Here is a 42711-nt window from a genome sequence, read left to right as displayed (position 1 = left end):
GGCGCCGGCGCGGGTGCGGCCTCGGCGGGGCGGGGCGGGGGAGGTGACGCGGCAGAGGGGACGGCGCGCGGCGGCAGGGTGGCCGGGCCGTCGCCGCCGGCCAGCCAGAACCCCATGGCCGAGGCGACCATCGCCACCAGCAGGAGCAGGGCGCCCGCAGCCCTCGACACGTTCCGTCCTCTCCGTGATCCTGCCCGGCACTGTAGCCGGGAAAGCCGGCCTGAAAGAGGGGTGTGATGACGGCGCGGCTGATCGTGTTCGGTCTCGGCTACAGCGGGACGGTGGCGGCCCGCGCCGCCGCCGCCCGGGGTGCCCATGTCACGGTGGTGACACGCGACCCAGGCTCAGCGGCCGCCGAGGCGCTTCGGGCCGAGGGGCTCGCCGTCGCCTCCTTCGATGCACCGCCTGTCGGGGAAGCGACCCACCTGCTCGCGACCGCCGCACCCGCGGAGGGCGGCGAACCCGTGCTCGCCGCACATCGGGAGGCCATCGCCGCCGCCCGGGGCCTTCGCTGGATCGGCTATCTCTCGACGACCGGCGTCTATGGCGACCGTGGCGGCGCCTGGGTCGAGGAAACCTCCACCCCTGCCCCGGGGCAGCCGCGCAGCCAGCGACGCCTCGCCGCGGAGCGTGCCTGGGAAGAGGTCGCGGCGCGGGCCGACGCGCCGGTCGACCTGATCCGGCTCTCCGGCATCTACGGTCCGGGGCGCAGCGCGATCGATGAGGTGAGGGAGGGCACGGCGCGGCGGGTGATAAAGCCCGGCCACGCCTTCTCGCGAATCCATGTCGAGGACATCGCTGGCCTCGTTGCCGCCGCCATGGCCCGGCCGCCCGGCGTGCCGGTGCGCGTGCTGCATGGCGCAGATGACGAGCCCGCCGCCTCGGCCGATGTTGTGGCCGAAGCTGCCCGGCTGCTCGGCGCGAAGCCGCCACCCGCGATCGCCTTCGAGGCGGCCAGGGCGAACATGTCGCTGATGGCGCTCTCCTTCTGGTCGGAGAACCGGAAGGTGGCAAACGGGCTGACCAAGGCCGCGACGGGCTGGTCGCTCCGCTACCCGACCTATCGGGAGGGCCTAAAGGCCATTCTCTCCGGGAAGGCTTGAGAGCGTCGCGCCGAGCAACGCGAGGTCGGCCTCACGGGAGAGGCGGTGGTCGCCGTCCTTCACGAGCGTGACGCGCACGTCGAGGCTCTCGAGGTAGGCCGCGAGGCGGATCGAGGTTTCCCAGGGCACCTCCGCATCGTCCTGTCCATGCAGGAGGCGGACGGGTACGGCAATCGGGATCGGTCCCCGCAGCCTCAGCCGCGTGCGGCCTTCCTCGATCAGGGCACGCCCGATCGGGTAGCCCTCGGGGTCGTAGGGGTTGGGCATGGTGACGACGCCCTCGCGCGCAAGCCGCTCGCGCTGCCGTTCGTCGAGCACGTTCCAGATCAGGTCCTCGGTGAAGTCGGGCGCGGCAGCGATGCCGACGAGGGCGGCAACGCGGTCGGCGATGGCGAGGGCGACCTCGAGCATCACCCAGCCCCCCATCGAGGAGCCGACGAGAACGAGCGGCCCGCGCGTGACGGCGGCGATAAGGGAAAGGGCATCCTCCGTCCAGGCGCCGATCGTGCCGTCCTCGAACCGCCCGGAGGAGGCGCCGTGGCCGGTATAGTCAAAGCGCAGGAAGCCCCGGCCGCGGGCGCAGCACCACGCGCGCAGGAAGGCGGCCTTGGTGCCGGTCATGTCGCTGCGCAGCCCGCCGAGGAACACCACGGCCGGCCCGCGGCCCGGTACGGCCTCGAAGGCGATCGGCCCGTTCGGGCCCTGGTGTGTCTCCGGGATCATCGCTCCACCGCTCCCGCTTCCGTGTCGCGGATGCTATAGCGCGCGCCGGATGCATGCCCTACCCCAAGACGCTCCTGCCGTGCTGCAGGTCCTGCCTGCGCTCGACACGGGCGGGGTCGAGCGCGGCACGATCGAGGTGGCTGCCGCGCTCGCCGGGGCCGGGTTGCGCGCCTTCGTCGCCTCCGCAGGCGGAAGGATGGCGGCGGAAGTGGCCAAGGCGGGCGGCGAGCACATCCAGCTTCCGCTCGCCTCGAAGGACCCGCTCGTGATCTGGCGCAATGCCGGGAAGCTTGAGGCGATCGTCCGCGAGAGGCGCATCGACATCGTCCACGCGCGGAGCCGCGCGCCGGCCTGGAGCGCGCGGATTGCCGCGCGGCGGACGGGGGCGGGGTTCGTCACCACCTATCACGGCACCTATAACGAGGGCCTGCCCTTCAAGCGCGCCTACAACGCGGTGATGGCCTCCGGCGCACGCGTGATCGCGATCAGCCACTTCATCGCGCGCCACCTGATCGCCCGCCACGGCACCGACCCCTCGCGCGTCCGCGTCATCCCCCGCGGCGTCGATCCGCTCCGCTTCGACCCCGCCTCGGTCCAGGGCGACAGGATGCGGAGGCTCGCCGAGGCCTGGCGCCTGCCCGACGGCGCGGCGGTGATCCTGCTTCCCGGGCGGCTCACGCGCTGGAAGGGCCAGGCGGTGCTGATCGAGGCGCTGGCGCGGATGGAGAGGCAGGATGCCGTCGCGGTGCTGGCAGGCGACGCACAGGGGCGGGAAGGGTATCGCGCGGAGCTCGAGGCGCTTGCACGGAGCCGGGGCGTGGCCGAGCGGCTTCGCATGCCGGGTGACTGCGCCGACATCCCCGCCGGGCTGATGCTGGCCGATGCGGTCGTCAGCGCCTCGACCGACCCGGAAGCCTTCGGCCGCGTCGTCGTCGAGGGGCAGGCCATGGCGCGGCCGGTGGTCGCGACCAACCATGGCGGCGCGGCCGAGACGGTCGAGGAGGGGGTGACCGGCTGGTTGGTGCCCCCCGGGGATGCCGAGGCGCTCGCCGCGCGGCTCGACCGGATGCTGGGGCTCGACGAGGCGGAACGCCAGGCGCTCGGCGCCCGCGCCCGTGCCGCCGTGCTCGCCCGCTACACCACGCCGCTGATGTGCGCCGCCACGCTCGATGTGTATCGCGAGGTGCTGGCGGAGCGCGGGCGGTGAAACCCGTCCTTGTCATCAAGCATGGCGCGCTCGGCGATCTCGTGCAGGCCTTCGGGCCCTTCGCGGCGATCCGCGCCCACCACAAGGGCGCAGCGATCACGCTTCTGACCACTCGCCCCTTCGTGGGGCTGATGGCCAAGGCGCCCTGGTTCGACCGGGTGGAGGCCGATGACCGCCCGGCCTGGTGGAACCTGCCCGCCTGGCTCGCGCTCGGGCGCCGCCTTGCGGGGGCGGGCTACGGGCGCGTCTATGACCTGCAGACGTCGGACCGCTCCTCCCGGATGCTGCCACTGATGCGGCTCCTCGGGGCGCGGCCGGAGTGGAGCGGCATCGCCCGCGGCGCCTCGCACCCACACGCCAACCCGGGGCGCGACGCGATGCACACGGCAGACCGGCAGCGCGAGCAACTGGAGATGGCCGGCATCACCGCGTTTCCGCCGCCCGACCTCGGCTGGCTCGCGGGCGACGTCTCGCGGTTCGGCCTTCCTGCCCGATACGCGCTGCTCGTCCCCGGCGCCGCACCACACCGCCCGGCCAAGCGCTGGCCGGCGGATGCGTATGGGGCTTTGGCCGCTCATCTCGCGGGGCGAGGCATCGCGCCGGTGGTGATCGGAACAGGGGCGGAGGCGCCACTCGCGGCAACCATCCGCGATGCGAGCCCCGAGGCGATCGACCTCACGGGGCGCACCGCCATCGCCGATATCGGCGCGCTGGCGGCGGGCGCAGCCCTCGCCATCGGCAACGACACCGGGCCGATGCACCTCGTCGCCGGCATGGGCACACCCGCCCTCGTGCTGTTCAGCCACGACAGCGACCCAGCGCTCTGCGCCCCGCGCGGACCTGCCGGGAAGGACACCGTGCGCGTCCTGCGCGTGGCCGACCTGCGCAGCCTCGCCCCCGAAACCGTCATCGCTTCCCTGCCCGCGCCTTGACGCAGGCAGGGAAGGGGCCGCATAGCACGAGGCTCCGCACGCACCCGAGGACCATACAGAGGTTGCCAGATGCCCGCGCTTACCCTGCCTGACGGTTCTGTCCGCAGCTTCGACGGACCCGTCACGGGCGCGACGCTCGCCGCCGCCATCGGGCCGGGCCTCGCCAAGGCGGCGCTCGCGATCGAGGTCGACGGCGCGCTGTGGGACCTCGCCCGCCCGATCGAGGCGGATGCGAAGGTAAGGCTGATCACCCGCAAGGACGCCGAGGCACTCGAGCTCATCCGCCACGACGCGGCGCATGTTCTGGCCGAGGCGGTGCAGGAGCTGTTTCCCGGCACGCAGGTGACTATCGGGCCGCCGATCGAGAACGGGTTCTACTACGACTTCGCCCGCGATACGCCCTTCACCCCGGAGGACTTCCCCCGGATCGAGGCCAAGATGGCCGAGATCATCGCGCGCGGCGCGGCGTTCGAGCGCATCGTCACCACCCGCCACGAGGCGATCGACCTCTTCACCGCCAAGGGCGAGAAGTACAAGGTCGAGCTCATCCAGGACCTGCCGCGCGGCGAGACCATCACGCTCTACCGCCAGGGCCAGTGGGTCGATCTCTGCCGCGGCCCGCACATGCCGACCACCGGCCATGTCGGCGATGCGTTCAAGCTGATGAAGGTGGCCGGCGCCTATTGGCGGGGCGACCACCGCAACGCGATGCTCTCGCGCATCTACGGCACCGCCTGGCGCGACCGGCGCGAGCTCGATGCGCATCTGCACCAGCTCGCCGAAGCCGAGAAGCGCGACCACCGGCGCATCGGTCGCGAGATGGGGCTGTTCCATCTCCAGGAGGAGGCGGTCGGCTCGGTGTTCTGGCACCCGAAGGGCTGGCGGCTCTACCGCGCGGCCGAGGCCTACATGCGCCGCCGGCTCGACGCCGCCGGCTACCAGGAGGTGAAGACGCCGCAGCTCGTCGACCGTGCGCTCTGGGAGGCCTCCGGCCACTGGGAGAAGTTCCGCGAGCACATGTTCGTCGCGGAAGTGCAGGACGAGAAGGAGAAGGGCCGTTCCCTGGCGCTGAAGCCGATGAACTGCCCCTGCCACGTGCAGATCTTCAACACGACCATCCGCTCCTACCGCGACCTGCCGCTCAGGCTCGCCGAGTTCGGCGCCTGCCACCGCTACGAGCCCTCGGGCGCGCTGCACGGCATCATGCGGGTGCGCGCCTTCACCCAGGACGATGCGCACATCTTCTGCGAGGAGAGCCAGATCGCCGACGAGACGGTGCGGTTCGTCGACCTTCTCTCCTCCGTCTATCGAGATTTCGGCTTCGAGAGCTTCCGCGTGAAGTTCTCGGACCGCCCGCCCGTTCGCGCCGGCTCCGACGAGACGTGGGACCGGGCCGAGGCCGCGCTGAAGGATGCCTGCGGCATCGCGGGCGTCGAGTACGAGCTGAACCCCGGCGAGGGCGCGTTCTACGGCCCGAAGCTCGAGTTCGTGCTGCGCGACGCGATCGGGCGTGACTGGCAGTGCGGCACGCTGCAGGTCGATTTCGTCCTGCCGGAGCGGCTCGACGCGCTCTACGTCGCCTCCGACGGCTCACGCAAGCGGCCGGTGATGCTGCACCGGGCGATCCTCGGCAGCTTCGAGCGGTTCCTCGGCATCCTGATCGAGCAGTATGCCGGCCGCTTCCCGCTCTGGCTTGCGCCGCTCCAGGTGGTGGTCGCGCCCATCACCTCCGACGCCGACGGCTATGCCCGGGAAGTGGCCGCGGCTCTCGCGGCCGTGGGGCTCGCGGTGGAGACCGACCTCTCCACCACCAAGATCAACGCCAAGATCCGCGAGCATTCGGTCGCGCATGTGCCTGTGATCGCCGTCGTCGGCCGCAAGGAGGCGGAGGCGCGGACGGTGGCGCTGCGGCGGCTTGGCGGCGAGGCGCAGACCGTTCTGCCGCTCGACCAGGCGGTGGCGATGCTGGCGGCCGAAGCGGCCGCCCCGGACCTTCGGCCGAACGTTCCAGTTGAAGCGGCGGCCTGATGTCCCCATTCTGTTCCTGTTGCAACGGCAAGGAGGCCTGAGCCATAGCCCGTCCGACCACCCTGGCGCCGCCGACCCGAGAGGGCCCGCGCGTCAATGAAGAGATCCGCATTCCCCAGGTTCGCCTGATCGGCAGCGACGGGGAGATGATCGGGGTTCTGCCCACCCGTGAGGCGCTGTACCGCGCTGCCCAGGAAGGGCTCGACCTCGTCGAGATTTCCCCCGGCGCAGACCCGCCGGTGTGCAAGATCCTCGATTTCGGCAAGTTCAAGTACGAGCAGCAGAAGAAGAAGAACGAGGCTCGGAAGAAGCAGAAGGTCGTCGAGATCAAGGAGATCAAGGTTCGTCCGAACATCGACGACCATGACTACGATGTGAAGATGCGGCAGATGAAGAGCTTCATCGGCGAGGGCGACAAGGTGAAGGTGACCTTGCGCTTCCGCGGTCGCGAGATGGCACATGTCGATCTGGGCATGAAGGTTCTCGAGCGCGTGAAGAACGAGCTCGATCCCGTGGCGAAGGTCGAGCAGATGCCGCGCATGGAAAATCGCCAGATGATCATGGTGCTGACGCCGCGCTGAGCGCGGCGTCTCCTTTGGCTCTCTAGCCCCGCCCCGTCGCCACCAGTGCCCGCCGCACCTCCGGGTCCTCGCGCATGAGCGCAGCGAGGCGCTCGCGCCGGTCGCCGTAGGAAGGATGCGTCGCGAGGAAGGTCGGTCCCGCCGGGCCCTGCGACCCACGCGCCTCCATCCTGTCCCAGAAGCGCATCGCCGCCTGCGGCTCGTAGTCGGCCCGCGCGGCGTAGATCAGGCCGAGCCTGTCCGCCTCGAACTCGTGGCTGCGTGAGAAGGCGGCACCGCCAAGTGCGGCGCCGAGGCCGAGGGCGGCGCCGATCGCGGGCGAGTAGCGGCGGTCGACAGCGGCCCCGGCCGCGGCGCCAATCACAGCGGCCCCGAGCGACAGGGCGAGCTGCTGGCTCACGCGTTCCTGCGCATGCCGGCCGGTGAGGTGGCCCATCTCATGGCCCATGATGATGGCGATCTCGTCCTGGTTGCCGCTGACGAAGCTCCACATCCCGTCGTTGTAGCCGGAGTACCCGTTCGGCAGGACGAAGGCGTTGACGCTCCGGTCGGCAAGCAGCTCCGGGCGGAAGCCGCGCCGCGGCTGCGGCGCGCCCTCGACGTCGGACAGCCGCCCGGCCATGCGCTCGAGGGCCCGCTGCCTGGCGGGGTCGCGCACCGGCCCGCCCGAGCGTCGGCGGATGTCTGCCTCGGCCATGTCCGATATCTGCTCGACCTCCTCGTCGGAGACGAGGATGAGCTGCGAGCGGCCGAGCTGCTCGTTCCGCGCGCAGCCACCGACCGGCAGGCCGAGTGCGAGCGCGGTCAGCACGCCCGCGCCGGCCGAAAGCAGCGCGCGACGGCGGTGGCAATAGGCAGGGCTCGCCAGAGGCGAGGTGCGGTCGGTCGCGGTCATGGTCATGGCCCCGGTCGGTCAAACTCCCGGGCGATGATGAGGTTTCCGGGCAGGCGCCGCCAGACGCCGCCCTACGTCATGAACCGCCGCACGACATTCTCGAGCAGCCGCGACACGCCGCCGTCGAACCCCTTGCCATCCCACAGGCTGCCGCAGAAGGTGATCGAGCCGACCGAGAACACCGCCCCGCCCTTCGGCGTCTCGAAGTAGACGATCTCGGCGCGCTTCAGCGCCTCGGGGCTCTCGCCGGTCACCGTCGCGATGTGCGACAGAAGCTCTTCCGGAACCGTCACGAAATGCGGCGGCGGCACGGCGGAGCGGGCGATGATCACGGCGTTGCGCGGCGTGCCGAGACGCCAGTCCGCCCGGTCGAGCTCGAAGCCGGCAGCACCTCCGCCCGACAGCCCCGTGTCGCCGAAAACCTCCGGCACGCCCTCCATGATCCAGGCCACGGCGGGGTCGTGCGAGGCCGGCAGGCGCGTGAAATGCGTTCCCTCGAACAACCCCTGCGAGGAGAAGCCGACGCCCACGAGCGCCTGCGGCGGGCGGCGGTTGCGGCGCCAGAGACCGCCGAGCTGGCCGTCGAGCTGGTGGTAGTACTCGCCGGGTTCTGCGTCCCACGCGCGGATGCCGCCCTCTGCGCGGCGGATCTCGATGCGGTGCGGCCGCGCCGGGTCGCGCGCGATGCGCCAGTAGAACCCGTTGCCACCGAGATAGACGAGCCTGCCGCCACCATCCCGGTAGTTGGTCAGCGCATCGAGCATGCGGTCGGTGTGGTATTCGGGGTGCGTGCCGGTCAGCACCGCTCGGTAGGGGCGGAGAAGGCCAACCCCCTCGTCGTCGAGATCCTCGTCGGTGATCACGTCGAAGGCGATGCCCTTGGCCTCGAGCCAGGCGGTGATGTGGCTGTCGGCCGGGTAGTGGCGGAGGCCCGATCCGCGCGCGTCGTTGAACGTCAGGAACCCGGGCCGCATCGTCAGCGTCGGGCGCAGGCGGGAGGAGAGCGCGATGCCCGATCCGTCCGGGTGCCGGTTGTAGGTCGAGAAACCGTAGCCGCGCACATGGTCTGGGTTGTGCGGATAGGCGCCCCACTCCACCACGCGCGCCATGTATGCGGCATCGGCATTGCCGCGCTGGTGATTGAAATAGGCCTGGTAGGTGAAGGTGGAGGCGAGGAAGGCGACGGGCGCGGTCGCCTTGCCCTTCGGCGGCAGCACGTAGAACGGCAGCCAGTCCTCCCCGCCCTCGACGGTCAGGTGGAACGCGTAGGCGCCGCTCGTCATGCCATCGGGCACGTCGAAGGTGAAGGACGCGGGCCAGTGGCAATCGTCGAGATCGTCAGCGTGGAATTGGATGGCGGCGTATTCCTCCGGCGCGTGCCGCCAGCAATTCTCCCTCCCCGACCAGCGCGCGCCAATCACCGCCCGCGTCGGCGCGTTGACGAGGGTTCCGGAAAGCCCATCCGGCCCCGTATCGACCACCTCGTCTGACATCATCGCTTGCGCGAAATCCCACCGCGCGCGCACCGCGCCGAGCGCGGCGGGAAGCGTGAGCGCGTCGTCCCAGGCTTCCGCGAAGCCGGATGCGGCGACCACGTCCTCGATCTTGCCGGTGAAATGATCCGTCGGCGAGGCGATCCCGCGTGCGGCGATCAGCACGCCGTCGGCGCGCGGCATCCCGCCCGCGACCGATCCGGAAACGGTCACCGCTTCGCCGGTCACCCGCACCTGGCCGAGCGTCAACCGCCCGGTTGCGGGGTCATGCGCGAGCCAGAGCCGGTACCACGCAAGAGGTTCGAGCGGTGCGCCTGTCGCGAGCCGAAGCGACGCGGCGCCGATCGCGATCTCCACCTCGGCACCGTCCCTGCCCGCGCGGAGGGCGAACGACGCGCCGCCGCCCTCCGCCGCCAGAACCGTCGCCGCCGGCATGTCGGACCGAAGCCAGACGAGCGCACCCCAGGTCCGCGCCTCGTCTGCCGCGAAGCCTGGCCCGGCCTCGATGCGGACATAGGAGCCGAGCGGCGCGGGGTGATGCGCGCCCTCGAACGTCACGTCCATCAGCCCCGGCATCGGGCGGAGGTCCATCCCCGGTCCTTCCGGGTTCGGATCGGCCGAGATGACGCGGACGATGCGAACCCGGCAGGGGCCAGGCGTGCTCAGCGAGACATGCCCGGTGAACCGCCCGCCAGGCCGGCGGGAGAGGCGGTCGAGATAGCCGGTGACGGGCGGGATGGCGGGCGGTGTCATCGGCACCCCCTCAGGCGCGGCGCGCGTTCCAGGGAACCGGGCGCGGCCCCTCGAGCACGCCGGTGACGGAGCTGCGATAGGCCGTGCGGATGAAGAACTGGCCGAGCGGAACGGTCGGCACCTCGCGGAAGGCGAGCGCCTGCATCTCCGCGCCGATCGCGAGCCGCGCGGCCTCGTCGGGTGCGGCGAGCCAACGTGCGTTCAGCACCTCCATCTCGGCGCTCTCGAACCAGCCGCTCCACCCCGCCGTGCCCTGGCCGCGGATCAGCGCGTTCTGCGTCGGCGTGACGATGCCCATGCCGCTCCACCACACCGGGAAGATGTTCCATCCACCCTGGTCGGACCGCGTGCGGTTGACGATGCGCTGCAGAACCGAGCCCCAGTCCGTCGAGACGAAATCCATGTTGAAGCCGATGCGCGTCATCAGGTCGTTCGCGATCAGCCCGAGCGGCGCGATGGAGGGGAAATCGGCCGGGTTCAGCATCACCACCTTCTCTCCGGCATAGCCGCTTCCGCGCAGGATCTCGCGTGCCCGCTCCAGGCTCGGGTTGGCCATGGGCGAGGGTTCGGCGGCTCGGCCGTAGGGCGTGGTGCAGGGGTAGAAGGAGTGGCAGATGTTGAAGGCCGTCGGGTCGTTGCCGGTGACGGCGGCCATGAAGTCGGCCTGGTTCACCGCGGCCAGAACCGCGCGGCGCACCTCCGCCTTGTCGAAGGGCGGCTGCAGGTGGTTGAAGCGCAGCACGCCCATGTAGCCGGCCGGGTCACCGTTCGCGATGGTGATGTTCCGGCTGCGCCGCAGCACGGGAACGAGGTCAGCCGCCACCTGCTCCCACCAATCCACCTCGCCGGCCTGGAGCGCGGCCGAGGCCGTCGCTGCATCGGGAAGCATGTGCCATTCGATGCGCTCGAAGTTCGCGACCTTTCCGCCGGAGGTCCACTCGGGCGCCTCGCTTCGCGGGCGGTAGCGGTCGAACTTCGCATAGGCCGCGCGCGAGCCCGGGTTGAACTCGTCCGCGAGGAACCGGTACGGGCCCGAGCCGATGATCTCGGGAAGTGGCCTCAGCGCATCGGTGGCAGCGATCCGCTCGGGCATGATGAAGGCGGGCGAGGTGCCGGCCTTGGCGATCGCGTCGAGGAGAAGCGGGAAGGGCTGATTGAGCACGATGACGAGCGTGCGGTCGTCCGGCGTCTCGTAGTCCTTCACCGCTGCGGCATAGGTGCGGCCGAAGGTGTCGCGGTTGCCCCAACGGCGCAGGCTCGCCGCGCAGTCCTTCGACCGCACGGGCTGGCCGTCATGAAACACGAGGCCCTCGCGCAGCCGGATGGTCCAGCGCAGGCCATCGTCGGAAACGCTGTGGCCCTCTGCCATCTGCGGCTGAGGGCGCATCTTCGCATCGATGCCGTAGAGTGTGTCCCAGACGTAGAAGCCGTGGTTCACCGCGACGCCGGAGAGGGTGGAGATCGGGTCGGGGTTCGCGAGCGCCGCCTGCGGAACGAAGCGCAGCACGCGCGGGTCGCCGGCGCGCTGGCCGCGCGCGATGCCGGGTGCCGCGAGCGCGGCGGCGATGCCGAGCGCCGCTGTCCGGCGCGTGACGGTGATGCCCATGGAAGCCCTCCTCTTCTTCTCGTTCGTATCCGGTCAGATCACGCCGTCGGCGCGAAGCTCGGCCGCGTAGTCCTCGAGCACGAGGCTAAGCCGCTCGACGAGCAGCGCCACCTCCTCCCCGGTGACGGTGAGCGGCGGCGAGATCATCAGCCAGTCGCCATAGGTGCCGCGCGAGGTGCGGCGGCAGTAGAGCGCGAGGCCGCGCGCGAGCGCGAGCTCCTGCACGCGGTATGGCGCCATCCTCTCGAGCGGGATCATCGCCTTCGTCGCCTTGTCCGCGACGAGCTCGACGGCGAGCAGAAGCCCAAGTCCCCGCACGTCGCCCACGATCGGGCTCGCCAACGCCAGCGCATCGAGCCTGCCGCGCAGCAGCGCGCCCATCCTTGCGGCGTTCCCGACGAGATCGGCCTCCTCGAGTTCGGCCAGCACCGCCTCGCCCACCGCGCAGTTCATCACGTGCGCGGAATAGGTGAAGCCGTGCATGAACCCGCCCGCGGCGGCGACGCGGTCGACCATCGCCTTGGGGAAGAGCGCCGCCCCCATCGGCGCGTAGCCGGCGGAGAGACCCTTGGCCATCACCACCACGTCGGGTCGCGCCTCGGGCCAGTGGTCGGCGGCGAGGAACTTCCCCGTACGCCCCGCGCCGCTCATCACCTCGTCGAAGATCAGCTTCACGCCGTGGCGCGAGCAGATGCGGCGGACCTCGGCGTAGTAGGCATCGGGGGCGACGAGGGCGCCGGTCGCGAGCCCTCCCACCGGTTCCATGATGAAGGCGAGCACGGTCTCCGGCCCCTCGCGGAGGATCGCCTCCTCAAGCGCCTGCGCGCAGGCGAGCGCGTGCGTCTCCGCCGTGTGGTTCGGCGGCAGGCGGTAGGTCATCGGCGCCGGCACCCGGCCGACGGCGCGCAGCAGCGGCCCGAACACCTCGTGCGCATGCGCATCGCCCGACACGGCAAGCGCGCCGAGCGTGTTGCCGTGATAGCCGGGCTGGCGGCCGATCACCTTCCAGCGCGACGCCTCGCCGGTCGCCACGGCGTGCTGGCGGAGGAACTTGATCGCGCTCTCGACCGCTTCCGATCCGCCCGAGACGACGAAGGGGCACTCGAGCCCGGGCCCCGCGAGCCGTGCGAGCCGTGCCGAGAAGGCGATGTTCGCCTCGCTCTCGAACTGGCTCGGATAGGCGAACACGGCCTTCTCCGCCTGTGCGGCCATCGCGGCGAGGATGCGGGGGTGGCCGTGGCCGAGATTGCTCGCCACCGGTCCGGACGAGGCGTCGAGATAGTGGTTGCCGTCCGTGTCGATCAGCCAGATGCCGCGGGCATGGTCGATCCTCGGCAGGCGCTTCGCACCGGGCGGGCGCATGAAATCGGCATGCGCATAGCCGCGCGGGGCGGCCGGCATCACGGGCTGGTCCACTGCACCTCTCCCTCTTGCACGCCGGAGCGTGCCATTCTCTTGTTCACCAAACAAGGCAGGTTTCCGGCCTCAGCCGCCGAGGGTATGGCGAACGCGGCCGAGGCTGCTATTCGGACGTGGATTTGATGCGGAATGGGAGGAGGGTCATGACGGTCCATGCGGCGCGCATTGCGCGCACCAAGGTGCGGCGGCGCGCACCCCCCGTTGCGGTCGGGCTGACGCGGGAGGCGATCGTCGCCGCGGCGCTCGAGGAGCTCGACGATTCGGGCCTCGACGTGTTCAGCCTGCGCGGGCTCGCGAGGCGGCTCGGCGTGAAGCCGAACACCATCACCTGGCATGTCGGCAGCCGCGACGTCCTCTTCGCCGAGGTGGTGGCGCTCCTGCTGCGCGAGCTTGCCCCGCCGCGCGATGGCACCCTCGCCTGGCAGGACTGGCTGCGCGCCCTGTTCGCACGCTACCGGGCGCTGATCCGCCGGCACCCGAACGCCGCGGCGCTCGTTGGCGCGGGTATCGTCTCCAACGCGCGGGCCGATTGCGCGCTCGTCGAGGCGATCCTCGCGACGCTTGCCGAGGCCGGATTCCCCGATGCACTCATCGGCGACGCCTACTGCGCCGTGCAGGCGGCGATGATCGGCTTCACCACGCAGGAATTCGCGCGCATGCCGGATGATCTTCCCGGCTGGCGGGAGGCGACCCGCGCACACCTCGCCGCCGTCGACGCCGCGCGCTACCCGACCCTCGCGCGCCATCTGCCGCGGCTTGCCAATCGCGCCTTCATCCTGCGCTGGCAGAACGGCGTGGAGGCGCCGCTCGACAGCGGCTTCGCGATGTTCACCGACTGCGTCATCGCCGGCCTCGAGGCGAAGCTCGCCGCCGCGCGCACATAAGGCTCGCGCCCCTGTGCGGTTGCGCACGACGGGAGGGGGCCTGCCGCGCTATGGTTGCGATCGCGTGCCATCCTAGCGGAGCCATTCCATGCGCCTTGCCGTTCCCCTGCTTGCCGCCTCGCTTGCCCTCTCTGCCTGTGCCATCGCCGTCGCGCCGGTCGAGACCGCGCCCTCCGGTTCCGGCCCCGTTGCCGCAGGGATCGTGATCACGCCCGTCGGCCCCGGCGAAACGATCCCGGGCGAGGAGATCAGCGGTGTCGCCTTCATCGCCATCGTCCGAGGCAACACCCTCGTGCCCGAGACGGGGTCGGGCGGGGCGCTGATCTACGTCGCTCCCGACGGGGTGGTGTTCCTGCTCGTCGTCGGTGCCGACGGGGAGAGGACCCGCCACGGCAGAATCCTCGAGGCGGGCGGGCGCCCCTGCTGGAGCTTCAAGGAGGTCGAGAACGGCAGGCCGCACTGCTTCCGTGCCTTCCGCGACGGCGAGAAGCTCCGCGCGGTGAAGGAGGACGGCTCGGCGGTCGAAGGCTCCTGGACCGTCCTGCCAGGCCGCCGGTTCGAGGCGTGAATGGTGCGCCGGCGCACTGATCGGGCGAGGCAGCGCCTCTAGCGTCTCCCGGCATCCCGCGCGGGTGCCATCTCAGGGAGACGATCCATGCACCGCATCATCCTGCCGTGCCTTGCCGCGCTGGCACTCGCCGCCTGCGTCGCGGGCCAGGAGAGGCCGAAACCGGTCGCCGGCCCAGGCTCGGTCGCGCCGCCATCCGGCACGTTGCTCTCGGTCGAGGACTACATGGCCCTGGTCAAGGGCAACACGATCGAAGGCACCTCCGCGACTGCCGGGCCCTTCGTGGTGCATGTGAACCAGGATGGCTCGCAGCGCCTGCTGTTCTGGCACCAGGGCGTCGAGCGGCGCGTGCCAGGCACGCTCACCGTCCGGGACGGGCTTCTCTGCTCGGCCTGGGAGGGCGTGCGCGGCGGGGCGCCTCGCTGCTCGCGCATCTACAAGGACGGCGACACGCTGCACGCCATCTGGGCCGATGACGGGACGTGGAACTCGTCCTACCGCGTCGTTCCGGGCAACCCCCGCAACCTCTGATAGCCTGCCCCCGCCCCAGCCTGCTTGACGCGGCAGGGGCGGGGCGCCATACACCGCCCACCACGGCAGACCCTGCCGCTTGCCCCACCCTGACGGTGGGGCACCGCCGCTCCGCGAAGACTCGCGCAGCGGCGCGACTGCGTTTGGGGCCATGCCAGGCGATGGAGCGACCATGTTCGACGCCCTTTCGGGCCGGCTGACAGGCATTTTCGACAAGCTGCGCCGCCGCGGCGCGCTGTCGGAGGCCGACGTGACGGAGGCGCTGCGCGAGGTTCGCGTCGCCCTGCTCGAGGCCGATGTCGCGCTTCCCGTGGTCAAGACCTTCATCGACGAGGTTCGCGAGAAGTCCGTCGGCGAGACGGTTCTGAAGTCGGTCACGCCCGGCCAGCAGGTCGTGAAGATCGTCAACGACGCGCTCGTCTCGATGCTCGGGCCCGCAGCGCCGGGGATCGACCTGAACGCGCCCGCTCCGGTCGTCATCCTGATGCTCGGGCTGCAGGGAAGCGGCAAGACCACCTCTGCCGGCAAGATCGCGCTCAGGCTGCGCAGCAAGGACCGCAAGCGGGTGATGCTGGCGAGCCTCGACACGCAGCGCCCCGCGGCGATGGAGCAGCTCGGAACGCTGGCCGACCGTGCCGGCGTGCTGTCGCTTCCCATCGTCGCCGGCCAGCGCCCGGTCGAGATCGCCCGCCGCGCGATGGTCGAGGCCCGCCAAGGCGGGTTCGACGTGCTGGTGCTCGACACCGCAGGCCGTCTCGCGATCGACGAGGCGCTGATGGCCGAGGTGGCCGAGGTCGCCTCCGTCGCGAAGCCGCACGAGAAGCTGCTCGTCGTCGACGCGATGACCGGCCAGGACGCGGTCACGGTCGCGCGCGCCTTCCACGAGAAGGTCGGCGTCACCGGCATCGTCATGACGCGGATGGACGGCGATGCCCGCGGCGGTGCGGCGCTCTCGATGCGCGCCATCACCGGCGCGCCGATCCGCCTGATCGGCGTGGGCGAGAAGCTCGACGCGCTCGAGGATTTCCACCCCGACCGTGTCGCGGGGCGCATCCTCGGGATGGGCGACGTGGTCTCGCTCGTCGAGAAGGCGGCGGCGACCATCGAGGCCGAGGATGCCGAGAAGCTCGCCGCGAAGCTTCAGAAGGGCACGTTCGACCTTGACGACTACCGCAAGCAGCTCGGCCAGATCACCAAGATGGGCAGCCTCCAGGGCCTGCTCGGCATGCTGCCCGGGGTCTCGAAGGTGAAGGCGCAGATGGCCGAGGCGAAGGTCGATGAGAAGATCCTCAAGCGCCAGGTCGCCATCATCGACAGCATGACGAAGGCCGAGCGCCGCAAGCCCGAGATCATCAAGGCCTCGCGCAAGAAGCGCATCGCGGCAGGCTCCGGCGTGAAGGTCGAGGACGTGAACCGGCTGCTGAAGCAGTTCGACGACATGACCACGATGATGAAGCGCATGCAGAAGATAGGTCAGAAGGGCCTGCTGCGGCAGGGGCTCGGCAGCCTCATGCCTGGAGGCGGCGGCGGCTTCCCGGGCCTTCCCGGCGGCAAGCGCCCGTTCTGACCCCGATCCTCGTTTTCGAACCGACACGACATACCGCAGAAGGAACCGACTGGATGAGCCTCAAGATCCGACTTTCCCGCGCCGGCGCGAAGAAGCGGCCCTACTACCACATCGTGGTGGCCGACAGCCGCAGCCCGCGCGACGGCCGCTTCATCGAGAAGGTGGGCGCCTACAACCCGATGCTTCCTGCCGACCATGCCGACCGCGTGAAGCTCCAGGCTGAGAAGATCCAGGCCTGGATCGGCAAGGGCGCGCAGGTGACCGAGCGGGTCGAGCGCTTCCTCTCCAAGGCGGGCCTCGTTCCCGAGCGCGCCAAGCCGGAGCAGACGAAGCAGCACCTTCCGAAGAAGAAGGCGCAGGAGCGCGCCGCCGCGGCCGCCGCCGCGAACGGCTGAGCGGACCGCGCCAGAGGCCCTGCCCGCGATGTCTCCGACCCGTGTCCTGATGGGGGTGATCGGCCGCCCGCACGGCGTGCGGGGGCTCGTGCGCGTGCAGTCCTTCACGGCCGAGCCCACCGACATCGCCGCCTACGGCCCGCTGTGGGACGAGGCGGCGGGGCGGAACTTCCTCCTCAGCGTGGTCACGCCCGGCGAGATGCCGGTGGTGCGCATCGACGGCGTGGCCGACCGGGAGGCGGCGGCGCGGCTGACGGGCACGAAGCTCTATGTCGAGCGCGCGGTGCTGCCCGAGACGGAGGAGGACGAGTACTACCTCGCCGATCTCGTCGGCTGCGAGGCGGTCGATGTCTCCGGTGCGCCGGTAGGGCGGGTCGCTGCGGTGCACGACCATGGCGCGGGTGCCTTCCTCGAGATCCCCCGCGAGGCGGGGCCGGCGCTGCTCCTGCCCTTCACCCGCGCCGCGGTTCCGGTGGTCGACCTCGCCGCACGGCGCGTCACGGTCGCGCCGCCGGCCGAGGAGATCGTTCCTCCTTCGGCAGAGGGCAGCGGCGAGGGAGCGGCGGCATGAGCTGGACCGCGCGCCTGCTGACGCTTTTCCCCGAGATGTTCCCGGGGCCGCTCGGCCATTCGCTTGCCGGCCGGGCGCTCGCGCGGGGGCAGTGGACGCTCGAGGCGATCGACATCCGCGACCATGCGACGGGACGCCACCGCTCGGTCGACGATGCGCCGTTCGGCGGCGGTGCGGGGATGGTGATGCGCCCGGACGTGATCGATGCGGCAGCCGAGGCCGCTGCCCTGTCCGGCGCGCCGCTCATCGTGCTCACCCCGCGCGGGCGGCCGCTGACGCAGGCGCGCGTCGCTTCGCTCGCTGCGGGTCCGGGCGTCGTACTGCTCTGCGGCCGCTACGAGGGGATCGACCAACGCGTGATCGAGGCGCGGTCGATGGAGGAGCTCTCGATCGGCGACTACGTCCTGTCGGGCGGGGAGCCGGCGGCGATGGTGCTGCTCGATGCCGTCGTGCGGCTTCTGCCGGGCGTCATGGGCGCCGAGGAGAGCGGCGAGGAGGAGAGCTTCTCCTCCGGCCTGCTCGAATACCCGCACTACACGCGGCCGGCCCTCTGGAAGGGCCGCGCCGTGCCGGAGGTTCTGCTCGGCGGCAACCATGCGGCGATTGCCGAGTGGCGCCAGGCCGAGGCGGAAAGGATCACACGCGAACGGCGGCCCGATCTCTGGGCCGCCTGGCAGGCGCTGGCCGATGCCGCGCCGACCGCATGAGAGGAACGCGCCGCGGGGGCTTCACCCTGCGGCCACGAGGTGAGAAGGAGAACCGTCATGAACATCCTGCAGCAGATCGAGGCCGAACAGGTCGCGAAGCTCTCTTCGGAGAGGCCGGTGCCGACATTCGGCCCGGGCGACACGCTGCGCGTCGCCGTGCGCGTCGTCGAGGGCGAGCGCACTCGCCTGCAGGCCTTCGAGGGCGTGTGCATCGCGCGGAAGAACGCCGGCATCAACTCGAACTTCACCGTGCGCAAGATCAGCTACGGCGAGGGGGTGGAGCGCGTGTTCCCCCTCTATTCGCCGAACGTCGCCGAGATCAAGGTGATGCGCCGCGGTGACGTGCGCCGGGCGAAGCTCTATTACCTGCGCGGCCGGACCGGCAAGGCAGCCCGCATCGCCGAGAAGATGGGGCTTTCGAACAACGCCGCCGCCCAGACCGAGGCGACCGCCGAGGCGCCCGCGGCAGAGCCGGCGCAGGAGTGATCCGCTCCTGACCGGAGGGGCGGTGGACGAGGAACGGGGGAGAGCAGGGTATGGCTGAGACGCGTCCGCGCACGCTGTTCGACAAGATCTGGGACAGCCACGTCGTGGAGCGGCTGCCCGACGGCACCTGCCTCCTCTACATCGACCGCCACCTGGTGCATGAGGTGACGAGCCCGCAGGCCTTCGAGGGCCTGCGCATGGCCGGCCGCCAGGTGCGCCGGCCGGACGCGACCTTCGCGGTGGCCGACCACAACGTGCCGACCTCCGACCGCAGCGCAGGCATCGCCGAGCCGGAGAGCCGCATCCAGGTCGAGACGCTCGAGAAGAACGTCGCCGAGTTCGGCGTGCCGTACTTCCCGCTTCTCGATGCGCGCCAGGGCATCGTGCACATCGTCGGGCCGGAGCAGGGCATCTCCCAGCCCGGCATGACGATCGTCTGCGGCGACAGCCACACCTCGACGCACGGCGCGCTGGGCGCGCTCGCCTTCGGCATCGGCACGAGCGAGGTCGAGCACGTGCTCGCCACGCAGACGCTGCTGCAGAAGCCGGCGAAGAACATGCTCGTGCGAGTCGATGGCGCGCTGCCCCTGGGCTGCACGGCGAAGGACATCATCCTCGCCATCATCGGCCGCATCGGCACGGCGGGCGGCACCGGCCACGTGATCGAGTATGCCGGCGAGGCGATCCGCGCGCTCGACATGGCAGGCCGCATGACGATCTGCAACATGTCGATCGAGGGCGGCGCGCGCGCTGGCCTGATCGCGCCGGACGAGACCACCTTCGCCTACATCAAGGGCCGCCCGCACGCGCCGAAGGGCGAGGCGTGGGACCGCGCCGTCGCCTGGTGGAAGTCACTGCCTTCGGACGAGGGCGCGTCCTACGACACCACCATCGTGATCAACGCGCCCGACATCGTTCCCCTCGTCACCTGGGGCACGAGCCCCGAGGACGTCGTGCCGGTGACCGGCGCGGTTCCCGACCCGGCGAACGAGAGCAGCGAGGCGCGGCGCGCGGCCAAGCAGCGCATGCTCGACTACATGGGCCTCACGCCGGGCCAGCGCATGCAGGACATTGCGGTGGACGTGGTGTTCATCGGCTCCTGTACCAACGGGCGCATCGAGGACATCCGTGCAGCCGCCGCCGTCGCCAAAGGGCGCAAGGTGGTGAGCGGCGTGCGCGCGATGGTGGTTCCCGGCTCCGGCCTCGTGAAGGAGGCCGCCGAGGCGGAGGGGCTCGACAAGGTGCTGATCGAGGCCGGCTTCGAGTGGCGCGAGGCGGGCTGCTCGATGTGCCTCGGCATGAACCCGGACCAGCTGAAGCCCGGCCAGCGCTGCGCCTCGACCTCGAACCGCAACTTCGAGGGCCGCCAGGGCCCCGGCGGGCGGACGCACCTGATGAGCCCCGCCATGGCCGCCGCCGCCGCGGTGACCGGGCGGCTGACCGACGTGCGCGAGCTGGCGCGCTGAGGGGAAGGAGAGCGAGCATGCAGCCCTTCACGACGCTCACCGGCATCGCGGCGCCGCTGCCGCAGCCGAATGTCGACACCGACAAGATCATCCCCGCGCGCTTCCTCAAGACGATCCTGCGCACCGGCCTCGGCAAGAACCTGTTCGACACGCTGCGCTACAGGCCCGACGGCAGCGAGAACCCGGATTTCATCCTGAACAGGGAACCGTACCGGAAGGCGGAGATCCTGATCGCAGGGCCGAATTTCGGCTGCGGTTCCTCGCGCGAGCACGCGCCCTGGGCGCTGCTCGATTTCGGCATACGCTGCGTCATCGCGCCCGATTTCGCCGACATCTTCTTCAACAACTGCTTCAAGAACGGCATCCTGCCGATCAAGCTGCCGCAGGAGGTGTGCGACGCGCTGCTCGCCGATGCGGAGTTGGGCGCGAATGCGCGGCTGACGGTCGACCTCGAGCGCCAGGTGGTGGTGCGGCCGAACGGCGAGGAAATCCGCTTCGAAGTCGATCCGTTCCGCAAGCATTGCCTTCTGAACGGGCTCGACGACATCGGCCAGACGATGGCGCATGCGCCGAAGATCGACGCGTTCGAGACGCGCCGCAGGGCCGAGCAGCCCTGGCTGTGAGAACGATGCCCCGCCGGCGCGAGGGGATGCGCCGGCAGGGCGGCAACGACGGGGGACGATCAGGATGGCGTCGAACAAGAAGCTTCTCGTGCTGCCCGGTGACGGCATCGGGCCCGAGGTGATGCGCGAGGTGCGCCGTGTCATCGACTGGATGGACCGGCGCCGCGCCGTCACCTTCGACCTCGAGGAGGCCCTCGTCGGCGGGGCGGCGATGGACGCGCAGGGCGTACCAATCACCGAGGAGACGGTCGCGAAGGCGAAATCGGCCGATGCGGTGCTGTTCGGCTCCGTCGGCGGGCCCAAGTGGGACACGCTCGGCTTCGACAAGCGGCCGGAGATCGCGATCCTCACCCTTCGGCGTGAGCTCGGCCTCTTCGCCAACCTCCGCCCCGCCACCGTGCTCGACCCGCTCGTGGATGCCTCCACCCTGAAGCCCGACGTGGTGCGCGGCCTCGATATCATGATCGTGCGCGAGAGCACGGGCGGCATCTATTTCGGCGAGCCGCGCGGCATCGAGACGCTGCCAGACGGTTCGAAGCGCGGCGTCAACACGGAGGTCTACACGACCGCCGAGATCGAGCGCGTCGCCCGCGTCGGATTCGAGCTCGCGCGAAAGCGGCAGAACCGCCTCTGCTCCGTCGAGAAGGCCAACGTGATGGAGAGCGGCCTGCTTTGGCGCCAGACGGTAGCGGCGCTCGGCCAGCGCGAGTTCCCCGATGTCGAGCTCAGCCACATGTACGCCGACAACTGCGCGATGCAGCTCGTGCGCAACCCGCGCCAGTTCGACGTGATCGTCACCACGAACCTGTTCGGCGACCTGCTTTCGGACCTCGCCTCGATGCTGACGGGCTCGCTCGGCATGCTTCCCTCGGCGACGTTGGGCGGCCTCGGCGCCGATGGCCGCCGCCATGCGCTCTACGAGCCGATCCATGGCTCTGCGCCCGACATCGCCGGCAAGGGCATCGCCAACCCGATGGCGCAGATCCTCTCCTTCGCGATGCTGCTTCGCTTCAGCTTCGACATGAACGAGGATGCCGCACTGATCGAGCGGGCCTGCACCAAGGTGCTTGCGAGTGGCTTGCGCACCGCCGACATCATGCAGACGGGTATGGCGCGCGTCTCGACCCAAGTGATGGGCGAGGCGGTGACGCGCGAGCTCGACAAGATCGCCGCCTGAGGCCTGCGTTCCGGCTCGGCCGCCCTGCGCGGTCGGGCCTTGCTTGGGCCAGGGTGTTCCGTTAGAACCCCGGCCTCTGCCGCCGAGAGGCGGCCTGCGCGCCCGTAGCTCAACTGGATAGAGCACCAGACTACGGATCTGGGGGTTGTGGGTTCAAATCCTGCCGGGCGCGCCATTTCCCCAACATCTCGAGCGTGGATCGCCGCCTGACTCCGCCTTGCCCGGCGAATGCGCGGCGGAAATGCCTCCGCCACTTGTATCCATGTACATAACAAGATATATAACATGTTATCGCTAAGGCGAGGTACTCTCGTGACCCAGGATGTCATCCGATCGCTCGGCTATCTCTGCCTCGGCACAAGGCTGAAACGGCTCGGCGAGGCCTTGCAGGCCGATGTGCAGCGCGTGCTCGATGAGCTCGATCCGCCCGTACAGGCGAGCCATCATCCGCTTCTCGCCGCGCTCGACCGGCTCGGCCCCCTCGCGGTCGGAGAGCTTGCACAGGCGGTCGGCCTCAGCCAACCGGGCATCACCCGCAGCATCGCGCAGCTTGCGGCGCTCGGCCTCGTCGAACAGGCGCAGCCGAACGACGACCAGAGGCGTCGGATCATTTCGCTTACCACTTCGGGGCGGGGCCTGGTGCAGTCCGCGCGGCGCAATGCCTGGCCACGCATCGAGCGTGCCGTGGCCGCCCTTTGCGAGGGGCTGTCCGGCCCGCTTCTCGAGCAGCTCTCGGCAATCGAGGACGGGCTTGCGGCAGCCCCGATGCATCGGCGCGCGGCAGGCGGCAAGGAGCCTGTGCGATGACCGCTTCGCTCGACAGGCCGATCTGGTCTGCCCTCGCGACGCGCCACGCAGGCCTGGCGCAAGGCTCTTCGTGCGCCAGGCGCTACCTCGCCGAGATCGCGCCCTTCGCCGCCACGCAGGCGGATGATCGCGATTGCCTTCTCGCGCTGGGCGACCTCGTACGGCCCGCCGAGCGGGTCCTGGTCATCCAGGCAACTCCGATTTCAGTTCCACCCGACCTCGTCGCGACGACGACCGCCATGGGCGTGCAGATGCTTCTCGAGCGCCCGGCACAGGACCTGGACGGTTCCGGCATCGAACGCCTTGGTGCGGCGGACGTCGAAGACATGCTCGCGCTTGCCACCCTGACGAAACCAGGCCCTTTCACCCTCCGCGCGCTCAGTCTCGGCGCGTTCTGGGGCATCCGCGAGCAGGGCCGGCTCATCGCCATGGCCGGCGAACGCTTCGGCCACCCTGGCTTCACGGAGATCAGCGGCGTCTGCACCCATCCGGACGCGCAGGGCCGGGGTCTCGCGAAACGGCTCTCCCTCCTGGTCGCCCGCGCGATCCAGCACCGCGGCGAGACGCCCTATCTGCACGCCTGGGAGACGAACGCGCGGGCGATCACGCTCTATCGTTCCATCGGCTTTCGCCTGCGCGCTCGCATGCACGTCGCGGCATTCGAGCGCATGGCCTGAACCCGCCGCGTCAGGCGCGCACGGGCTCGCGCGCCGCGATCTCCTCGACCATCAACTCGGCCACCGCATCGCTCGACATCGGGTTCTGTCCGGTGATGACACGATCGTCGGAAATCGCCTTCGAGGTGAAGTTCGGCGCGGCCTCGAAATGGGCACCGAGCTCGCGCAGCCGCGCCTCAAGAAGGAAGGGCACCGCGCCGAGGAGGCCCATCTCGCGTTCCTCCGCATCGGTGAAGGCGTTCACCCGGAGGTCCTCGACCAGTGGGCGTCCATCCGTCCGCCTGGCGTTCACGAGGCCGGCCGGACCGTGGCACACTGCGCCCACGACGCCGCCTGACGCGTGGATCGCACTCACGATCGCCGCGAGATGGGCGGAGGACGGGAAGTCCCACATCGTGCCGTGGCCGCCCGGCAGGAACACTGCATCGTGATCCCGAGGGTCTACCGCCGCGATCGGCTTGGTCGCAGCGAGTGCTGCCATCGCGCCGGCATCGGAGAGGAAGCGGCGGACGCTTTCCGGCCAGGCCGACGCCTCGCCTTCGAGGCTCGCGGGATCGTGCACGGCCGCACCGCCGGCGATGGAGGCGAGCGTGACCTCGTGCCCCGCATCGAGGAAGGCGAAGTAGGGCGCAGCAAGCTCCTCGAAGTAGAAGCCTGTCGCGCGCCCGGTGTCGCCGAGCTGCGTATGCGAGGTGAGAACGATGAGGATCCTGGCCATCAGCTGTCTCCTGTTCGAGCGCGCGCCCTCCGCAAGCCGGATGCCGCATCCCGCAAACGCTGCCGGGCGGACAAGGTTGGCGGCGCCGCGACCGGTCGATTGCTAGCGGCAGGCCATCGCCTCTCCGACAGCCACGCAGCGTGCGGTGGCCTCGGGCACCCGCTCAAGCAGCGCCGGGATCGCGGCAGGCAGGAGAAGGCGAAGCTCGCCCGCGGCGAGGGGGGCGGCGGCCAGGGAGGCATCGTCGCAGGCCGGCGGCGTGCGCCACCGCGCGACATGCATGGTGCTGACGGCAAGCGCACGCTCGGAGGCGAGCGCCAGCGCCTCGTGCGCGAGTACGAAGCTTCGCGTGTCGTGCTGCGCGATGCAGGGCCAGGATGGCAGCAGGGTGAGCCGCGAGGCCTCGGCCATGAGCCCGCGCAGGGCATCCGCCTCCAGCGTCCAGGCCGGCCGGGCATCGGCCCAGGCCGCGAGATCGCGGCGGATCGGCGCAGCATCCACGAACTGGGCAACGCCCAGCGCGAGCGCGAGCCACGGGCCGGCGCGTCCGCTGCGCGCGAGCAGCACAACGGTGGCGAGCAGAAGCGCATAGCCAACCGGCCAGAAGAACCGGCCTGACGCGCGGAACTGCTCGAGGAAGCCAGGCACCGCTCCAAGATCGAGCACGATGCGCTCGCCGAAGCCGACGCGATGGCTGACGGCGAGAAGCGTGAGCCCGAGCATCGCGAGTGCCAGGCCGCCATGGCGGCGAACCATCGCCGCCGCTTCGCGCGGCCGAAGCAGAACGCCGAGCACCAGCCCGCCGAGCAGCCCAGCCCCGAGCCAGGCATAGCCTTCCCAGCCACCATGGCCCGTCGCGTCGATCTCCTTCCCGATGCCGCCTCCGAACAGGAGCGACCGGTAGGGCCAGACAGGCGAAAGAAGGTTGAGCGCGTAGCGTCCGTAGCCGCCGTCGCCGGCCGCGCCGAGATAGCCGAACGCCGCCATCGTCGCCGCGACGGCGAGCGCGCAGGCGGCGGACCCTGCCACCGCGCTCGCTGTTCCGGCGCCGTCGCGCAGAAGCCGCGTCACCGGTACCGCCGCGATCATCGCGAGCGCCATGGCGGCGAGATAGGGGTGGACGAGCAGGATTGCGACGAGCACCACGGCCGCCGCCGCCCATGTGCCCACGCTTTGTTCCTGCACGAGCCGAAGATAGAGGCCGAGCGAGACGAGCAGCGCGGCGTGGAAGGTCAGCGCCGCATGGCCGTAGCGGGCGAGCCACAGGGGCATGGCGAGCGCCGCAAGCGACACGCCGAGCGCCGGCAACAGCCGCTTCTCTCCTGCGCTCCGCAGAGCGAACACCGCGGCGATCGGCTGCGCGACGGTGGCGATCGCGTACCAGAGGCCGATGCCGTGGAATCCCGCCGGCAGGAACGGCGACGCGATCTTGAGCGGGATTGCCAGCAGGGGAATGCCGTCGGCGAAGGCGATGTTCACGCCATCCGGCGTGTTCATGTTGCGTGCGAGCAGCGGCGGCCAGCGCCATGCATCGGCGATGAAATACCGCTGCGCGATCGCGTGCTGGGCGGCGTCCCCGATCGGCGCTGCGTCGCCGCCTGCGACGGGCACGAGGAAGTGACCCGGGAAGAGAAGAGCGGCCTGGATGAGGCCGAGCAGGAGGGCGGCGAGGTAGCACGGCACTGCCGGAAAACCCTGGTCGGAAGCCGATTTCCGCCGTGTCATCTGCTCTCCGCCAGGCCGCATCGCACCGATCGTCCGCGCCGCTGTAGCGGCCCTTCAAAGTGTTCGGCAAGCAGTGCTCGCGCCGGTTGTTGCGGTGCCACAAATCCGCCCCAACCCCGTCGCGAAGCCGCCCCTGACGTCCTCCATATCCCTCCTGCTGGTGATCCGAAACCGGTGGCGGTGAGCGAGCGCCCGAGGCGCTGTGGTGGTGCTCATCCAACAAGCCGGTATGCCGGGTCAGGCAGGAACAGAGGATGGTCATGTCCGGTCTTCCGGCTCTTGAAACGCTGCGTGCTGGGTCCCTGCTTGCGATTCCCGCCGGTCGCCGCTCGGCGTCCGGCCTGCATGCCATCGCCAAGCGTGCGATCGACATCGTCGTGTCGGCCGCTGCGCTGGTCGTGCTCGGCCTACCGATGGCGATCCTGGCGCTGCTCGTGCGCGCCGATGGCGGCCCCGCCATGTTCTCGCACACCCGCATCGGGCGTGACGGCAAGCCGTTCGGCTGCTTGAAGTTCCGCTCGATGGTTCCCGACGCCGAGGCGCGGCTCGCGGCCGTGCTCGCATCGGACGAGGCGGCCCGTGCCGAGTGGGCGGCGACGCGCAAGCTGAAGAACGACCCGCGCGTGACGGCAGTGGGCCGCTTCCTCCGGTCGACGAGCCTCGACGAGCTGCCGCAGCTCATCAACGTGCTGCGCGGCGACATGAGCCTCGTCGGGCCCCGCCCCGTGCAGGCCAGCGAGCTCGCGCTCTACTACGGCGCGGCCGCCGAGCACTACCAGGCGGTTCGCCCCGGCATCACCGGCCCGTGGCAGATCAGCGGCCGCAACGAGACGAGCTATGACCGCCGCGTCGCGCTCGACGTTGCCTACGCGACGAAGCCTTCGCTGCTCGAGGACATGAAGATCCTCATGCGTACCCCGGCGGTCGTCCTGCTCCGCCGCGGCGCCTACTGACGGCTGCATCTCCCGGCAAGGGAGAGTATTGGTCCCAACCATGACTGACGACGCCGCCTCCCGCGCAGGGGGGCGGCGGCTCGTTTCCGGCGTTGCGTGGAACGCGCTCGGACGCGGGCTGCCGCTTCTCCTGGCGCTCGCGCTCACGCCCGTTCTGGTCGGCCAGCTCGGCATCGAGCGCTGGGGCCTGTTCACCCTCGCGCTCGCCCTGGTCGGCGTGTTCGGCATGCTCGATCTCGGCGTCGGCCCGGCGCTGACCCGCGCGCTGTCGGAGCGCATCGGCGCCGGCGACATGGAGGGCGAGGGTCAGCTCGTCGCGAGCGCGCTCGCAGCTCTCGTCGCCACCAGCACGGTGTTCGCCGCGCTCGCCTGGTGGGGCATCCGCCCGCTTGTCGAGCATGCGCTGAACGTGCCGCCCGGGCTCGTCGAGGAAGCGATCGTTGCGATGCGCGTGCTTGTCGCCGCGGCACCGCTCGTCGTCGCCAATGCCGCGCTCTGGGGGGTGCTTGCCGCGCATCAGCGCTTCCGCGCGGCGAACCTCGTCAGCATTCCCGTGGGCATCTTCTACTATCTCGGCCCGGTACTCGCGCTGATGGCGTGGAACTCGCTTGTCGCCGCGTTCCTTGCGCTCGTTCTCTGCCGGCTCGCCAACACGCTCTCCTACGCCTGGCTTGTGCGCCCGCTCGTTCCCGGCATCCGTCTCTCGGCGATTCGCCTCGCGCCGGTTCTGCCGCTGCTTCGCTTCGGCGGGTGGATGACGTTCTCGAGCGCGCTCACCCAGGCGCTGCTCTACGCGGACCGTTTCCTGATCGGCGCGCTTCTGACGCTCACCGCCGTCGCGTTCTACGCCACGCCGCTCGATCTCGTGCTTCGGTTCTGGATCCTGCCGGTGGCGGTGGCCCAGGCGCTGCTTCCGGCATTCGCCTCGAGCTTCCGCGCCCTGCCTGCAGAGACCGTCGCGCTGTTCCGCAAGGCGACGCTGCTGATCGGCGCGATCGTGCTTCCAGCTGCGGTCATCCTCGTCGTGTTTGCCCATCCCGCGCTGCGCCTCTGGCTCGGGCAGGACTTCGCGGATGGCGGCGCGGGCGTGCTGCGCATCCTCGGCGTCGGCATCCTGTTCAACTGCATCGCCTTCGCTCCCGGGAGCCTGATCGAGGCGGTCGGCCGGCCGGACCTGACGGCGCGCTTCGCGCTTGCCCAGGCGGTGGTGTTCGTGCCCCTCTCCGCGCTCATGCTCCTCCTGGTCGGAATCGAGGGCGCGGCGATGGCCTGGGCCCTTCGCGCGGCGATCGACTGCGCAGGCCGCGCGACGATCGCCGCACGGATCTATCCCGCAGCCGCCGGCACGGTGCGCCGTCTCGCCCTTCCCATCGGCGTGAGCGGCGTGGGCCTCGCCATCGCCGCGGCCCTGCCGTCCATTCCCGCAGCCCTTGCCGTCGGTGCGGTCGCCGCTGTCGGCTTCGCCGTATTCGCCTGGCGTGCGCTCGACGCCGACGAACGCGCGGGACTGGCGCTCGCCCTCCGCTCTCCCGCTGCGGTGCTCAGGCGATGACCGGGCTCGTGATTAACGGCCGGTTCTTGACGCAGGGGCTCACCGGAGTGCAGCGCTTCGCCATCGAGACGACACGCGCGCTGGATTCCCTCGCTCGCGAAGGCCGTGCGCCGCCGATCCGCCTCGTCGCACCCGCCGGCGCCAGCGCGCCGTGGCTGCGGACGATCCCGCTCCAGACGCTCGGAACCGGCGGCGGCCAGGGCTGGGAGCAGCGCGACCTTGTGCGCGCAGCCCGTGGCGATGTCATCGTCAATCTCGGCAACACGGGCCCCATCCTTGCCGGACGGCGCCAGGCTGTGGTGATCCACGACGCCGGCGCCTTCGACACGCCGGAGAGCTACTCTTTCGCGTTCCGCACCTGGTACCGGGTCCTGCATCGCGTGCTCGTCGCGCGCGGCGCGAGGATCGTGACGGTGTCGGAGTTCTCGCGGGCGCGCCTCGCCGCGAACCTGCCGATCGACCCGGAGGCGATCGCGGTGATGCCGGAAGGCGGCGAGCACATCCTGCGCGAGGCGCCGGATACGGCCGTGCTGTCCCGCCACAGGCTTGAGCCTGGCCGGTTCGCGCTCGCCGTGGGCACCCGGGCGGCGCACAAGAATCTCGGCGCGCTTGCCGCCGCCGCCTCGCTTCTCGCCTCGCGCGGGCTGACGCTTGCCGCGGCCGGTGCGGCAGACCCCGCCGTGTTCCGCCCTGCAGGTCTCGCGCAGGGCTCGGGCGCCGTCGCGCTCGGCCGCGTGACGGATGCGGAGTTGCGCTGCCTCTACGAGAACGCGCTCTGCCTCGTCTTTCCCTCGCGCTACGAGGGGTTCGGGCTGCCGCCGATCGAGGCGATGACGGCCGGCTGCCCGGTGATCGCCTCGCCCTCGGGCGCCGTCCTCGAGGTGTGCGGCGATGCCGCGCTCTGGTTCGACCCGGCCGCGCCCGAAAGCCTTCCCGCCGCGCTCGCCCGTCTGCTCGACGAGCCCGGCCTGGCGGCGTCGTTGCGCGAGGCGGGGGCGGAGCGCGCCGGGCGCTTCACCTGGCGCGCGGCGGCGGAACGGCTTCTCGACATCGTTTCGGAGATCCGCCCATGAAGGTCGCGATCGTCCATGAATGGCTCGACACCTATGCGGGGTCGGAGCGCGTTCTCGAACAGCTCCTGCTCGCCTGGCCGGAGGCGGACCTGTTCGTGGTATGCGACTTCCTGCCGGAAGACGAGCGCGGCTTCCTTGGCGGCAAGGTGCCGCGCACGAGCTTCATCCAGCGCCTGCCCTTCGCGCGGAAGCATTTCCGCAAGTACCTCTCGCTCATGCCGCTCGCGATCGAGCAGTTCGATCTCTCCGGCTACGACCTCGTTCTCTCCTCCTCGCATGCCGTTGCCAAGGGCGTGCTGACCGGGCCGGGGCAGCTGCATGTGAGCTACATCCACTCCCCGATGCGCTACGCCTGGGACCTGCAGCACCAGTACCTCCGCGAGAGCGGGATGGATCGCGGCATCAAGGGCGTGCTCACGCGGATGATGCTGCACCGGCTTCGCATCTGGGACCGGGCGTCGTCTGCCGGGGTCGATGTGCTCGTCGCGAACTCGAGCTACATCGCCGAGCGAATCCGCAAGGTCTGGCGGCGCGAATCGGTGGTGGTGCACCCGCCGGTGGCCGTATCGCGCTTCACGCTCCGGCGCGAGAAGCAGGACTACTACCTCGTCGCCTCGCGGATGGTTCCCTACAAGCGCATCGAGCTCGTTGCCGGCGCGTTCCGCCGCATGCCCGGGCGAAAGCTCGTGGTCATCGGCGATGGGCCGAACATGAAGGCGGTGCGCGAGGCGGCGGGAGATGCCTCGAACATCACCTTCCTCGGCCGCGTCTCGCAGCCCGAGCTGATCTCGCGCATGCAGGGCGCACGCGCGTCGCTGCACGCAGCGGAGGAGGATTTCGGCATCGCCATCGTCGAGGCGCAGGCCTGCGGCACGCCGATGATCGCCTATGGCCGAGGTGGCGCGCTCGACATCGTTCGCGCCCCGCCGGCGAACGAGCCGACCGGCGTGTTCTTCGACGAGCAGACGGAGGACAGCATCGTTGCGGCAGTGGAGCGGTTCGAGGCCTTCGATGGTGCGATCACGCCCGAGGCCTGCCGGGCGAACGCGATGCGTTTCGGCGAGGCGGTGTTCCGCGACGCGATGAAGGGCCTGGTCGCGCGCGAATTGCAGGCGCGGTGATGCGGTTCAGCCTCGTCGTCGCCACGAAGGGAAGGAGCGACGAGATCGGCGCGCTGCTCGGCTCGATCCTTGCGCAAGCCGTGCCCGCCGAGGTCATCGTCGTCGACCAGAACGAGGACGAGCGCGTCGCTCCCGTTCTCGCGCCTTATGCCGGGCGGCTTCCGCTCACCCACCTGCGCTCGCGCATCGCCAACGCCAACAACTCCCGCAATCTCGGCCTCCGCCATGCGCGCGGCGAGATCGTCGCCTTCCCCGACGATGACTGCGTGATGCCCGACGGCGTTCTCGCGCGTGTCGATCGCGCATTCGCTGACGACCCGGCCCTTGCCATCCTCACGGGCCCCGCGGCGTCTCCGGAAGGCGGCCTCGGCTCGGGGCGCTGGCGCGGCGAGAGCGGGGCGATAACGCTCGCCAATGTCTGGACGAGCGTTATCGAGTTCAATCTCTTCCTCCGGAGGGAGGTCGCGCTCGCGCTCGGCGGGTTCGACGAACGGCTCGGCCCCGGCACGGAGTTCGGTTCGGCAGAGGGGAACGATCTCGTCGCGCGTGCGATCCGTGCGGGGCATGTGGTGCGCTACGATGCCGGGCTTCGCATCGTCCACCCCGACAAGCGGCTGACCCCCATCGCCGCCTCGCGCGCCGGGCTCTACGGCGCGGGGCTCGGCGTGGTGCTGCGCCGGCATGCGCCGGGCCCCGGCACGTGGTTTCCCTTCCTCGTCCGCCCGCTCGGCGGCGTGGCGGTGAGCCTGCTGCGCGGAAGGGGGCTGGCGGCACGCTACTACTACGAAACGTTCCGCGGCCGGCTTCGCGGCCTGCTTGCGGCGGAGGAGGCTCGACGCCCCGCGCCGCCACCCCAGGAGCCGCTCCGGTGAGGCTTCTGTCCATCGCCGTCGGCATCGCCACGCGCGGCCGCCCTGCCGTCCTTGCCGAGACGATCGCCGAGCTCGGCCGGCAGACGCGCCCGGCCGATGCCATCTATGTCTGCCACGTGACGGACGACGATGTCGGCGACCTCCCTTCGCGCCGGCCCGACATCGTGTTCCTCAAGGCCGAGGCCGGGCTTCCGCGCCAGCGCAACGCCATTCTCGATGCCGCGGCGGCGCATGACGTGGTGCTGTTCCTCGACGACGATTTCCTCGCCGCGCCGGCCTTCCTCGAGGTGCTCGAGGCGGTGATGAACGCGCGCCCGGAATGTGTCGTCGCAACCGGAACGGTGATCGCCGACGGTGCGAAGGGCCCGGGGCTCACCGTCGAGGAGGGACGGGCGATCCTCGCCGCCGACACCGCGCCGCCCGACCCGCGCGCCGCAGAGCCGCATTTCAACGGCTACGGCTGCAACATGGCCTTCAAGATGGCGCCGGTCCGGAACCACCTTGTCCGCGTCGACGAGGAGCTGCCGCTCTACGCCTGGTACGAGGACATCGATGTCTCGCGCAGGCTCGGCGCCTATGGCTCGATCCTCAGGCTCGCCGGCGCGCGCGGCGTGCATCTCGGCGTGAAATCGGCCCGCACGCCGGGGCTTCGGCTCGGCTACAGCCAGGTGGTCAACCCGATCTATCTCGCGCGGAAGGGCAGCTTTCCGTGGAGCCACGCCGTCCCCTCTGCCGCGCGGCACTGCCTGATCAACCTGGTGCGCTCCGTCGCGCCGGAGAAGCATGTCGACCGGTTCGGCCGGTTCCGCGGCAACATGCTCGGGCTCTGGGACCTCGTGCGCGGCCGGGCGCACCCGAAGCGCATCCTCGAGCTCTAGAGCAGCGCCCGATCTGATGGAACCGATTCCGGTTCCATCAGGTCGGGCTACGCTGCTCTATCCAACGTGCTCTAGGGGCCGGGAAACGGCGTCTCCATCCGGCCCATGAGCCAGTAGGCGACGAGGCCGACCCATTCGCGCAACGCGCCCTCAAACTGGCCGATGCGCTCTGGGAACGGCGCGTCGTAGAGCGCGGCGAGGGAGCGGCCGGTGCGGTAGTTCACCGGCCATGGAACCACCTGCCACCCCGCGTGGCGGAACACGCCGACGGAGCGCGGCATGTGGCTTGCCGAGGTAACGAGAAGCCAGGTCTCGCCGGGCTTGGGCTCGACGAGCGCGTAGGTCAGCACCGCGTTCTGGTGCGTGTTGCGGCTCTCGCTCTCATAGGTCATGCGCGACGGGTCGAGCCCCATCGCCGTCCAGAGCTGGCGCGCGACATCGGCCTCCGTCAGCCCGCCATGGATCAGCGAGCCCTGCCCCCCGGTAAAGACGATGCGTGCCTCGGGATAGCGGCGGGCGAGAGCGACGGCCTCCGTCATCCGCTCCGCCGCGCCGTTCAGCGCGGGGATACCGCGCGCCTCGGTCAGGTTCTGGTCGACCGCGCCGCCGAGCACGACGATGCCGTCCACCCGCGCGGGCGCCTCGACGGGACGCGAGAACCGTTCCTCGAGCGGGATGAGCATCAGCTGCCCGATCGGCGTGACGATGACCATGACGAAGAAGCCGAGCCCCGCCAGCAGCGGCCAGCGGCCCCAGCGGCGGCCGCGCCACATCGCGGCGAGCCCGATCAGCGCGAGGATCAGCGCGAAGGTGCCGGGCCGGAGCACGAACCACAGCACCTTCGACAGCACATAGCTCAGCGTCGTCACGGCAGGTCCTTCAGCCGGTAGATCTCGACGGGCCCGTTCGCCTCGAGAACCCGTGCGGCGAACACGTAGTCGCGCGCCAGCGCCGCCTCGATCACAGGGCGTATGGGCGGGCGTATGGCGGACCACCACCCGCGATCGACGATGATGGCGGCGGGGCGGGAGGCGAGCACGCGGTCGATCTCCGCATCGGCATCGATGCCCGTCACGCCGCTGTACCAGCCAGCGAGGTGGGCCGGGAACACGAAGCGCGTCGGCGCCGCCATGCCTGCGAGCACGTAGACGACCGGGTGGTAGTTCGCGACGTAGATGGGCGAGCCCGGCGGCACCGCCTGCTGCACCGCGGCCACCACCTGGCGCACGGGGTCGGGCCTGCGGAAGCCGGGGCCGAGCTCGACGCGCCGCGCAGCATCGGCGAGCCAGGAGTTCGCGGCGAGCACGCCGAGCATGATCGCGAGAAGCAGGCCCGGCCGCGCCGGCAGAAGCCGGTTCGCCAGCGCCCAGGCTCCCGCCGCGGCGAGCAGCGAGAGCGGCGGCAGGAGGATCAGGAAGTAGTGGTTGAAGAACATTCCCGGCGCCGAGGCGGCGAGGATCGCGACGCCGAGCCACACGGCCCCGAAACGCGCAGGCCGTGCCACACCCGCGCGGGGAAGCAGCGTCGCCGCCGCAAGAGCGAGCGGCCAGGCGAGGAACAGCGCGATGGAGACGACCATCCACGCAGCGTCGCGAAAGGAGATGCGCGCCCCGACATAGCGGAGCGGCGCGACGAACCAGACATCGAGGAAGATGCCGAACGCTCCCTGCACGGCGTAGGCGATGGCGATGACGACGGTTGGGGCCGCGCAGGCCGCGGCGTAGACCAGCGCGAAGACCGGCAGGCGGCGGAGCGGCAGCTCGCGCGAGACGAGGCCCGCCCCGGCGATCACGGCGAAGGCGAAGCACCCCTCGAGGAAGGCGTTCGTCTTGATGGTGAGCGCGATGCCGACGAGCAGCCCGGCGGCGGCGAGGGCAGGGAGGCGCGGCTTCTCGGCCTCGTCGAGCGCGCGCACGGCCTCGCGCGCGGCGATCGCAAGCGCGGTGACGGCGAAGGGTGCGAACAGGATCTCTGTGTTCGTCGCGAGCCCGCCGAAATTCACCGTCATCGCGACCGAGAGCAGCCCCGCGGCGAAGGCGGGGATGGCCGGCAGGCCGAGGGTGCGGGCGAGCACGACGAGCGCGGTGCCCGTCGCCGCCACGGCGATCGTGCCGAGGAGCCGCACAGCGAAGACAACCGGAAGCGGCAGCAGCATCGCGAGCGCGGCGAGCGCCGGCGCGCCGATCGGGTGCATGTCCCACGTGCCGATCAGTGGCCAGGTGCCGGCGAGCCACTCCCGCGCCTGGACGATGTAGAGCCCCTCGTCCGTGTCGATCACCGCCGGCACGTAGGAGAGCGAGCGGAGCAGGAACGACGCCGCCAGCATCGCCAGCGGCAGCCCGACAGGGCCCGTCAGCGCGGCGACGACCGGCCTCACCGCGTTCCCTCCGTGATCGTGCCTTCGGGCAGTCCGTCGAACGGCGGCATCAGCCTCCTCAGATGTGCGGGGATCGGCCTGTCCCCCCAGCCCGGCACGAGGACGACCAGGCCGTCGATCAAGAGCATCGGGTCTCTTCCGCGGTCGCGCCCGAAATCGGCGCGGATCAGGCTGTCGCGGTCACGCAGCACGTAGAGCGTGCCCGGTTCGCGCGCTCCGGTGAAGAGCTGCGCGGCGACCTTGCGGCGGAGCTCGGCGATCCTCGTCGGGTCGATGCGGGCGAGATAGACGGCATCGGTCGTCATGCCGTGGCGGATGGCGAAGCGCGCGGTCGATTCCCAGTGCAGCCCGCGGTCGGCCGCCGGAACGGCGCGTATGCGGCCGTAGGCGGCCCCGAGCGTGTCCCAGAACGGATCGGGCAGCCGCTCTGGCTGGATGCGCGGCTGCTTGATCACCAGGGATTCGTAGTGGCGGATCGAGGGCAGGAGGTCGGCGAGCTGAAGCGTCGCGAGCGAGGCGAAGAGCGCCGCCGCAAGCCCCGCCCGGCGCGGCCCGATGGCGCGGAGGATGAGGATCGAGCAGGCCGCGAGGAGCGCGTAGGCGAGCGGCCAGGCAAGCCGCGTGGAGGCGCGGAGGAAGCCCGCGAGCTCGAGCATCCAGTGGGGCGGGTCGAACAGCCTGATGCGCACGCCGGCGAGCGAGGGCTGGTGGGTGGCCGCGAAGGCGGCCATGGCGAGAACTGCGAGGACGAGCGGCCAGCGCCGGCCGAGTGCGGCGCCCACGCCGAGATCGCGCCACACCAGTGCCACGCCGAGCGCGATGAGGATCAGCGCGATGCCGCCGAGGCCGAGATAGTCGCTGCCGGATTCGCCGTGCCTGAGGTCGGGCACGGGGGGGATGATCGAGCCCCAGAGCGTCGAATCGATCCAGGCGAGCAGGTTGAAGCCGAGCTCGCCATAGCCTGCCGCGTCATGCCCCGCGCGCAGGGCGAAGAACCCGGCCATCCAGAGCCCGAACAGCGCGAGCGCCGGCACGGCCAGCGCCTCGACGAGGCGTCGCGCGGCGGGTTCGGCGATGGTTCGGCGAAGCCAGTCGGCGCCCCAGAGCGCTCCGACCATCACAAGCAGGTAGGAGTGGACGAGGCTGGTGGCGAGAACGAGCGCCGCCCAGCCGAGCGGCCGGCGGAAGCTATGCCCGTCCGTGAAGCAGAGGAGCAGGGCGGCGAGGATCGTCCACTGCCCGGCCAGCGCCAGGTGCCCTGCCATGCGCATCAGCATCATCGGCTGAAGCGCGAAGATCGCCGCGGCGCCGAGCAGGGCGGCGCGGCCGGCGAGGCTGGCGCCGATCCCCGACAGCGCGGCGAGCCGCATGCCGAGCACGGCCTGGGCCATGCCGCAGAAGAGCAGCCAGGCCCCCCAGTACTGCTCGACGGTGACGAGCCCCGAGAGCGCCTTCAGCGGCAGCGCGATCAGCGGAATGATGTCGGCGTAGAAGATCGTGCTCGCGATCTCGAGCCCGTAATCGGGGTTCGCGCCGGGGGGGAGGTGCCATCCGTCGCGGCGGAACCAGCTCCATCCAAGCCAGTACTGCACGGGGTCAGGACCCATGGGGCCGGCGAGCATCCAGCCTGTCGAGGAGGGGCGAAGCACCCCCTCCCAGAAGGCGAGCGGGGTGGGCCCGAAGGACAGGACAACGACGGCGGCACCGATCGCGGCGGCGGCAAGCATCAGGCCAGGGCCCGGATGGGCTGGGCGGGATGGCACGGTCGTCACGGTTTGGGAGAAGTCCTGTCGCTCCGGCGGGCGTGCGCTGCATGCCACGCGATTGCGGCGCGGATCGGGCGCGCCTACCGTCTCTACCCTGGAAACGCAGAGGCGCCGCGGCGCCGGGGACAATACGGATGAGGGTAACCGACGCCACCGAGGCGTGGCGAAGCGGCGGGGTCGAATCGCGCTATGCCTGGGTGCGGCTCGCTGCCGTCACCCTGCTCGGCACGATCGGCGGCGTCGGCATGTGGTCGGTCGTCGTGGTTCTGCCCTTCGTCCAGGCCGAGTTCGGCACGGCCCGGGGCGAGGCCTCGCTTCCCTATACCTTCGTGATGCTCGGCTTCGTCGGAGGCGGCGTGCTGTTCGGGCAGCTCGCCGACAGGCGGGGAGCCATGCTTCCGGCCCTGATCGGCGCGGTGTCGCTCTGCCTCGGCTATGTGGCGACCGCCTTTGCTCCCTCGATGATCGTCTTCGCCCTGTTGAGCGGCGTGCTCATCGGCCTGTTCGGCGCCTCGGCCGTGTTCGCCCCGCTCGCGGCCGACACCTCGCGCTGGTTCGACCGCCACCGCGGCATCGCCGTCGCCCTCGGCATCAGCGGCAACTACTTCGCCGGCGCGATCTGGCCGCCGATCCTCCAGGTTCTTGTTGCCGACCATGGCTGGCGTGGCACGCATCTCGCGATCGGCGTGATCTGCCTGGTCACGATGATCCCGCTCGCGCTCGTCCTCAGCCGCCCCGTGCCGGCCCATGCCGCGCCCGGGCCGGCGCTCGCCCGCAGCCCAGACGACCCGATGCCGCTCGGCCTCCGGCGCAACACGCTGCAAGGGCTGATCATGGTCGCGGCCGTCGCCTGCTGCGTGGCGATGTCGATGCCGCAGGTCCATATCGTCGCCTACTGCGTCGATCTCGGCTACGGCCCGGCGCGAGGGGCGGAGATGCTGGCGCTGATGCTCGGCTTCGGCATCGTCAGCCGCCTCATCTCGGGCTGGGTGATGGACCGCATCGGCGGGCTCGCGACGCTGCTTCTCGGATCCGTTCTGCAGGGCATCGCGCTCGCGCTCTACCTGCCGTTCGACGGGCTCGTCGCGCTCTACATCGTCTCTGCCGTTTTCGGGCTGTTCCAGGGCGGCATCGTGCCGGCCTATGCGTTCATCGTGCGCGAATACTTCCCCGCCGCCCAGGCGGGCGTGCGCGTCGGCCTCGCCATCTCGGCGACGCTCGCTGGCATGGCGCTCGGCGGCTGGCTGTCTGGGGTGATGTTCGACCTCACCGGCTCCTACCAGGCGGCGGTGCTCAACGGGCTCGCCTGGAACGCGCTCAACGTCTCGATCGTCGCCTGGCTTCTCCGGCGCGCCCTCGGGCGGGCAGAGCCGGCCGCGGCTACAGCCTGAGGCTGTTGCCGCCCTCGACGGCGAGAACCGTGCCTGTGATGTAGGAGGCCTTCTCCGAGCAGAGGAACATCACCGCCTCCGGCGCGTCGCGCCAGTCGGTCAGCCGCCCGAGCGGGATCGAGGCGGTGGTCTCGGCGATGTGCTTCTCCGACAGTGGGCTCACCGCGCTTCCGGCAGCGAAGCCCGGCTCGACGACGTTGACGCGGATGCCGTGCGGGGCGAGCTCGAGCGCGAAGCCCTTGGCGATGCGCTCGAGCATCGTCTTCGAGGTGCAGTACAGAACCCGCGAGGGGCGGAGCTTGCGGGCCGCCCCTGAGCCGACGGCGATGATGCTGCCGCGCACCTCGCGCGCGATCATCAGCTTCGCCATCTCGCGCGTGACGAGGAAGGGCGCGCGCACGTTCACGCCGATGATCGTGTCGTATTCCTCGGTCGAGGTCTCGACGAGCAGCCTGCCGGGATAGATGCCGGCGTTGTTGATGACGATGTCCGGCGCGCCCCACCGGTCGGCGACGAGGCGAGCGAGGTCGAGGATCGAGGCCTCGTCGAGCAGCTCCGTCGCGTGGGTGAGCGTCGTCGCGCGGTCGAGCCCGAGCCCGGCAACCGTCTCCTCGAGCGCCTCGGCGCGGTTGTCGGAGAGGCAGAGAACCGCGCCCTCCTCGGCGAAGGCGCGGGCGAACCACGAGCCGTAGATTCCGGCTGCGCCGGTGATGACGACGCGCTTGCCCCGGAACGCGCCGGCCCGTGCCATTCCTCAGGCCTCGCTCTCGAAGGCGGTGAGCTTGGCGACGCGGCGGACGTGATCGTCGGTGGCGTTGAACTTCGCCTCGAGGAAGGCGCGCACGAGATCCTCGGCGAGCCAGGCTCCGACGATCTTCGCGCCGATGCACATCACGTTGACATCGTCATGCTCGACGGACTGGTGCGCCGAATGCGCGTCGTGGCAGACGGCTGCGCGGATGCCCCGCCGCTTGTTCGCCGCGATCGAGGCGCCGACGCCGGTGCCGCAGACGAGCATGCCGCGATCGGCCCGTCCGTCGGTCACCCTGTCGCACACGGCCTTCGCGATGTCGGGGAAATCGACGGGCTTGTCGTCATGGCTGCCGACGTCCTCGACCTCGTGGCCGGCGCGGCGGATGGCGGCGACCACATCGGCCTTGAGGGAGAAGCCAGCATGGTCGGAACCGACGACGATCTTCATGGGGGCACCTTTCAAGCGGATCGGATCAGCGTATCAGGCTGGGGATGGTGAGCGAGAGGGCGGGAATGTAGGTAATGGCCGCAAGCGTGACGAAGAGCGGCACGTAGAACGGCACGAGCGCGCGAAGCAAGGCCTGCATCGACACCTTGGCGATGTCGCCGATCAGGAACAGCGCGAGGCCCATGGGCGGCGTCAGCAGCCCGATCATCAGGTTGAAGATGATCGTCAGCCCGAGATGCACGGGGTCCACGCCTGCGGCGACGATCGGAGGGGCGACGATCGGCACCACGAGAAGCGTCGCGGTGGTGCTGTCGAGGAACATGCCGACGACCAGGAACACGACGTTGACGAGCAGCAAGAGAACGTCCGGGTCGGTCGAGAGGCCGGAGATGAAGGCGCCGAAGGCCTGGGGGATCTCCTCGATGGCAAGGATCCAGCCGAACATCGCCGCGGCTGCGACGATGATCAGGATCGCCGCGGTGTTCCGTGCGGAGAGAAGCGCCGCATCGAGCACGTGCGTGGCCGTCATCTCGCGATAGACGACGAAGCCGACGAAGAGAACGTAGGCGGCCGTCACGGCAGCCGCCTCCGTCGGCGTGAAGTGGCCCGTCAGCATCCCCGAGACGATGAGCACGGGCGCGAACAGGGCGGGCGCTGCGGGGAAGAAGGCAGCGATGATCTCGGCGATCCTCGGCCAGCGATCGGCCCTCGGGTAGCCTGCCTTCAGCGCGACGATGCCTGCCGTGATCATCAGGGCGATGGTGCAGAACACGGCAGGCAGGATGCCTGCGAGAAGCAGCTGGATGATCGAGACCGAGGTGACGGAGCCGTAGACGATCAACGGGATCGAGGGAGGGAAGATCGGCCCCACAAGCGCGCTCGCCGCGGTGACGGCGGCCGAGAAGGGAGGGTCGAACCCACGCTCGTTCATCGCCTTGATCTCGACGCGGCCAAGGCCGCCGACATCCGCGAGCGCGGCACCGGAGATGCCGGAGAAGATCAGCGAGGCGACGATGTTGACCTGCGCGAGACCGCCATGGATGCGACCGACCAGCACGTCGGCGAAGCGGAAGATCCGCTCGGTGATGCCGGCGAGGTTCATCAGGTTGCCGACGAAAATGAAGATCGGCACGGCGACGAGCGGGAAACTGTCGAGCGCGTAGGTGACGCGGCTCGCGAGAAGCGAGAAGGGAAGGTCCTCGATCAGGACATAGGTGATCGCCGGGATCAGCACCGCGAACACCACCGGGAACCCCGCGATGAAGAGGCTGACGAAGCCCGCGATGACGAGATAGCCGAGCATGCGGCGGCGCTACACGATGGTCGGCGCTGCGGGACGGGGGCGCATCACGCGGTAGAGATGCAGCAGCGCCGCGCCGGCGAAGGCGATGAAGGCGGAGGCGAGGAAGATCCAGAAGGGGATCTTGAGCGTCGGCGTCATGTTGCGCGGGTTCGAGGCAAGCGCCTCCCACACCGCCCAGGCCATCACCACGGCGGCACCGGCGCAGATGAGCCCGATCGCGGCATCGGCGATCCGCCGGGGCAGTTCGGGAAGCATCGCCTTCGCCTCGCCCATCACGATGTCCTCGCCCTTGTCCACCACCAGGGGGTAGGCGAGGAACACGAGCAGGATCAGCGCGAGCTTGGCGACCTCCTCGAGACCCACGATGGGAGCGACGAAGACATCGCGCAGGATGATCTGCAGGCAGGGCAGGATCACCAGCGCCGCAAGGGCTGCGACGCTGGCGACCTGCAAGGGAAGGCGGACGAAACGCACGCTCAGCGGATCTCGCCGATGCGCGCGATCAGCGGCGCCCAGGCCGGGAAGTCCTGGTTCACCTGGCGAAGCACGGCGGTGCGGAACGCGTTCTGGTCGAGCCCCGTCTCTGCCGTGATGAAGGTCATGCCGCGCCCCTGGAGCTCGGAGACGAGCTTCGCCTCGTCTGCCTTCGCCCACTCGTAGCTCTCGCGGCCCTTCTCGCGCAGCGCCTCGGTCAGCGCGGTCCGCTCGTCCGCTGGCAGCCGCTGCCAGGCGCGGTCATTGGCGAAGACCGCGAGCAGGCTGATCATGTGCCCGGTCATCGAGACGTGGCTCTGCACCTCGAACAGCTTGTTGGCGCTGATCATCGTTAGCGGGTTCTCCTGCCCGACGACGAGGCCGGTCATCAGCGCCGTCGGCAGCTCCGCCACCTCGACCGGCGTGGGCACCGCGCCGAAGCCCTTGACCATCGACACCCAGAGCTCGAGCGGCACGGCGCGGAACGGCTTGTTCGCGAGATCGGCCGGCGAGCGCACCGGGAACTTCGAGGAGATGTGCCGGGCGCCGCGATAGATGCGGCCGACGATGCGCACGCCGGAGGCAGCGACGAGCTTGTCATTGATCTCCTTCAGCACGGGCGAGGTGTCGGGGTCGGTCGCGCGCAGCGCATGCTCGCCGTCGCGGTAGATGTAGGGCGCGTTGAACACGCCGACCTCTGGGACGAACTTCGCGAGCGAGGCGAAGTCATGGTGGCCCATCTGGATCGAGCCCTGCTGCACCCCGTCCACCATCTCGGAGACGCCGCCGAGCTGGCTGTTGGGGAACACGCGGATCTCCGTCTTGCCGCCCGACTTGGTGCGCACGGCGGCGGCGAGTTCCTCTGCGAACCGCGTCTGCACGTCGCCCGCCGCGCCGACATGGGCGTAGCGGAGGGTGGCGGCGAAGGCCTCGCGCGGGGCGAGGGCGAGGGCAGCGCCTGCGGCCAGCGCGGCCCGGCGGGTGATGGCGAATGTCATGGCGTTCTCTCCCTTTCTCGTCAGCTCAGGCGTGGTCACCCAGCGGTGGTTCTCGGCACCTCCGCGAGGCGTTCGCGGCGAAGCTCGTCGCCGATCCGGAAATGCGCGCGCAGCGTCGCGTCGGCGCGGTCGGGCTCGCGCGCCATGAGCGCTGCGAACACGTCGCGATGCGCTTCGGCGAGGCTGTCGCGGATGCGCTTGGTTCCGAGCGTCTCGCGCCGGCGTGCGACATGCGAGACGAGAAGCAGTTCCGACAGCGTATCGTGCATCGCCATCAGCGTCTGGCTGCCGGAGGCGGCGACGAGGGCGGCGTGGAACGCGGCATCGGCGCGCCCCCCCGCTTCCGCGTCCTCGACCGTGGCGAGGATGCCGTCGAGTGCGGCGCGCACGCGGGCGAGCTCGGCGGGGCCCGCACGCGTGCAGGCAAGGCGGATCGCCTGGCACTCGATGGCGATGCGCGCCTCCATCACGTCCTCGACCGCGCCGCGATCGGCAGCGAGGGTGAAGGTGAAGACGTCGCGCAGCATCTCGGGAGAGGGGCGGCGGATGACGGAGCCGCTTCCCTGCCGCGTCTCGACGAGGCCGAGCTGCGCCAGCCCGCGCAGCGCCTCGCGCAGCACGGGGCGGCTGACCCCAAGCGTGGCGGCGAGGTCGCGCTCGGGCAGGAGCCTGTCGCCGGGTTGGAGGCGACCTGCGAGCATCGCCTCCTTCACGTAGGCGATGACGCGCCCCACGCCCTGCGCACCCTGCTCGGGCTTGGGGCGGATCAGGACTGGGTCTGCTTCCATGGCCATGGTCTGACCAATCTTGCCGCCGAGCCCTTGCCCGTCAACCCGGCAGGTGTGCGTTGCGGCATCGGCACGGCTGGCCCTATGGTGCGCTCGTTTCGTCTCCGGGAGGACCCTCCATGTCGCGCACGCCGCTCTTCGCCGCGCTCCGGCGCGCCGCTGCCATGGCCGCACACGCGCAGAAGCCGGGGGCACCCCCGCTCGACGAGCTCGTCGCGATGCCGCTCACCCGCCGCGCGGCGCTGGCCGGCGCCTTGGCAACCGCCACGCTCCCCGCGCTCGCGCAGCCCCGGCGCGACCTGCGCGTCGCCGTGATCGGCGC

42 protein-coding genes and 1 tRNA gene are annotated in these 42711 nt (G+C 70.6%); 27 read left to right on the top strand and 16 right to left on the bottom strand.

The features are described 5' to 3' along the window. Positions 1–236: 236 nt before the first annotated feature. Entirely contained in the window at positions 237–1103 is an 867-nt protein-coding gene (locus FIF60_RS16995) for an NAD-dependent epimerase/dehydratase family protein (RefSeq protein WP_144299481.1), read from the top strand. Here the strand turns inward: FIF60_RS16995 and FIF60_RS16990 are convergent. After that, positions 1074–1826 (bottom strand): alpha/beta fold hydrolase, encoded by a 753-nt coding sequence (locus tag FIF60_RS16990; protein ID WP_144299480.1) that lies wholly within the window; start codon positions 1824–1826, stop codon positions 1074–1076. The two genes, FIF60_RS16995 and FIF60_RS16990, sit on opposite strands and share 30 nt — an antisense overlap. 79 nt (positions 1827–1905) lie before the next feature. On the opposite strand from FIF60_RS16990, the gene FIF60_RS16985 reads away from it, so the two are divergent. The 4 genes from FIF60_RS16985 (at position 1906) to infC (ending at position 6574) form a co-directional block, all read left to right on the top strand. Then, the gene (locus FIF60_RS16985; RefSeq protein WP_338032101.1) at positions 1906–3033 is read left to right on the top strand and encodes a glycosyltransferase family 4 protein; all 1128 of its coding nucleotides are present in this window, start codon (positions 1906–1908) and stop codon (positions 3031–3033) included. Beyond that, on the top strand, positions 3030–3965 hold the full coding sequence (locus FIF60_RS16980) for a glycosyltransferase family 9 protein (RefSeq protein ID WP_144299478.1): 936 nt from the start codon (positions 3030–3032) through the stop codon (positions 3963–3965). The genes FIF60_RS16985 and FIF60_RS16980 overlap by 4 nt, the downstream gene beginning before the upstream one ends. 69 nt (positions 3966–4034) lie before the next feature. Continuing rightward, entirely contained in the window at positions 4035–5993 is a 1959-nt protein-coding gene (gene thrS, locus FIF60_RS16975) for a threonine--tRNA ligase (protein WP_144299477.1), read from the top strand. A gap of 62 nt (positions 5994–6055) precedes the next feature. Continuing rightward, positions 6056–6574 carry a translation initiation factor IF-3 gene (gene infC / locus FIF60_RS16970; RefSeq protein WP_144299476.1) on the top strand — a complete coding sequence of 173 codons (519 nt, stop codon included), beginning with the start codon at positions 6056–6058 and terminating at the stop codon, positions 6572–6574. Positions 6575–6596: 22 nt separating this feature from the next. Here the strand turns inward: infC and FIF60_RS16965 are convergent, their stop codons facing one another. The 4 genes from FIF60_RS16965 to FIF60_RS16950 all read right to left on the bottom strand — a co-directional run bounded on the left by FIF60_RS16965 (position 6597) and on the right by FIF60_RS16950 (position 12737). Beyond that, complete coding sequence (locus tag FIF60_RS16965) at positions 6597–7475, bottom strand: M48 family metallopeptidase (RefSeq protein WP_144299475.1); 879 nt, start codon at positions 7473–7475, stop codon at positions 6597–6599. 65 nt (positions 7476–7540) lie between these two features. Next, positions 7541–9715 (bottom strand): N,N-dimethylformamidase beta subunit family domain-containing protein, encoded by a 2175-nt coding sequence (locus tag FIF60_RS16960; RefSeq protein ID WP_239451685.1) that lies wholly within the window; start codon positions 9713–9715, stop codon positions 7541–7543. Between the two features lie 10 nt (positions 9716–9725). Beyond that, the gene (locus FIF60_RS16955) at positions 9726–11321 is read right to left on the bottom strand and encodes an ABC transporter substrate-binding protein (protein WP_144299474.1); all 1596 of its coding nucleotides are present in this window, start codon (positions 11319–11321) and stop codon (positions 9726–9728) included. Positions 11322–11354: 33 nt separating this feature from the next. Beyond that, a complete protein-coding gene (locus FIF60_RS16950) occupies positions 11355–12737 on the bottom strand; it encodes an aminotransferase family protein (protein ID WP_239451684.1) in 1383 nt (460 codons plus the stop codon). Positions 12738–12883: 146 nt separating this feature from the next. Here FIF60_RS16950 and FIF60_RS16945 point away from each other — a divergent pair, with 146 nt between their 5' ends. The 14 genes from FIF60_RS16945 (at position 12884) to FIF60_RS16875 (ending at position 23199) form a co-directional block, all read left to right on the top strand. Continuing rightward, positions 12884–13624 (top strand): TetR/AcrR family transcriptional regulator, encoded by a 741-nt coding sequence (locus FIF60_RS16945; RefSeq protein ID WP_158639272.1) that lies wholly within the window; start codon positions 12884–12886, stop codon positions 13622–13624. A gap of 88 nt (positions 13625–13712) precedes the next feature. Then, positions 13713–14192 carry a hypothetical protein gene (locus FIF60_RS16940; RefSeq protein WP_144299472.1) on the top strand — a complete coding sequence of 160 codons (480 nt, stop codon included), beginning with the start codon at positions 13713–13715 and terminating at the stop codon, positions 14190–14192. Between the two features lie 87 nt (positions 14193–14279). Then, the gene (locus tag FIF60_RS16935) at positions 14280–14723 is read left to right on the top strand and encodes a hypothetical protein (protein ID WP_144299471.1); all 444 of its coding nucleotides are present in this window, start codon (positions 14280–14282) and stop codon (positions 14721–14723) included. Between the two features lie 172 nt (positions 14724–14895). Further along, the gene (gene ffh, locus FIF60_RS16930) at positions 14896–16290 is read left to right on the top strand and encodes a signal recognition particle protein (protein ID WP_144299470.1); all 1395 of its coding nucleotides are present in this window, start codon (positions 14896–14898) and stop codon (positions 16288–16290) included. 53 nt (positions 16291–16343) lie between these two features. Beyond that, complete coding sequence (gene rpsP, locus FIF60_RS16920) at positions 16344–16685, top strand: 30S ribosomal protein S16 (RefSeq protein WP_144299469.1); 342 nt, start codon at positions 16344–16346, stop codon at positions 16683–16685. A gap of 28 nt (positions 16686–16713) precedes the next feature. Continuing rightward, complete coding sequence (rimM, locus tag FIF60_RS16915; protein ID WP_144299468.1) at positions 16714–17256, top strand: ribosome maturation factor RimM; 543 nt, start codon at positions 16714–16716, stop codon at positions 17254–17256. Further along, the gene (trmD, locus tag FIF60_RS16910) at positions 17253–17963 is read left to right on the top strand and encodes a tRNA (guanosine(37)-N1)-methyltransferase TrmD (protein ID WP_144299467.1); all 711 of its coding nucleotides are present in this window, start codon (positions 17253–17255) and stop codon (positions 17961–17963) included. The genes rimM and trmD overlap by 4 nt, the downstream gene beginning before the upstream one ends. A 57-nt stretch (positions 17964–18020) precedes the next feature. Further along, positions 18021–18449 (top strand): 50S ribosomal protein L19, encoded by a 429-nt coding sequence (gene rplS, locus FIF60_RS16905; RefSeq protein ID WP_144299466.1) that lies wholly within the window; start codon positions 18021–18023, stop codon positions 18447–18449. 50 nt (positions 18450–18499) lie between these two features. Continuing rightward, complete coding sequence (gene leuC / locus FIF60_RS16900; RefSeq protein ID WP_144299465.1) at positions 18500–19915, top strand: 3-isopropylmalate dehydratase large subunit; 1416 nt, start codon at positions 18500–18502, stop codon at positions 19913–19915. A 17-nt stretch (positions 19916–19932) separates the two neighbouring features. Further along, a complete protein-coding gene (gene leuD, locus FIF60_RS16895; protein WP_144299464.1) occupies positions 19933–20538 on the top strand; it encodes a 3-isopropylmalate dehydratase small subunit in 606 nt (201 codons plus the stop codon). A 64-nt stretch (positions 20539–20602) separates the two neighbouring features. Then, positions 20603–21715: a 3-isopropylmalate dehydrogenase gene (gene leuB, locus FIF60_RS16890; protein ID WP_144299463.1), complete on the top strand. Its 1113-nt coding sequence runs from the start codon at positions 20603–20605 to the stop codon at positions 21713–21715. Between the two features lie 98 nt (positions 21716–21813). Then, positions 21814–21890: transfer RNA gene (locus tag FIF60_RS16885), tRNA-Arg, on the top strand. A 137-nt stretch (positions 21891–22027) separates the two neighbouring features. Beyond that, positions 22028–22522, top strand: coding sequence for a MarR family winged helix-turn-helix transcriptional regulator (locus FIF60_RS16880; protein WP_204251229.1), 495 nt, complete (start codon positions 22028–22030; stop codon positions 22520–22522). Next, positions 22519–23199, top strand: a complete 681-nt coding sequence (locus tag FIF60_RS16875) for a GNAT family N-acetyltransferase (RefSeq protein WP_144299461.1) — start codon at positions 22519–22521, stop codon at positions 23197–23199. Before FIF60_RS16880 ends, FIF60_RS16875 begins: the two co-directional genes overlap by 4 nt. A 10-nt stretch (positions 23200–23209) precedes the next feature. Here the strand turns inward: FIF60_RS16875 and FIF60_RS16870 are convergent, their stop codons facing one another. Together FIF60_RS16870 and FIF60_RS16865 are read right to left on the bottom strand one after the other, a co-directional pair. Next, a complete protein-coding gene (locus FIF60_RS16870) occupies positions 23210–23917 on the bottom strand; it encodes a type 1 glutamine amidotransferase domain-containing protein (RefSeq protein ID WP_144299460.1) in 708 nt (235 codons plus the stop codon). Between the two features lie 102 nt (positions 23918–24019). Further along, the gene (locus FIF60_RS16865; protein WP_144299459.1) at positions 24020–25642 is read right to left on the bottom strand and encodes a DUF6311 domain-containing protein; all 1623 of its coding nucleotides are present in this window, start codon (positions 25640–25642) and stop codon (positions 24020–24022) included. Between the two features lie 260 nt (positions 25643–25902). Here FIF60_RS16865 and FIF60_RS16860 point away from each other — a divergent pair, with 260 nt between their 5' ends. The 6 genes from FIF60_RS16860 to FIF60_RS21710 are packed head-to-tail and all read left to right on the top strand — an operon-like array spanning position 25903 to position 32091. Beyond that, positions 25903–26595, top strand: a complete 693-nt coding sequence (locus FIF60_RS16860) for a sugar transferase (RefSeq protein WP_239451683.1) — start codon at positions 25903–25905, stop codon at positions 26593–26595. Positions 26596–26635: 40 nt separating this feature from the next. Then, positions 26636–28147, top strand: coding sequence for a flippase (locus FIF60_RS16855; protein WP_144299457.1), 1512 nt, complete (start codon positions 26636–26638; stop codon positions 28145–28147). Further along, the gene (locus FIF60_RS16850) at positions 28144–29220 is read left to right on the top strand and encodes a glycosyltransferase family 4 protein (protein ID WP_144299456.1); all 1077 of its coding nucleotides are present in this window, start codon (positions 28144–28146) and stop codon (positions 29218–29220) included. The genes FIF60_RS16855 and FIF60_RS16850 overlap by 4 nt, the downstream gene beginning before the upstream one ends. Next, on the top strand, positions 29217–30341 hold the full coding sequence (locus FIF60_RS16845) for a glycosyltransferase family 4 protein (RefSeq protein WP_144299455.1): 1125 nt from the start codon (positions 29217–29219) through the stop codon (positions 30339–30341). The genes FIF60_RS16850 and FIF60_RS16845 overlap by 4 nt, the downstream gene beginning before the upstream one ends. Next, entirely contained in the window at positions 30341–31213 is an 873-nt protein-coding gene (locus tag FIF60_RS16840; RefSeq protein ID WP_144299454.1) for a glycosyltransferase family 2 protein, read from the top strand. The genes FIF60_RS16845 and FIF60_RS16840 overlap by 1 nt, the downstream gene beginning before the upstream one ends. After that, positions 31210–32091, top strand: a complete 882-nt coding sequence (locus FIF60_RS21710; protein ID WP_158639271.1) for a glycosyltransferase family 2 protein — start codon at positions 31210–31212, stop codon at positions 32089–32091. Before FIF60_RS16840 ends, FIF60_RS21710 begins: the two co-directional genes overlap by 4 nt. Positions 32092–32162: 71 nt before the next feature. Here the strand turns inward: FIF60_RS21710 and FIF60_RS16830 are convergent, their stop codons facing one another. The 3 genes from FIF60_RS16830 to FIF60_RS16820 are packed head-to-tail and all read right to left on the bottom strand — an operon-like array spanning position 32163 to position 36240. Beyond that, positions 32163–32960, bottom strand: coding sequence for a YdcF family protein (locus FIF60_RS16830; protein WP_144299452.1), 798 nt, complete (start codon positions 32958–32960; stop codon positions 32163–32165). Then, the gene (locus tag FIF60_RS16825; RefSeq protein ID WP_144299451.1) at positions 32957–34468 is read right to left on the bottom strand and encodes a hypothetical protein; all 1512 of its coding nucleotides are present in this window, start codon (positions 34466–34468) and stop codon (positions 32957–32959) included. The genes FIF60_RS16830 and FIF60_RS16825 overlap by 4 nt, the downstream gene beginning before the upstream one ends. Further along, positions 34465–36240, bottom strand: a complete 1776-nt coding sequence (locus FIF60_RS16820; protein WP_144299450.1) for a DUF6311 domain-containing protein — start codon at positions 36238–36240, stop codon at positions 34465–34467. The genes FIF60_RS16825 and FIF60_RS16820 overlap by 4 nt, the downstream gene beginning before the upstream one ends. Before the next feature lie 128 nt (positions 36241–36368). Here FIF60_RS16820 and FIF60_RS16815 point away from each other — a divergent pair, with 128 nt between their 5' ends. After that, entirely contained in the window at positions 36369–37625 is a 1257-nt protein-coding gene (locus FIF60_RS16815; protein WP_144299449.1) for an MFS transporter, read from the top strand. Here FIF60_RS16815 and FIF60_RS16810 read toward each other — a convergent pair. From FIF60_RS16810 to FIF60_RS16785, 6 genes are read right to left on the bottom strand one after another with little or no spacing between them, the layout of a single operon-like run. Further along, positions 37615–38376 carry an SDR family NAD(P)-dependent oxidoreductase gene (locus tag FIF60_RS16810; protein ID WP_144299448.1) on the bottom strand — a complete coding sequence of 254 codons (762 nt, stop codon included), beginning with the start codon at positions 38374–38376 and terminating at the stop codon, positions 37615–37617. The genes FIF60_RS16815 and FIF60_RS16810 overlap by 11 nt on opposite strands. A gap of 3 nt (positions 38377–38379) precedes the next feature. Further along, positions 38380–38826, bottom strand: a complete 447-nt coding sequence (gene rpiB / locus FIF60_RS16805) for a ribose 5-phosphate isomerase B (protein WP_144299447.1) — start codon at positions 38824–38826, stop codon at positions 38380–38382. A gap of 25 nt (positions 38827–38851) precedes the next feature. Continuing rightward, complete coding sequence (locus FIF60_RS16800) at positions 38852–40129, bottom strand: TRAP transporter large permease (protein ID WP_144299446.1); 1278 nt, start codon at positions 40127–40129, stop codon at positions 38852–38854. 9 nt (positions 40130–40138) lie between these two features. Then, positions 40139–40603: a TRAP transporter small permease gene (locus tag FIF60_RS16795; RefSeq protein ID WP_158639270.1), complete on the bottom strand. Its 465-nt coding sequence runs from the start codon at positions 40601–40603 to the stop codon at positions 40139–40141. Positions 40604–40605: 2 nt separating this feature from the next. Next, positions 40606–41601 carry a TRAP transporter substrate-binding protein gene (locus FIF60_RS16790; RefSeq protein WP_144299444.1) on the bottom strand — a complete coding sequence of 332 codons (996 nt, stop codon included), beginning with the start codon at positions 41599–41601 and terminating at the stop codon, positions 40606–40608. A 35-nt stretch (positions 41602–41636) separates the two neighbouring features. Beyond that, positions 41637–42389, bottom strand: coding sequence for a FadR/GntR family transcriptional regulator (locus FIF60_RS16785; protein ID WP_144299482.1), 753 nt, complete (start codon positions 42387–42389; stop codon positions 41637–41639). 119 nt (positions 42390–42508) lie between these two features. On the opposite strand from FIF60_RS16785, the gene FIF60_RS16780 reads away from it, so the two are divergent. Beyond that, a partial coding sequence (locus FIF60_RS16780; RefSeq protein WP_144299443.1) for a hypothetical protein occupies positions 42509–42711 on the top strand: 203 nt, incomplete at its 3' end.

Source organism: Elioraea rosea (assembly GCF_007644105.1).
Lineage (GTDB): Bacteria > Pseudomonadota > Alphaproteobacteria > Acetobacterales > Acetobacteraceae > Elioraea_A > Elioraea_A rosea.
The sequence above is the reverse complement of the archived record's forward strand: the minus strand, read 5'-3'. Positions and strand labels throughout refer to the sequence as shown.

Bases quoted from the DNA above. Each gene is read 5' to 3' on its own strand.
- rpiB (WP_144299447.1), bottom strand. From the start codon at position 38,826: ATGAAGATCGTCGTCGGTTCCGACCATGCTGGCTTCTCCCTCAAGGCC.
- FIF60_RS16940 (WP_144299472.1), top strand. From the start codon at position 13,713: ATGCGCCTTGCCGTTCCCCTGCTTGCCGCCTCGCTTGCCCTCTCTGCC.
- FIF60_RS16875 (WP_144299461.1), top strand. From the start codon at position 22,519: ATGACCGCTTCGCTCGACAGGCCGATCTGGTCTGCCCTCGCGACGCGC.
- FIF60_RS16845 (WP_144299455.1), top strand. From the start codon at position 29,217: ATGAAGGTCGCGATCGTCCATGAATGGCTCGACACCTATGCGGGGTCG.
- FIF60_RS16855 (WP_144299457.1), top strand. From the start codon at position 26,636: ATGACTGACGACGCCGCCTCCCGCGCAGGGGGGCGGCGGCTCGTTTCC.
- rimM (WP_144299468.1), top strand. From the start codon at position 16,714: ATGTCTCCGACCCGTGTCCTGATGGGGGTGATCGGCCGCCCGCACGGC.
- FIF60_RS16785 (WP_144299482.1), bottom strand. From the start codon at position 42,389: ATGGAAGCAGACCCAGTCCTGATCCGCCCCAAGCCCGAGCAGGGTGCG.
- FIF60_RS16860 (WP_239451683.1), top strand. From the start codon at position 25,903: ATGTCCGGTCTTCCGGCTCTTGAAACGCTGCGTGCTGGGTCCCTGCTT.
- ffh (WP_144299470.1), top strand. From the start codon at position 14,896: ATGTTCGACGCCCTTTCGGGCCGGCTGACAGGCATTTTCGACAAGCTG.
- FIF60_RS16840 (WP_144299454.1), top strand. From the start codon at position 30,341: ATGCGGTTCAGCCTCGTCGTCGCCACGAAGGGAAGGAGCGACGAGATC.
- FIF60_RS16955 (WP_144299474.1), bottom strand. From the start codon at position 11,321: ATGGGCATCACCGTCACGCGCCGGACAGCGGCGCTCGGCATCGCCGCC.
- FIF60_RS16935 (WP_144299471.1), top strand. From the start codon at position 14,280: ATGCACCGCATCATCCTGCCGTGCCTTGCCGCGCTGGCACTCGCCGCC.
- FIF60_RS16815 (WP_144299449.1), top strand. From the start codon at position 36,369: ATGAGGGTAACCGACGCCACCGAGGCGTGGCGAAGCGGCGGGGTCGAA.
- FIF60_RS16965 (WP_144299475.1), bottom strand. From the start codon at position 7,475: ATGACCATGACCGCGACCGACCGCACCTCGCCTCTGGCGAGCCCTGCC.
- leuC (WP_144299465.1), top strand. From the start codon at position 18,500: ATGGCTGAGACGCGTCCGCGCACGCTGTTCGACAAGATCTGGGACAGC.
- FIF60_RS16995 (WP_144299481.1), top strand. From the start codon at position 237: ATGACGGCGCGGCTGATCGTGTTCGGTCTCGGCTACAGCGGGACGGTG.
- FIF60_RS16850 (WP_144299456.1), top strand. From the start codon at position 28,144: ATGACCGGGCTCGTGATTAACGGCCGGTTCTTGACGCAGGGGCTCACC.
- rplS (WP_144299466.1), top strand. From the start codon at position 18,021: ATGAACATCCTGCAGCAGATCGAGGCCGAACAGGTCGCGAAGCTCTCT.
- FIF60_RS16790 (WP_144299444.1), bottom strand. From the start codon at position 41,601: ATGACATTCGCCATCACCCGCCGGGCCGCGCTGGCCGCAGGCGCTGCC.
- rpsP (WP_144299469.1), top strand. From the start codon at position 16,344: ATGAGCCTCAAGATCCGACTTTCCCGCGCCGGCGCGAAGAAGCGGCCC.
- FIF60_RS16960 (WP_239451685.1), bottom strand. From the start codon at position 9,715: ATGACACCGCCCGCCATCCCGCCCGTCACCGGCTATCTCGACCGCCTC.
- leuB (WP_144299463.1), top strand. From the start codon at position 20,603: ATGGCGTCGAACAAGAAGCTTCTCGTGCTGCCCGGTGACGGCATCGGG.
- FIF60_RS16870 (WP_144299460.1), bottom strand. From the start codon at position 23,917: ATGGCCAGGATCCTCATCGTTCTCACCTCGCATACGCAGCTCGGCGAC.
- trmD (WP_144299467.1), top strand. From the start codon at position 17,253: ATGAGCTGGACCGCGCGCCTGCTGACGCTTTTCCCCGAGATGTTCCCG.
- FIF60_RS16800 (WP_144299446.1), bottom strand. From the start codon at position 40,129: ATGCTCGGCTATCTCGTCATCGCGGGCTTCGTCAGCCTCTTCATCGCG.
- FIF60_RS16945 (WP_158639272.1), top strand. From the start codon at position 12,884: ATGACGGTCCATGCGGCGCGCATTGCGCGCACCAAGGTGCGGCGGCGC.
- leuD (WP_144299464.1), top strand. From the start codon at position 19,933: ATGCAGCCCTTCACGACGCTCACCGGCATCGCGGCGCCGCTGCCGCAG.
- FIF60_RS16990 (WP_144299480.1), bottom strand. From the start codon at position 1,826: ATGATCCCGGAGACACACCAGGGCCCGAACGGGCCGATCGCCTTCGAG.
- FIF60_RS16810 (WP_144299448.1), bottom strand. From the start codon at position 38,376: ATGGCACGGGCCGGCGCGTTCCGGGGCAAGCGCGTCGTCATCACCGGC.
- thrS (WP_144299477.1), top strand. From the start codon at position 4,035: ATGCCCGCGCTTACCCTGCCTGACGGTTCTGTCCGCAGCTTCGACGGA.
- FIF60_RS16865 (WP_144299459.1), bottom strand. From the start codon at position 25,642: ATGACACGGCGGAAATCGGCTTCCGACCAGGGTTTTCCGGCAGTGCCG.